This is a genomic window from Blastocatellia bacterium, from assembly GCA_035573895.1.
Lineage (GTDB): Bacteria > Acidobacteriota > Blastocatellia > HR10 > HR10 > DATLZR01.
This window is the reverse complement of the sequence record DATLZR010000002.1, coordinates 1-45,895: the sequence shown is the minus strand read 5'-3', so window position 1 is coordinate 45,895 and position 45,895 is coordinate 1. Positions and strand designations below refer to the sequence as shown.

Annotated in this window: 30 protein-coding genes; 12 read left to right on the top strand and 18 right to left on the bottom strand. The window is 57.8% G+C overall.

Going from position 1 to position 45,895, the window contains the following annotated elements; translation table 11 throughout:
* On the top strand, positions 1 to 255 hold a 255-nt coding region (locus VNM72_00190), incomplete at its 5' end, for a copper-transporting ATPase (GenBank protein ID HXF03817.1).
* Between the two features lie 72 nt (positions 256 to 327).
* Here the strand turns inward: VNM72_00190 and VNM72_00185 are convergent.
* Both VNM72_00185 and VNM72_00180 read right to left on the bottom strand, forming a co-directional pair.
* Positions 328 to 624, bottom strand: a complete 297-nt coding sequence (locus VNM72_00185) for an HU family DNA-binding protein (GenBank protein ID HXF03816.1) — start codon at positions 622 to 624, stop codon at positions 328 to 330.
* Positions 625 to 681: 57 nt separating this feature from the next.
* Positions 682 to 1,299 (bottom strand): ATP-dependent Clp protease proteolytic subunit, encoded by a 618-nt coding sequence (locus VNM72_00180; GenBank protein ID HXF03815.1) that lies wholly within the window; start codon positions 1,297 to 1,299, stop codon positions 682 to 684.
* A gap of 298 nt (positions 1,300 to 1,597) precedes the next feature.
* Here VNM72_00180 and VNM72_00175 point away from each other — a divergent pair, with 298 nt between their 5' ends.
* Positions 1,598 to 2,065 carry an RDD family protein gene (locus VNM72_00175; protein HXF03814.1) on the top strand — a complete coding sequence of 156 codons (468 nt, stop codon included), beginning with the start codon at positions 1,598 to 1,600 and terminating at the stop codon, positions 2,063 to 2,065.
* Between the two features lie 846 nt (positions 2,066 to 2,911).
* On the opposite strand, the gene VNM72_00170 is transcribed toward VNM72_00175, so the two are convergent.
* The 5 genes from VNM72_00170 to VNM72_00150 all read right to left on the bottom strand — a co-directional run bounded on the left by VNM72_00170 (position 2,912) and on the right by VNM72_00150 (position 15,045).
* Positions 2,912 to 4,030 carry a hypothetical protein gene (locus VNM72_00170; protein HXF03813.1) on the bottom strand — a complete coding sequence of 373 codons (1,119 nt, stop codon included), beginning with the start codon at positions 4,028 to 4,030 and terminating at the stop codon, positions 2,912 to 2,914.
* Positions 4,031 to 4,546: 516 nt separating this feature from the next.
* Positions 4,547 to 6,073 (bottom strand): hypothetical protein, encoded by a 1,527-nt coding sequence (locus VNM72_00165; GenBank protein ID HXF03812.1) that lies wholly within the window; start codon positions 6,071 to 6,073, stop codon positions 4,547 to 4,549.
* A gap of 204 nt (positions 6,074 to 6,277) precedes the next feature.
* Positions 6,278 to 10,528 carry a CARDB domain-containing protein gene (locus VNM72_00160; protein HXF03811.1) on the bottom strand — a complete coding sequence of 1,417 codons (4,251 nt, stop codon included), beginning with the start codon at positions 10,526 to 10,528 and terminating at the stop codon, positions 6,278 to 6,280.
* Positions 10,529 to 11,042: 514 nt separating this feature from the next.
* Positions 11,043 to 11,690, bottom strand: coding sequence for a response regulator transcription factor (locus VNM72_00155; GenBank protein HXF03810.1), 648 nt, complete (start codon positions 11,688 to 11,690; stop codon positions 11,043 to 11,045).
* Between the two features lie 208 nt (positions 11,691 to 11,898).
* Entirely contained in the window at positions 11,899 to 15,045 is a 3,147-nt protein-coding gene (locus VNM72_00150) for a two-component regulator propeller domain-containing protein (GenBank protein ID HXF03809.1), read from the bottom strand.
* A gap of 403 nt (positions 15,046 to 15,448) precedes the next feature.
* Here VNM72_00150 and VNM72_00145 point away from each other — a divergent pair, with 403 nt between their 5' ends.
* The 3 genes from VNM72_00145 to VNM72_00135 all read left to right on the top strand — a co-directional run bounded on the left by VNM72_00145 (position 15,449) and on the right by VNM72_00135 (position 19,745).
* On the top strand, positions 15,449 to 17,137 hold the full coding sequence (locus tag VNM72_00145; GenBank protein ID HXF03808.1) for a calcineurin: 1,689 nt from the start codon (positions 15,449 to 15,451) through the stop codon (positions 17,135 to 17,137).
* A gap of 764 nt (positions 17,138 to 17,901) precedes the next feature.
* Positions 17,902 to 18,678, top strand: a complete 777-nt coding sequence (locus VNM72_00140) for a TIM barrel protein (protein HXF03807.1) — start codon at positions 17,902 to 17,904, stop codon at positions 18,676 to 18,678.
* Positions 18,679 to 18,836: 158 nt separating this feature from the next.
* Entirely contained in the window at positions 18,837 to 19,745 is a 909-nt protein-coding gene (locus VNM72_00135) for an NAD(P)-dependent oxidoreductase (GenBank protein HXF03806.1), read from the top strand.
* 6 nt (positions 19,746 to 19,751) lie between these two features.
* Here the strand turns inward: VNM72_00135 and VNM72_00130 are convergent, their stop codons facing one another.
* The 6 genes from VNM72_00130 to VNM72_00105 form a co-directional block, all read right to left on the bottom strand.
* Positions 19,752 to 20,594, bottom strand: a complete 843-nt coding sequence (locus tag VNM72_00130) for a 2,3,4,5-tetrahydropyridine-2,6-dicarboxylate N-succinyltransferase (protein ID HXF03805.1) — start codon at positions 20,592 to 20,594, stop codon at positions 19,752 to 19,754.
* Positions 20,591 to 21,496 (bottom strand): 4-hydroxy-tetrahydrodipicolinate synthase, encoded by a 906-nt coding sequence (gene dapA / locus VNM72_00125; protein ID HXF03804.1) that lies wholly within the window; start codon positions 21,494 to 21,496, stop codon positions 20,591 to 20,593. Before dapA ends, VNM72_00130 begins: the two co-directional genes overlap by 4 nt.
* A gap of 62 nt (positions 21,497 to 21,558) precedes the next feature.
* Positions 21,559 to 22,302 (bottom strand): 4-hydroxy-tetrahydrodipicolinate reductase, encoded by a 744-nt coding sequence (gene dapB, locus VNM72_00120; GenBank protein ID HXF03803.1) that lies wholly within the window; start codon positions 22,300 to 22,302, stop codon positions 21,559 to 21,561.
* A 134-nt stretch (positions 22,303 to 22,436) separates the two neighbouring features.
* Positions 22,437 to 23,936 carry a hypothetical protein gene (locus VNM72_00115; protein ID HXF03802.1) on the bottom strand — a complete coding sequence of 500 codons (1,500 nt, stop codon included), beginning with the start codon at positions 23,934 to 23,936 and terminating at the stop codon, positions 22,437 to 22,439.
* A 92-nt stretch (positions 23,937 to 24,028) separates the two neighbouring features.
* Entirely contained in the window at positions 24,029 to 25,072 is a 1,044-nt protein-coding gene (locus VNM72_00110) for a hypothetical protein (protein ID HXF03801.1), read from the bottom strand.
* A 54-nt stretch (positions 25,073 to 25,126) separates the two neighbouring features.
* The gene (locus VNM72_00105; protein HXF03800.1) at positions 25,127 to 26,740 is read right to left on the bottom strand and encodes a cyclic nucleotide-binding domain-containing protein; all 1,614 of its coding nucleotides are present in this window, start codon (positions 26,738 to 26,740) and stop codon (positions 25,127 to 25,129) included.
* A 545-nt stretch (positions 26,741 to 27,285) separates the two neighbouring features.
* Here VNM72_00105 and VNM72_00100 point away from each other — a divergent pair.
* Positions 27,286 to 28,644 (top strand): multiheme c-type cytochrome, encoded by a 1,359-nt coding sequence (locus VNM72_00100; GenBank protein HXF03799.1) that lies wholly within the window; start codon positions 27,286 to 27,288, stop codon positions 28,642 to 28,644.
* A 582-nt stretch (positions 28,645 to 29,226) separates the two neighbouring features.
* Here VNM72_00100 and VNM72_00095 read toward each other — a convergent pair.
* From VNM72_00095 to VNM72_00080, 4 genes are all read right to left on the bottom strand, one after another.
* Positions 29,227 to 29,610 carry a nucleotidyltransferase domain-containing protein gene (locus tag VNM72_00095; GenBank protein HXF03798.1) on the bottom strand — a complete coding sequence of 128 codons (384 nt, stop codon included), beginning with the start codon at positions 29,608 to 29,610 and terminating at the stop codon, positions 29,227 to 29,229.
* Complete coding sequence (locus VNM72_00090; GenBank protein HXF03797.1) at positions 29,570 to 29,962, bottom strand: HEPN domain-containing protein; 393 nt, start codon at positions 29,960 to 29,962, stop codon at positions 29,570 to 29,572. Before VNM72_00090 ends, VNM72_00095 begins: the two co-directional genes overlap by 41 nt.
* A gap of 239 nt (positions 29,963 to 30,201) precedes the next feature.
* Positions 30,202 to 34,140, bottom strand: a complete 3,939-nt coding sequence (locus tag VNM72_00085) for a hypothetical protein (protein HXF03796.1) — start codon at positions 34,138 to 34,140, stop codon at positions 30,202 to 30,204.
* A gap of 62 nt (positions 34,141 to 34,202) precedes the next feature.
* Entirely contained in the window at positions 34,203 to 36,443 is a 2,241-nt protein-coding gene (locus tag VNM72_00080; GenBank protein ID HXF03795.1) for a carboxypeptidase regulatory-like domain-containing protein, read from the bottom strand.
* 634 nt (positions 36,444 to 37,077) lie between these two features.
* On the opposite strand from VNM72_00080, the gene VNM72_00075 reads away from it, so the two are divergent.
* The 5 genes from VNM72_00075 to VNM72_00055 all read left to right on the top strand — a co-directional run bounded on the left by VNM72_00075 (position 37,078) and on the right by VNM72_00055 (position 44,944).
* Positions 37,078 to 40,329, top strand: coding sequence for a two-component regulator propeller domain-containing protein (locus tag VNM72_00075; GenBank protein ID HXF03794.1), 3,252 nt, complete (start codon positions 37,078 to 37,080; stop codon positions 40,327 to 40,329).
* Positions 40,330 to 40,450: 121 nt separating this feature from the next.
* Positions 40,451 to 40,867 (top strand): GxxExxY protein, encoded by a 417-nt coding sequence (locus VNM72_00070; protein HXF03793.1) that lies wholly within the window; start codon positions 40,451 to 40,453, stop codon positions 40,865 to 40,867.
* 63 nt (positions 40,868 to 40,930) lie between these two features.
* Positions 40,931 to 41,596 carry a response regulator transcription factor gene (locus tag VNM72_00065; protein ID HXF03792.1) on the top strand — a complete coding sequence of 222 codons (666 nt, stop codon included), beginning with the start codon at positions 40,931 to 40,933 and terminating at the stop codon, positions 41,594 to 41,596.
* Positions 41,597 to 41,870: 274 nt separating this feature from the next.
* Complete coding sequence (locus VNM72_00060) at positions 41,871 to 44,510, top strand: hypothetical protein (protein HXF03791.1); 2,640 nt, start codon at positions 41,871 to 41,873, stop codon at positions 44,508 to 44,510.
* A gap of 140 nt (positions 44,511 to 44,650) precedes the next feature.
* Positions 44,651 to 44,944, top strand: a complete 294-nt coding sequence (locus VNM72_00055) for a hypothetical protein (GenBank protein HXF03790.1) — start codon at positions 44,651 to 44,653, stop codon at positions 44,942 to 44,944.
* Positions 44,945 to 44,950: 6 nt separating this feature from the next.
* Here the strand turns inward: VNM72_00055 and VNM72_00050 are convergent, their stop codons facing one another.
* Positions 44,951 to 45,103: a hypothetical protein gene (locus tag VNM72_00050; protein HXF03789.1), complete on the bottom strand. Its 153-nt coding sequence runs from the start codon at positions 45,101 to 45,103 to the stop codon at positions 44,951 to 44,953.
* A 310-nt stretch (positions 45,104 to 45,413) separates the two neighbouring features.
* Between VNM72_00050 and VNM72_00045 the strand changes: the two genes are divergently transcribed.
* The coding region (locus tag VNM72_00045) for a hypothetical protein (protein ID HXF03788.1) at positions 45,414 to 45,895 on the top strand (482 nt) is incomplete at its 3' end.

Here is a 45,895-nt window from a genome sequence, read left to right as displayed (position 1 = left end):
GACATAATTCTCATCAAAGGGGATCTCCGCGCAATCGCTCGCGCGCGGCGGTTGAGCCGGTTAGTCATGAAGAATATTCGACAGAATCTCTGGCTGGCTTTTGGCTATAATGCGCTGGCCGTGCCTGTTGCCGCTGGTGTGCTTTATCCCCTGTGGGGAATCCTCCTGAGCCCGATGATTGCCGCTGCGGCGATGACGTTCAGTTCCGTGTCGGTCGTCACCAATGCATTACGGCTGAGAACGGTACGGTTATGAAAACAGCCACGAGTGACAGGGGAAGAAGCTTCAGGGGGTCAGCTCGTGGCTGTAATAAGAGTCAGTGCTGAACTATTTCTTGGGCAAGACGGTATCCTTCATTTGCTTGGCAATGCGGAATTTCAAAACCGTCTTGGCAGGGATTTGAATCGGTTCACCGGTCTGCGGATTACGCCCCATACGTGCTTTGCGTTTGGAAAGAACGAGCTTGCCGATGCCTGGAATGACAAACTGGCCCGATTTCTTGACCTCCTTAGCAGCAAGTGCCGTCAGTTCGTCGAAAAAACTCCTGACCACCGCCCGTTTCACGCCGATCTTATCGGCAAAGTGGCCGATCACTTGGGCTTTCGTGAGACCCTTTTTTGCCATAGCCTCCTCCAGAATGTAATAATCGTGTCAACCTGCCGTTATATTAGCATGAAATTGTCACCGCGTCATCCGGGCGACGGCAGTTTCTGCAACTTTTCGCGACTGGAGGACACGGTCAACGAGTCCATAGGAGACGGCCTGGTCGGCTGTGAGAATGAAGTCTCTTTCAACGTCCCGTTCGATCTCCTCGACCGTGCGTCCCGTGTGGCGGGCCAGGAGTGAGCTGACAAGCTTGCGGAGTCGCATCAGCTCTTCCGCGTGAATCCGGATGTCGGTCGCCTGACCGGAGATCCCATAGAGGTAGGGCTGATAGATGACCATACGGGAGTTGGGCAGGGTATAGCGTTTGCCCGGTGCCCCGGCAGCCAGAAGCAGAGCGGCGATAGCTTCTGCCTCACCTACACAGATAGTGGCGACGTCCGGGCGGATGAATTGCATCGTGTCGTAAATGGCGAGGCCCGCTGTGATCGAGCCCCCCGGACTGTTGATGTGAAGGGTGATGTCTCGTTCGGGGTCTTCCGCCTCCAGAAAGAGAAGTTGGGCGATGATGAGATTGGCGATCTGATCGTCAATCGGAGTGCCGAGGAAAACAATGCGCTCCTTGAGGAGTCGCGAGTAAATGTCGTAGGCTCGCTCGCCTCGACTCGTTGTCTCGATGACCATTGGTACAAGCATAGTGCCGTCACTCACCTCCTGAAGGAGGCCAATTCTAGCATAATGGCCGCCTAAAGATAATGCTAAAAGGTTTGTAGCGACAACCCTCAGGGGGGCAGCGTTACTCGCCCGTGTGAGATGCGTCATCACATGCCGGCTGACAATGGAGCGGGAACGAGTCCCCCCTGATGTCTGTGGCTCTCAAATTGATCTATCTCAGGGAGATATCCTTCTGGAGTCTAATCTTTCTTGACCATAACATGCGCAACTCATAGAATCACGCCCGGTGTCACAACTGTCCACGAACGAGGTGCGAGCTATGGCCATGTCGGAGCAGGAACTACAGCGATACCCTAAAAAAGCCGATTTAGGAAAGCGCATCATTGCCGCCATCATTGACGGCGTGTTGTGCATCGCGGTCGGGTGGATTCCGTTAGTCGGGTGGATAGCGTCCGGTGTGTATATGTTGGTTCGTGATGGCCTCAAGCTGGGATTTGCCGACCACCGATCGGTTGGCAAAAAACTCATGAAACTTCGCCCGGTGCGGCTCGACGGCCAGCCGATGGACATCACGACATCGGTCAGACGGAACCTGGTATTCGTCATCGGGATGGTGGGGGCACTCTTTGGGATCATACCTTTTGTGGGGTGGTTCATCGCCATTATCCTGGGGATCCTAGCAGTGGCCGTGGTCCTGATTGAACTCGCACTGATCGCTACAGATCCCGAGGGGCGCCGCCTGGGCGATAAGCTGGCCGGGACCAAAGTCGTTGAGGTAGGCGATTGATGGTTCTGCCGGGGCATTGACGACCTGTCCTTCAAAAAGAGACATACTTGCAGCAGGAAGGGTAGACTGTCAAAACCATCAGGCAAATTTGTAGGATGGAACTTTTGCGCCTCGCAGGCCTTTGTGTTTGTGGGCAGGGCATCGCCCAGAAAAAGGAGGAAGACGAGAAGTGGGGCTAAGGTCACGAGGAGAAGGGTAAGCTTACGTCCGATAAGCGAAATTCCGTTAGCATATAGACGCCTCCCGACCGAATCTCACCACCCAGATGCTCCCACATCCCTAACCGCAACCTCCGTCTACACACCCGCAAGACATGACCGAGCCTGGTCGGGCCTCAAGCACACGTTCGCTTAAAAAATCATCCGGCCAGAACTGGTGCACGAATGACCGAAGGGTGACGGATTCTCCCACAATAAGTCTCTGACACGACTATCCAGGGTCAAGACAGCGGCCAGCACCTAAGTAGTTAGAAGGGTATTTGGAACTTGGTAAAATGCTGAGGATGGAATCGCCAGGCAGGACATCCGACATCTGATGAAGCGATCACTGTTGCGCATGACGTCAAACGTTGCGTGATGAAGGCTGACGTCGGCGGCAATAGAGGTTCAGTCATTTGCCTGAGCCGGAAATACCGTGAGCCTTCGAGGTCAAAAGAGGTGCTCCTGCGTCCGAACGTAAGATTGATGCGGCGTCACGCGGGGGGGCGTTTTCAAATCTCCAGGAATCGGTTATCGTAGGCGCATGAATCACAGGTACAGGATTCAACACGAGGAACCGACATGAGCATAGGGCCGGACAGCTCTTTTCTGCTCTTCGCTTTAAGTCGTTCTTTCTCACACTAAGGGGCTACTTCTTCCTCGACGTCAGGACGTAACCGATGCTCCCCGTCACACGCAGAAACGGTTCCCATCCGAGACGAAATTCAGGGGAGACGAACAGTCGCTCGGTGAGAAAAGCCTTCACGCCTATGCCGCCGCCGGCCGTCCACCAAGTTCCCCAGGATGCACGTCCTCGAAATTCGTCCCGGTGAAGAAGAATCCCGATACCACCACTGATATACGGCACAACTCGTTTACCCTCCCCAACAAGATCGAGCACGAAATTTGGGATGAAGGTAAAATCCTGGTCGGCTTCAGAGTGACGCATGTAGAGGAACTCCGGTTCCACTCCGAAGCGCTGCCTCAGGTAAACCCGCAGTGACCCGCCGACTACGAAGTGATGATGCTCAAGAATTCTTTCATCTGCAAATCCTCCATATCCAACTATCGCTCGTGCTTCAACAAGCGCACTCTGTACCTGAGATGGCACCTGGGACAGGCGATGGTACCGTGATCTCTCAACCGGATCTCTCAGCTCAACGATCTTCCAGCCCCCGACCCATTGCTTTTGCCGTACCTGGAACGGCAGGTGAAGCCCACTCTTTTCCTCCACGGGCCTGATGATGTCACCAGGCTTTGCGACGCGATCTTCACAAGTCCCACTCGGTAGTAGGTTGACGAATGCAGTGTCGAGCTGAAGATGTGCATATGACTTGAGGATTCCGGTGAAGTCGTCGGGTACCGTTATGTCGCGTCGAACACCGGCGCCGTGCAGCCAAAATCTCGCAATTCCTGAGTCAGCCGTCAGGATTTCGGTCCGCTCCTGGGATATGTAGAGGCCAATGGTACGAGAGGGATCGTTACTGGAGTTCTCTCGGTGATCGCTATCGGAAACACCATCGCACCATGGGTTGCAAGACTTCGTTGGATGCCCATAACCATTGCACCCCTCTTCTGATCGCTCTGACCAAGGGACCTTCAAACGAATGGGAGGATTCAGGTGAATCGCTCCGGATCCCTGGTTCGCGACGGCTTGATGCTCATATGCGAGAAGGTTTGCGAAAAACATCAGAAGGGATGTAAGCAATGCGGTTCGCCTGGGACTCCGTCTGCCTGTGCGTGTTAATAATGCCACCATGGTTTTCATCTCCTCATCATGGTTTACTCTTAATGTAATCTGCCGTTAGGCCGAGGTGGTAGTCGGATCCGGGGTAGACGCTAGCAAGCTGCACGTCAAGGACGCGCCCGGTGTTTCGATTGAGGGCCGCTTCAAACGCTGACCGGCTGTCTTTGTTGACCCCATACTTTGAGCATGATGCTGAGGTGATCATAGCGGAAAGCGAACGCGCTGAAATTTGAAGCCAGGGGCTGTTGCAAGGTTGCCCAATACGCTTGGCCCAAGCCGTGACGTCTTTCATGCAGGAGGTATCTTGTGGGCTGAAATTCCCTGCCGATGATACGGTAGCGTTTTACAGTGAACGGGCGTAAGCCCCACCTTAAGGCCCGGAGATTAACGGCTCCCGACTCGCAAGAAATGGACAAGGAATTGCCAACTGCGCCGGGACTGTGGGTTGGTACGAGTTCGCGTCACTTCACGGACTCCGTCAACACATCTCTTGCCGGGACACGTCTGGTGCGACGGGAGTCGTGACGATCACGCTTACTACGGGGTCACATTGATGGTCACTATTTGACTATCGGAGTCCAGCGACGAGTAGTTGCTCCTCACTGTGATCGTCAAACGATGGGTTCCCACGTTGCTCCGCGCCGGACTGATGCGCAGTGTCGCCGTTCCATCCCCGTGGTCACTCAGCGTCACGAACGACAATGATGGGGAGATGGAAAACGTGTATCCGCACCCGGGGTGGGGATTAACCACAGAAAGCAACAGCTCGCGAGTCGTGCCCACTCCTATCGTGATGGGATCAGGGACCGGAAAGAGTTCGGGCGGCGGGCAGCCGACCACTTCCACGGAACAGGGCACTGACACGGTAAGGGAGTGTGTGCTATCGCCAATCCAGTTCGCTCGCACATTCCAGATTCCCGACTCGTCAGGCACGAAGGCATCTGAGAACCCTCCTCGGGTATTTGTCCTCACGGTGTGCAAAGTGATCTTGCCTGATGGAGAGCGGTACTCGAGCGTGATCGGTTGATTAGAGGCGCTCAGGGGAACGATGTCAAAATTCGATAACGGACAGCTTGATTCGAAGAGCTGGCCGGTGATTCGCGTCTGTGTCCTCAGCGATGTCGGACGGGTCGGGCAGCTCATCTCCATGGCGGCGGGCTTGACCGAGCGCGCCAGGAGCGTCACACCCCGCAGCGGCACGCGCGGCTTACCAACCTCTTGGGCATACGGCAGGATGTTGATCAGCGCGGGCGCGCCGTTGGCGACATCGCAGGGATTCGGCGGATACAGATTCACCCGCGCCAGGCAGCCGCAACCCGGTCGCACTCTCCGAGTGGCAAGGTCAAACACGATCTGCCACGCCGGCGCTTGCGCAGCCACCAATTCATCTTTCGATTGGCCAAGTGGCATCACGCTGGCTTCAAAGAACATCTCCACCGTGGAGTCAAAGGGATTGTGAATCGCCAGGTCAATCGCTCGCCCTCCATCGAGCGTCGGACCAGAAGTGACCAGTACGCTGGCCTCAATGATAGAATTGTTCGCCGTCACGGTTTCGTCGCTCAGGGGACTAACCTCGACCTTGATGGACGTCGGGACGTCGGTGAGCGGAGTCCATTCGATGAAACCCTCGCGGAGGGAATTGGCTTGAATTGGCCCAAAGCGCTGGAGAGTCCCGACCAACTGCCAGAAGCCGTCGTCGCTGATCCCGGCGGGCTGTCGCACGTAGAAGCGCACCGTCAGGTTGCTTGCTGTTCGACTGCCGAAGTTGTGCACGCGCGCATAAATGCGGTGAACCCGTCCGGGCCAGAGCGGATCGCCGCTGAACGTCGGCGCACGATCGGATGCGAGGGGAGTCAGATAGGTTCCGTAGCCATTGAGCGGGCTGTCCACCCACACGTCGGGCGAGTCAAACGGCGGACCTTCGACCGGGATGAACCCCACGTCAGGAGCGGCCTGCGCTTCGGCCACGACGAGCCGTCTGCTGCCGCTACTGCTCATCACCAGCAGGATCAGGAGCACTGCCGCCACAAGGGTCCGATGTGTTAAATGATGTCTCTTCCTCATGCGTGTCTCTCCCTTAAGAATCATCTCCCAACGGATAAACTATCAGTTGGCACATTTCATCCACTGGCGAATCATTTTCATCCTTCGTGGCGTGCTTTGGGCCTGGCCCGATTCCTCCGAAAATGCCTGGGAGCGCGCGCCTCCGGCGTGCTCGGTGGAGTTGAAGGCCAAGCCCGCGCGAAGCGGGACGTCCCCAGACGTTCATCACGGCAGGCGGGCCGTGGCTTCGTTGCTGAAGGCCGAGCGCACGCCGTAAGCGTCAACTGCCACGACGACGTAGTAATAGGTCACGCCGGGCCGGACCAACGTGTCCGTGAAGGACGTCTCCAGCGTATCGCCGACAAACTCGTAGGGCCCACCCGGTCGCGTCGAGCGGAAGATTTGATACTCGTTAATGCCTTGCGTGTCCGGCGCTCCCCACACAAGCAAGATGGCGGGTTGTTCAGAATCCGCCGTCGCCGACAACTGGAGTGGGGCCGGCATCTGGCCGAACGTCACAAGCGCTGTGTTGTTGGCCTTGCTCGATTCGGCGATGGCATTCTCCTCATTCACGACGACGGCGAGGGTCTGGAGCCCGCCGCGCGACACGGTGTAGGTGAACGAGATCGGGACGGCCGCGTTGAACGGCATGGCCTGTTCAATCCGCTGCTGTTCGATGAGCACCGCCCCGCCGCTTGACGGATCGCCATCGTAAAGCTTCACGGTAAAGGGCTCGCGGCTGGAAATGGCTTTCAGCCCGGCATTGCGGATGGTGGCGGTGACAGTGACCTGCTCGCCGACGATCGGGTGGGTATTCGAGATGGTGAGATCATCGGGCGTGACGGCCAAGTCCACCGCGTATGGAATGACAAAGCTGGCCACCGAAATATCCGGCTCGGCCTGCGAGAACGATTCCGAGGGCAGCGTTACCCCACCGAGCGTGTTAAGCCGCCACGTCCCGTTCACCCGCTCGCCTTTGGGCAATCGCGCCAGCTCCTGTGCGACTTCCGTCCGTTTTTGCTGATTCCCCGGAACCTTCTTCACATTCACGACGAAATTCGCTGAGGTCTGCTCGTCAATGTCGAACGCGACTTTCCAATTCGACATCCCGTCATTGGTCAGATATCCAGTCGTCCACTCAAGCCTCGGCACATTCAGATCGGCGACAGCCGCCGCCAGATCGCCGGACGCGTGCACTACGCTTGTGTCCCCAAACTGGCGATACATAATGATCGCTCGGTTGTCCGGATTCACGTTAACGACGGGGGTTTCGGCAAATGTGGTTTGGCCCACCGGGACAACCTCCCACCGGTCCTGGCGACGGTAAGCCGAATACAATTGGTTATTCGTCCCGACGCCACTACTGCTCCGCCCCGTCTGAGGATCGAGCGGTGGCACGACGAAGACGACGATGGGATTGTTCTCTCGGTCGAAAGCCAGCGAAGGGGTGTAGGGTCCGGGCGGTAGATCGGGGATCGGTTCCGGCAGGCTCCACGAGCGACGGTCAAACCGCGACATCACGATCTGCCGATCCTCGCTCGTGTTCACATCGCCGTCCACATCGCGCATCCACACTGCCGCTGCCTGCCCGCGACGGTCGAACTTCACGCTGGGGAAGAAATCTATCGCCGTCGAAGGAGGAGTGACCAGAGCCGGAGCGCTCCACTGCCTTCCGTCAAACCGTGAATAGTAGATGCCGTCAGGTCTGGACGTCGGGCCCAAACTCTCCGGTTGGCTCGCCCGCAGCCAGACGACCATCGCTTGACCGGTCTTCGGATCGGCGGCGAGCGAGGGTTTGGCATCATAAGCTGGATCGTTCGTAAGCAGCATCGGCTCGCTCCACCGCCTCCCGTCCCAGATCGCATAGGCGAGGCCCTCATCGCTCAGGATGCGACTCCGGTTGGTCGCCGGGAAATTCATCCACACGGCTACAGCTCGATTGGGACCGATGAACGCGACTTTGGGCCATGAGGCCAGGGCTCTCGGCTCGGCGAAGACAGGCTGCGGAGAACTCCATGACCTGCCATCATAAAAACTGAAAAAGAGGCGAGATCGCTCGGCGCTGCTGTCGTCCGTCTGGAGCCAGACCGACAGAGCATGACCAGATCCGTCGCTCGCCACCGACGGGCTGGGCGACGGAGGCCGAGCCGGCGGGGGTTGATCCTGCTCGGTGATCAGACTTGTGGCCGAGGAACCGCATCCCCAACTGAAGAGCTGCTTCCAGTCAGTACAACCTTCCCACCAGTCTATGGAACATGGCACGCATACACCAAAACATTCCTCGCAACCGCAAGAGGGGCCGCTGTACACACAGCCGCAGACCCTCGCTTCACCGCGAAGGCATGGGCTGAGGAAATCGCATCCGACCGAAGGGGTGATATCGCACTCGATGGGTAACTCCACGGTGACCTTCGGTTCCGCGCTCCCATCGAAATTGGCGAGAAGGAGAAGGTGAACCTCTACATCAATCGGAATGCCTATATAAGCTCCGGGAGTAACCCCCACACTGACGCCTAAGTTTGACTTGATGGTCGAATCGAAATCAACGAATCCGCCGAAGTGTAAGCTCGCACTGACACTGGCATCGAGGATCTCTGGGACGAGACCGATCCAAAAACAGGGTTTGCAGATTGGGTCCGTCTTATCAAATAACGTCATCTGATCCTGCCAATAATACTGGCGGAGAAACCCAAAGGGAGCACCGGGGATTTTGGGGGTGTAATTAAGAGTTTCATTCAGCAGGCTCTGACTGAGGAGGGTGACCTTGGCTTGCGCTTGGGCCTGGCCCTTCAATTTCCCGTCAAGATAGAAAGTTTCGCTGATCGGAATGCCGAACGTAACTTCGTTGTGAAGCGTGGTGATGTCAACTAAATTGATATCTTTTTTGAAGCTGAAGCCCAGCGGAGCCGGCAAAAGTCCGGAGAACTCGTACCGGGGCGGACCGTCTTTAAATGTCGCCTGATTCTTCTTCACCCACGGATTATTCCAGCCCAGGTCCACCATCCGAAACTCCAGACTGGGCTCGAGCGCACACTGTCCGCCGATGACCGTCCGGACCCTATATAAACCCACAGGAAGGTCGTCCATGTTCACAGAGGCGCTAAAGAGGATTGCTTCAGGCTGAGCCGCCACAGTTTTAACAACCTTATCGCCTTGCAGGAATTCGAGGCTCAGCGACGCGTTCCCAAGAGGAAAGGGCACGAGGGCGATGAACTGATTCGTCACCGGGACGCCCGAGACGAAATAGCCGATGTGGCGGAGACTGCCCTCATTCGCTTTAGCAGCACTCGCTTCGATCGTCGCCCCCATGGGAAGGCGCAGCCCGGCGTCCTCGTTCGTTTGCTTCCAGGCTATGCAGGCCCCCACTCCCGCAGGTCTAAGCTTTCCAACGATGATGACGTCGGTCAGCTCCTCAGCCGGCTTAACCTCAATGACGGGAGCAGGAACCCGGACGGGGCCGCCTTGAGACGCTTTGACGACGACAAACGTCTCGAAAACGTAGCCTCCTCGGACCACAATGAAACTGTACTTGCCGGGCGGGACGCTGGGGAAATAAAAACGACCGTTCGAATCTGTCTTACCGGAGAACAAGCTTCCTGGCCCACCCTCTTTCTCGGTATTATCGAGCCAAAAGGGTTGAGGGAAGGCTGGGTCTTCGCCGCCGCTGGCCCGCTCAAGCAAGATTGTCCCGGAGATACTGCCCGGCGGCAGTGGTGGGATGTTAACGACAAAATTTCCTGATAGCGGAGGGGTGTTCGAGACAGACGTGCTCCCACCCGTGACCATGAGTTCGTGCGGGCCGGTGGTGGCATCAGACGGAATCTTGACTCTCGCGCTGAAGGATCCATCCGAACTGACCGGAGCTTCACCCAACCCGCGCGTGAATTCGCAATCTCGAAACAGGATGCGCACCGTTGGCACGGTGGGCACCTGCACCGCCGGCACCTTCCCGCTGACCGTCACCTCCGATCCAGCAAAAGCGTTAGTCGGAGAGACGTTCACCAGGATCGAGGACTGCGCCGGTGCTGCGGCGCTCGGAAGGCTGTGCTCGGCTGGCGCGGGCCACTCAACCGTGATGGGTGAAAGGGACGACGACGTCGCCTCGGCGGGCAAAGGGCCGGCGGTCGGGCGCGGCGTGACCGACAGGGCCAGATGGTTGATCTGGCGTTGTCCACTTTCGGTGATGTTCCCGTCATATTTCCACATCACGTCCGCCGGCACCGTCAGAGTGGCCGGTGGCTCTTGGGGCAGCTCACGAGCACACCACTCAGCGAGCGGCAGACGATCACCAGAGCGAGCCAGTGGCCGCGATTCTCCTGGCTGAATGACTGACAGCCGCTCATTCGGTCGCGTCGGCCAAGACGCGCTCAAATTCTCGGCCACCATGAACCTTCCCTCTGGTCCCAATGGTAGTCCCGTGAGGGTAATCAACGAGAAACTGAGAAATACTATGCCAAACCGCTTGATACCCCTCATAGCTGGCCTCCTAAGGGTCAGATCTTAAAAGGTCAGTGCTCCGTAGCTGGCGTGATCCACCCGAGCTGGCCTCACTCGACCGCTATCTATCGAGCATCGCGCCCTCCGCCTTCAAGTGCGATGCCTCAGTATACACCCCGTTTGCGCGGACGGTATCGCATGAACATGCGATTTTGCTCTGTGTCCGTTCTCCGCTGTTTGTCGTCCATGACCTGTGTAACCCCTAGAGACTGAGCATGAGGAGGTCAACTGTGGAAGAGACAAATTTCCAGCGTTGACGGGTCTATTGACTGGCCGGGTAACTCTGGCCGATGGGGTGTGGGATATCGTCGGCGGCCCGGATCAGTTTGCCAGCAATACCGTCGGCGAATAAAGTGTTGGCGACAGTAATTGGGCCAGTAACGTTCAGGGAGCTGGACGGGCCAGTCTCATGTACCCCGGGAGCGCCCGCATCGTGTGGGGACAGGCCGGCGAGAAGCGCGCGCTCCCAGGACGATCGCATTTGCAAACTGCTCTAAATAATTCGACTGCGGAGGGCTTTGCTGACGGCCTCGGATTTGGAGTGAACGTGGAGCTTGTCGTAGACGCGGCGGATGTACTCGCGGATGGTGTTGATGCTGACATGAAGCTGGTCGGCGATGGCCTGGTAGCTATGACCCTGCGCCAGCAGCTTCAGCAACCGAACCTCCTGGGGGGTCAGTTGTTGGTCAAGTTTTTCTGGCGGCCCGATTTTTTGAAAGAGGGTGACCACTTTGCGAGCAATCTCCGGCGTCATGGGCGAGCCGCCCTCGTGAGCCTCCCGAATGGCCTCAAGCAGCCGCGCTGGCGGCGTCTTCTTCAGCAAGTAGCCACACGCTCCGTTGCAGATTGATTCGAACACGCGATCATCCTCATCATAGATCGTGAGCATGAGAATTTGAATACCGGGGTATTTTTCTTTCAGCAGGCGGACGCCCTCAGAACCCGACATTCCCGGCAACTCAATGTCCAGCAGCATCACCTCAGGCACCTCCCGGTCAATCACGCGGAGCGCTTCTTCCACCGAACCGAAGGCACCCACGCAACGATAACCGGGGCTGCCGTCAATGAGCAGGCGCAAGCCTTCGCGCATGAGTCGCTGGTCTTCAACGACAGCGACACGGATTGGCTGGTCGGCGGGCATACACATTCCTGTGCTTTTAGCTGAGGTCCTATGCTATCCCACCTCGTTCGCTTCGGCAATCGCATGGTCATGCGACACCTGGAGACGATAAGCTCCTCCTCAAAAGAGCCCCTGAAACAAACGACCCGAAAGAACGTGGTTTCCTCGTCCTGGGTGATTCCCTCCAACCCAACAGATTGAGGACAGCCTGACGTCCTGAACGAGCTTTTCATTTGAGTGGGATCGTCAGCTTCACTCGTGTTCCCTCCCCAGGAGATGTCTCGATGCTGACCTCGCCCCTCAGCTCCGCCGCCCGCCCGCGCATGTTCATGAGGCCATTCCCTCGGCGTTCCGGATTCATCGGGTCTGATGAAGCCAGAGCAACGAAGCCGCGGCCATCATCCCGGATCTCTGCCGCCAGACGGTGATCGGTCAGCGTGAGACTCAACCAGACAGAGCGACAGTGGGCATGACGCACGATGTTGGTGATCGCTTCCTTGAAGATCAAATAGAGGTGGCGGCGCTGATCTGGAGTGAGCTTGATTCTCTCAAGTTCCTCGGACGTTTGAAGCTCCCAGCGAATCCCCTGGGGGTCGAAGAGGTCACTGGCCAGTTGGCGCACGCGAGCAATAAGGTTTCCCAGATCATCGCGTCGAGGGTCAATCGCCCAGACGATATCGCTCATCGCTTCGACTAACTCCCGGCCCGTTCTGGCGATGTCCGAGAGCAACTGTTCCACCTTCTCGGACGGAGTTCCAATCTGCTGCTTGACGACTTCGCTCAACAGCGCCATCTGCGAGAGCCCTGTCCCGATGTGGTCATGGAGATCGGCGGCAATCCGTGTGCGCACGCGCTCCAGCTCCACCAGTCGCCGGGCACGATACCGGTGAAGAGCATAAACGGACCACCCTGTGATCACCCCTACCAGCATCAAAAACCACCACCGCTGCCAGACGGGTGGGAGAATCCTGAAGGTCACCGTCGCTGGCGCTGGGCTGGTGAGACCGTCGGCGCTCACGGCTCGCACGAGAAAGCGATAGGTTCCCGGCGTGAGATTCACGTAGTTCACCGTCCGGTGATCGGTCGGCGCGCTCCAATCCTCATCAGCGCCCTCGAGCTTGTACTGGTAGCGCAGCGTCTCGCCGACGCCGAAGCTGAGGCTGGCGAAGTCAATTTCAAGACGATTCTGGTTCGGTTCGAGTTCGAGCCCCAGCACCTCGGTTTCTCCCAACTCGGAGACCGGATGTGGGACACCGGCAATGCGCAGCCCGCTGATCCACACCGGCGGCGGCTCCTCCGGTTGGTCCACTTCGGGAGTGAACCGGGAGATGCCCTGTAACGTGCCAAACCAGAGCCGATCATGACGGTCGCGGAAGGCGACGTTCACATAGCTATTGACCAGTCCGTCGGCGGTGGTGAAATGCTTCAGGCGGCCACTTTTCGGGTCAAGTCGGGTCACGCCTCGCCCAGCCCCGATGTAGAGACGTCCCCACTGATCTTCCGTGATGCACCGTACATTATGACTGGTCAGCCCCTGGGCAGTCGTGTAGGTAACCAGTCGTGGACGATCTGCCTCGGGATTCTCTATGCGGGCCAGACCACCGCCGTTGATTCCAACCCAGAGCCGACCGACGCGATCGCGGAATAAGGCCGTAATTTCACCCGGAGGAATCCCGTCGGCCGTGGTCAAAAAGGTGAATCGGCCGGCCGCGTAGCGTGCTATACCGCCTTGCCAGAACCCGATCCAGAGATTCCCGGCAGCATCCTCACAAAAGGCGCTCGGCGTGTGGAAGGGCGGCAGTCCATCCGCTTCCGTGTAGCGATGGAACGTCTGGGTGGACCGGTCCCATCTCGTCAATCGGTCCCGTGTATCAGAACTCGTGCCGATCCATAGATCTCCTCGCGAGTCCTCAAACAGGCGGAACACATCATTGCCACTTAACCCGTCACGGGCGGTATAGACGGCCTGGGGACGCACCCGTGCGAGTTCCTCGATGCGGTTCACCTTCGGGAAGCGATACAGGCCAGCGTCGGTAGGCACCCACCACTGCCCCGTATGATCCTGCAGCGGAACGTGGTACCAGGACATTCTCATCGGTTCGGGTACGCGAGGTTGGATTGCCTTGAATCGCCCACGGTCAAGCCAATGGAAGAACCCACGATCACTGACGGCGCACAACTGGCGCGCCTGATTCTCAAAAATCGAAAGAATACGCGCATTCTCCAACCCATCGGCTTCGAGATAGCTCAAGAAGCCCTGCCGGGCCAGTCTCATCGCGCCGTTGGCAAAAGTCCCCAGCCACAGGTTGCCCTCGCGGTCTTCGGCGATTGAAGCGAGCCAGTTGCTACTCAAGCCGTGGGCGGTGGTGTAACGGCGAAACCTGCGGCCGTCAAATTCGATCAGGCCGGCGTAATCAACGGCGATCCAGATCCGCCCATCGGAAGACTCATGCAGATCCAGAATACGGTCGCGGGGCCACTCATGAGCAGCGGAGAATCGAACGGCTTGGCCGGGATTGATCGGCAATAGCATTGGCCCGCCCGTGCGGTGATCGGTCAGACTTCGCCACGGGAACCGGTCGCCTGCACCAATAGTAGTCACCGGCGTCGGCTTGAGCACAAACACCTCGCGGTCTCCTCCAAGCCACAATCGCCCCTCACGATCTTCGAGCAACGAGTGGACGAGAACTTCGTAATGGATCATCCGGCCATCGGGCAAGCGACGCACCAGGCCGAACTCCGTCGCAATCCAGAGGCTCCCGTCTCGGTCTTCGAGCAGCGCCCGTACCTGCAGGTTTCCCGATCTGGACGGGTGATTCAGCGGAACGCGACGAAACGCCCCCTGCCCGTGAGGATCATCCAGACAGAACAGACCACCCCAGGTTCCGGCCCACAGCCGTCCAGCACGGTCTTCGTAGAGAACCTCGACGTGATTTGTGGCCGTGTCATTGCCAACAGGATATACGGTGAACAACGGTTGGCCCGTCGTCCTCTGGCGTTTGACCGTCTGGGAGCGCACGCCTTGGGCGTGCTCGTTTGCTTGTGGCTGGTGATTCTGAGCCTTCGGCACCAAGCTACGGACGACGGACGTCGGGCGGCCTCGGGGGTTGAATCGGCACACGCCTCCGAAGGTCGCTGCCCAGTACTGGCCGTGCCGAGTCTCCACCAGATCAGTAACGACTGTATGGGGGAGCCCATGTTCTCTGCCGTAACTTATTAAGCGAAAGCCATCGAAACGGCTCAATCCGTCAACGGTACAAAACCAGAGGAACCCACGCGAGTCCCGGACGATCCGTCTAATCCGGTCATGCGCCAGGCCGTCGGCCGTGGTGTAGGTCTTGATCGGCAATCGCTCAGCCCGAACGATAAACGGCATCGCCAGCAACAGACCGAGCCAACACCCGATCCGGGCCCGGGCAATTCCTTGCGGCAGACGGCAACACACACCCACAAATTACCACAACACAAGTCCCTATCTCCAGACTTACAAAAACCCATTGGGGAAGATTGAAAGTCGGTTTGGCACTGTGCTATTTCTGCTTTGAAGATACCTCTTGATCCTTTTCGTGGTGGTGAGGGCTGTGCAGGAGTACTTATCCGAATATTAAGGGGAAGACCGATGGCTGGTCGGACGCTTCACAAATTCCAGTTCTTTTCTTGGTCCGCCACCGGAAGCTGTGACGTTTTGCGAGCCCTGATGAAGAATGGTCCAAACTCCGGGCCTACAGAATAAGCTCGGGAGTAATTCCCTTTCCTTCACAGACGGGAGGTTCGAGACTATGCCAAAGCAAAACGATCCGCGGAAGATAGACATGGTTAATTGGTACGATCCGATTCCGCTCATAAAGACCGGCATCCAGGTGGCCACTTCGTTGTTGCTCGGTTCCAGGGTGGACTATCGTGTGATCGAGTCACTGGTGGCCCCTCAGGAGGTGTTTGATTATAGTCATCTGAGCGAACTCTGGATTGACTATGTGGCCGATCTGGGAGATGGATGGAACCCGACATATACGGTGGCGTGCCTGCTGGCGAGAGAGAGGCTGCCGCTGAGAGGCTCGCAGGGCGAAGAATACGAAACGCGGCGGGGCGACATCCTCATCATGGGTGGAGATGAAGTCTATCCCGAAGCCAGTCGCGAGAACTATCAGGAACGACTGGTCGCGCCGTATCAGGCCGCTTTCCCTGAGCCACAGACCCATGACCAATCCTCTCCTCACCTCTATGCAATCCCGGGCAATCATGACTGGTACGACGGTCTGGTCAGTTTCACGCGGTTATTCTGCCAGAGGTATCCCCGAAGGCGATGGAGTGGGTGGCGCACTTTCCAAACGCGCAGTTATTTCGCGCTCAAGCTCCCGCACCGCTGGTGGCTCCTCGGAGTTGATATTCAACTGGAAGCCGATATTGACACACCGCAGCTTGAGTACTTTCAGAACGTCGCTCGCCAGATGAAATCCGGCGACCGTGTCATCCTCTGCACGCCCAAGCCAGATTGGATCTATGCCAACATCTACGATCCGCGCCTGGAAAATAATTTGGCCTATCTTGAGCGAAAACTCATCGCCCAACAGGGGGCGAGGGTCGTCCTTAAGCTCACGGGCGACATCCACCACTATCGGCGACACGAATCCGATGATGGTCAGATTCACCTCATCATCGCCGGCGGCGGTGGAGCATTCCTTCACCCAACGCACGGCGAGAACGTGGACGAAATCGAATACTGGTCGGATGGGAAGAAACGCCGATTCCGGTTAAAAGCTGAATTCCCAAGCCGAAACGTGTCGCGATGCCTATCGCTTCGAAATCTCTTTTTCCTGGTCCCAAATCCTTGGTTCGGCATCATGCCCGGAATCCTGTATACCGCGCTCAACTGGAGCATGCCGCATCGTCTCTACGAGTTCACAAATTTGATCGGCGCTGTATGGAGCGCACTTGGCGACCTGGTTCGCAGCCCCTCGGCCATCGTCTGGCTATTTGTGATCGTGGCGGGATTTATTCTTTTCACCGATACGCACAATAAGATCTATAGGTGGGCGGCTGGAATCATTCATGCTATAGTTCATCTCGGAGCAGCGTTAGTTGTCGCCTGGATCGGAAATTGTGTGAGCGTACAGGCCTTCGAATTTGTCCCTCATTCGGTCTGTCATTTTATTCTCACAGCGATCATAACGTTTACTGGCGGATGGCTTGTTGGTTCTTTCATTATGGGGCTGTACTTGTTTGTGTCGCTGAATATCTTCGGCAGACATGCCAATGAAGCTTTCTCGTCGCTGCGGATCCAGGACTATAAGAATTTCCTCCGCCTCCATCTGAGCAAAGAAGGGGCTCTTACGATCTTCCCCATTGGGATCAAAAAGGTTCCCCGGAAGTGGCAGAAGGTAGACACGGACACAAGTGGCCCGAGGTATAGGCCAGAAGGTCGTGAGATCGAATCTCGCTTGATCGAGGATCCCATCCGGATTGCTTGAGCCACAGAAGGGGCAGAAACTGCGGTCCTTTCAATGCCATCCGCCGGCAATCCCGTCTGCAATCATTTTCCACCACGGGTCCCAGGCCTCGCTTTTGATCGGCACGGCCTATATTCGGTCTCCTGCTGACGCAGGGTCCGTACGAACTAAGTCAAGCTCAACGAGACTCGCCTGTGGGCAAGGCTTATTCCCACCCCACATGTCGGTTCCTGCAAGCGGGCAATTTAAAAGTCGGCCATAGCGGACCCCACGACAGGCGACGCGCACCGCTTCCCTAGACCCGAACGAGAGCCCAAGCAGAGGACAACGACAGCTCTGTGGCCCACGCGCGCGTCTTTAAGTTTTTGAACCAACGGCGTGACTCCTGGGGTTTGGGCAATCACGTGAGGCATCGCTTGCGACAACTCGCACTGATCAACTAAAGTCTTGGCATGACCGACCTAACGAGGCGACAGTTCATAGATAGAGCTTTAACGGGGCTCTCTGCCCTTCCCTTCCTTTCGGACCCAGCCGCTCGAATCTCGGCTTTCTTCGACAGCTCTCGCTCGCAGTTAGCGCGCCGCCCGAACGAGCTACATCACGGTTGTTCAGGAGAGTCGCGTGGCGGCGGTCGGATTGGGGGGAATTCCTTAGCGGGGGGAGAGCCTCTCCGTGCTCAGGTCGAAACAGAAGGGGAAAGAGTAGTCTGCAAAAGCTTATCGGACGCAGATAACCCGTCGTTCCCCTCTCCTTTTCCCCAAGCCCCGTTAATTACTTTCTCGCTCATGCTCTGGGGATTCTTCCGGGGAAAATCAACGCGTGAAAAACTCCGGCTCCTGCACCAGGCCGGTTTCCGCGCCTTTGAGTTCACTGACTGGCATCGCGAGGATCTTGAAACCCTCGCCTCGACCATCCGCGAACTGGGACTCACTCTCAATTGCATTAACGGCAATGGCGGTGTCGCTGGCCCCAGTAACAAATCGCCACTTGATCCTCGGCAACGGCGCGAGTTCATCGCTGAGGTGACGGCCAGTATCGCAGTTCTGCGGAAACTGGGCGGTCGAGCACTCATCATTCTCACAGGCAATACCCTTCCTCACCTTTCACGCCAGCGGCAGCGTCAAAATTGCATCGCCGCGCTCAAAGAAGTGGCCCCACTGGCTCAAGAGGCCAACGTAACGCTTCTTCTGGAACCCCTCAACGTCCAGGTTGATCACCCGGGCTATTTCCTCGTCCACTCCGACGAAGCCTTTGAAATCATTGACCAGGTCAACAGTCCCTCGGTCAAGGTTCTCTTCGACATTTATCATCAACAAATCTCCGAGGGAAATCTCATTACAACCATCACCAAAAACATCGCTCGCATCGGCCATTTTCACATCGCTGATGTGCCCGGTCGGCACGAGCCTGGAACCGGTGAGATCAACTACGGCAACATCCTGCAAGCTATTGTTCAATCAGGATACCGGGGGTTCATCGGCCTCGAATTCATTCCCAGCCGGGACGACTTTCTCGTGCTTCAGCAGGTGAAGGAGCTGGGGCGGAGAGCGGGGATCCAATAAGCCGTGGACTCCGTCTCTACAGTTGCCCATGGACACGAAGGGGAAAACAGTCGGCGTTCAAAAGGCTCTTTCAGGCTTGCAACGGCTACCAGCTCCACGAGAGCACAACCGTTAGCGAGCGGGATCGGCCGCTCAATGTCACGTTCGGGAGGGATAAGATGCGAATCGGCTTTATTGGCCTGGGAATCATGGGTAGACCGATGGCCCTGAACCTCGTCAAAGCGGGCTACGCGCTTACGGTCCACAATCGCACGCCCTCGAAGTGTCAGCCGCTGGTTCAGGCGGGAGCCGAAGTTGCCGATAGTCCCCGGGAGGTCGCCTCCCGATCCGACGTCATCATCACAATGGTCAGCGATACGCCGGATGTTGAAGCCGTCCTCTTCGGGCCGGCGGGGGTGTGCGAGGGGATTCAACCGGGAACCATCGTCATTGATATGAGCACCGTCTCTCCCGCTGCGACCGTTGAGTGGGCTCATCGCCTTCGGGAGAAAGACTGCGAGTTGCTCGACGCCCCGGTTACCGGTGGTGAGAAGGGGGCCCGCGATGCCACTCTTACGATCATGGTCGGTGGATCTCGGTCTGCCTACGAGCAATGCCTGCCAATCTTCCACGCCCTGGGCAAAACCGTCATCTATACCGGACCAAGCGGCTCCGGCCAGAAAACGAAGCTCGTCAATCAGGTCATTTGTGCTCTCAACATCCTGGCAATGGTGGAGGGACTACAAATGGCACGCGTGATTGGTCTTGACCTGGAGACCACGTTGCGCGTTGTCTCAAGCGGCGCTGCTGCTTCGTGGATGCTAACGCAGCTCGGGCCGAAGATCCTGCAAAACGATTTCACCCCCGGCTTCATGATTCGCCTTCAGCACAAGGACCTCCGCCTCGTTCAGGAACTTCTCCGGCCGCTCGGCCTGTCCTTACCGGGAACCGAGCTGGCTTTTTCGTTATTTAGCGATGCGGTAGCCAGGGGCCTTGGAGAGCAAGGGACGCAAGCCCTGATCAGGCTCTTCCCTTCTCCGACTGAAGTTCGCGGAGAAACTTCCGACCCCTGGGAGGCAATCCGTTGATCTCACTCACCGCAGGCTCATCTCCAGGGCCGTCCGTGCATCCGTTCGCTCATCACGATATTTGACGATGACTGCCGCAGCTATCAGGAGTTGGCGCGTGCGAGCGAACTCCCCTTCGGCCGGGCGAGCGCCGGGAACGACCACAGCCCCCTCGGGGATAATCAGGGGCTCCGTTTCGGTCCGGCGATAGACTGTCTCGCGCACGAGATCATAAACGGGCGTGGATCCCGTGAGGATGACACCCGCGCTCAGCACAGCCCGTCGCCGAACGATCACACCTTCAAAGAGGCCGCAGTTCCCGCCGACGAAGACATCATCTTCGATGATGACCGGCAATGCCCCTGCCGGTTCCAGCACGCCGCCAATTTGCGTCCCCGCACTCAGGTGGACGCGCTTGCCAATTTGCGCACAGGAGCCAACGAGAACATGGGAGTCCACCATCGTGGCTTCTCCCACGTAAGCCCCCACGTTGATATACGACGGCGGCATAACGACAACGTGCGGTCCCAGAAACGCCCCTCGACGAACCGAACTCCCTCCAGGAACGATGCGAATAAGATCGTCGCGGCCATCGAACTCCTTCAGCGGATATGTGTCCTTATCGAAGAACCGCCAATAAGGTCGCAATGAATAATCTCGAATCTGTCCAATCCGAAAGCCCAGCAGAATTCCCTTCTTCACCCAGGGGTGAACGACCCATCGGTCTCCGACTGGTTCAGCCGCCCGAATATCCCCTCGGTCCAGGAGCGAGATAAATTCCTCGAAGATGGGGCGAGCCTTTTCGGCATCACCCTTAGGGGAAGAGTCATACAGTCGCTCGATCTCCGCTTGCAGTTCGTTGATGTTCATACCGTCACCGGAAGGAGCTGGAGGTCTTCGAGAATACGCTTCAGTCGGTTGCGGGTCGCATCGCTCGGTGGGCAGAGCGGCAGCCGATAATTCTCCTCCACAAGTCCCATGAGGGCGAGCGCCGCTTTGACGGGAATCGGATTGGCTTCGAGAAAGTTGGCAGTCATCAACGGCAGGAGCTTGTAATGCCATTCGCGGGCTGTCGCAAAGTCCCCTCGAAGCGCCGCCTCAACCAGAGCGCGCATTTCGCGGGGGACTTCGTTGGCGACAACGGAAATGACGCCATCTCCCCCGAGCGCGAGAATCGGAAGTGTGAAGCTATCGTCACCCGAAAGGACGAGGAATCCTTCCGGTCTGGTGCGAATCAGCTCCATAATCTGATTGAAATTTCCCGATGCTTCTTTGATCCCGATGATGTTGGGGAGTTCCGCCAGGCGACAGACCGTCGTCGGTTCAAGGTTGCACCCGGTTCGTCCCGGCACGTTGTAGAGGATGATCGGGAGTGTCACGGCTTCAGCCAGGGCGCGATAGTGTCGGTAGAGACCCTCCTGAGTGGGCCGGTTATAATACGGCGTTACCGAGAGAATGGCGTCGGCTCCGGCAGCCTCCGCTCGCCTGGCCAGAGCAATAGCTTCATGGGTTGAGTTGGTTCCCGCCCCGGCGATGACCGGTACCCGCCCGCGGACGCAAGAGACGACGGCGCGAATGACATTCTCTTGCTCATCGGCTTGCAGCGTGGCGCTTTCCCCGGTCGTCCCGCAGGGGACAATCCCATCCACGCCCCGCTCCAGCAAAAAATTGACCAACGCCTTGAGACGGTCATAATCTACCGAGAGATCCTGGCGAAAGGGTGTCACCAGTGCCACATGACAACCACGAAATCGCTCGTGTGAGGACATCATCGTCTTCCTCCCAAGACAGGGAATGAAAAGTGCATCTCGGTCAACATGCGGCTCTGCCGGACTCAAAGGGAAAGCGATTCCTCGAGCAGATCATCAAACCGGTAGAATCCGCGCCGCGTGCGAATCCATCGCGCCGCCAGAAGCGCCCCCATGGCGAATGCCCGACGCTGCCGCACCGAGTGAACGATCTCGATAGTTTCATAAGGCGCATCGAAACCGACAACGTGTCTGCCCGGCTCTGCGCCGCCGCGAACCGACGCAACATGAATTTCCTCGTCGGCCAGCCGCCCACTCAGTCTTGTAACTGCCCGCGCCTTGGCCGTGAGATTTTCCAGCAAAATGTCAGCCAGCCGGAGGGCCGTCCCACTCGGGTAATCGGCCTTCGCCCGATGATGATATTCAACGACGTAGGGATCGAAGTCCGGGTATGGCGAAAAAAGCCGACAGGCCTGGGCAATCAGGCGGTAGAAGAGATTCACCCCGATGGAAAAGTTCGGTGCGTAGACACAGCCGATGCCCGCGTGTTCCACCACCTGACGGGCTTCGTCTAAACGGTCATACCAGCCCGTCGTCCCAACGACAACGGGTTTCCCGACCTGCGCCAGCGCCCGAAGATGCGTGAACACCGTTTGGGGCGTACTGAAGTCGAGACAGACATCTATCTCTCGGAGCGCGTCGGCAGTGAGTCCTTGCCCGCTGGCATTGTTCCGGGATGTGAAGATCGCGCCCACTTCGATGCCCGCGTCGGCTGCGGCTCGCGCGATCTCTTGACCCATCTTGCCGTACCCGATCAAGGCAATTCGCATGACTCTCTCCGGGACGCCGCTCACAATATCACTACCGCTTGCCTCCGCGCAAGGCCTCCTCTGAGAATCATCATTTCTTCCCGGACGCGACATCCTGCGCTGCGTGTGGCGCTCCTCGTCATGCGCCCTCCCGGCTATTTTTGACCTGATGATACCGGACTCCGATGCCGCGTGATCTCCTCAATCGTGAACGGGCCATTGAAGTCTTCCCGATCCTGCTTGCTGTGATAGAAGTGACATTCCACGCAGTCAGCACGCGCCTTTCCCGGTGCGTGACAGGAGCGGCACAGAGCAATGCCGGGAACGAGAATATCGCGCGTGGTCTGACTCGTCCGGGCAGCAGAATGGCAGGCGAGGCAGCTTACTTCACGATGAGTCTCGTGACTGAACCGACTGTGAGGAAACCATCGGGCCGGGATCTGAGGAGGAACAATCTGAGCCAGTTCCCCCGGTCTCTCTACTACCCGGTGGCATTCCCGACAGGTCTTACGATACAGAAGCGTCTCGGCAATACGAACCTGTTCATCCACCCACGCCCGCGCCGTCACCGGCAACTGTTTGTAGAGCGGTCGTCGTGGCAATCGGCCTTCAATCCGAACCTCGCCGCGGCCAGCCACATCGGGGTGTTGCATGAGGTATTCGGCATACCGATCCTGCAAAAACGTTCGGATCATCGAGGGATCGCCATGTGGCACGACCGGGTATTGATCAGGATGCTCGGCAACGTACTCAGCGAACCGTCCCGCCCGATAAGCCGCCAGAGCTTCTTCCTTCCGACGAGGGCTCGGCTGAAATCGAGCGTCAAATTCCAGCAGATGACAGGCCATGCAGTGCCGCTCGTACTGAATCGGTTGCATGTAGGCACCCGACCAGTCCGCGTAATGACAATCGCCGCACCTCATCTGAACCGGTTGTTTCTCCGGTCCTGAAAGAGCGGGCTTGAGATGCACCGCGTGGTTCAACTCGATAGGGGTCGTGTCGCTCACTTTCTCCCGATCATCGAGGCGGCGACGAACAATCTGACGATCCCCTCTCACCGCAACGGCAAATTCCGGATGGTCCAGAGAAAAGGAAGTTATGCGCCTCCCTCCTTCCAGGACAACGTCCATCCTCCCGGTGGTCGTTCGCAGGTCAGCATGGCACTGAAGGCAGAAACGGTCGTCAACGCGTGAGAGGATGGCACGCCCTTTGTGCTCCTCATGACAGCCGTTGCACCCCGGCGCGAACGTTTCATTGACATGGTGTCGGGGTGCAGCATGACAGGGCACGCAAGCGCTGTCAGTCACGTCTCGCCAGAACCTCCAGCTCCGATCAACTGAAACGGACGCCGCTCGTTCGAGCCCCGATTGAGCTCCCCTTGTTCCCTCAGGCGATACCGGGACGTGATCGGCTCCCGCTTGCCCCTGATGACACAGAACACAATCGCGGGCGAAGAGTTGGTGCGCGGTTGCCACCGGCCCGTTCATGTAGAGATCTTCCCGGCGAAAAAGCGCAATGAGGATGACAGCTCCAATTGAGACTCCAACACCAGTATAGGAGAGAATCCTCCGCCAACGGCGGAAGGGATGCTGCTTCTTGAAATAGTCCCGGTCAATCCGCCGCGCCAGCGTTTTTTGTGTCCGTGGTCGAGCCATCGTTTTCTCCCGCTCGCTCTCGCTCGTCAAGTGAAGACTCGATCCATCCCATGGCGAAGCGAGTGGCCGTAATCTGAGTTGATCTCGCCGTTTTAATACCGCAGGCTCATGATTGCGTGGATCGCCGTTAGCACGAGAAGCGCCATCGAAAGCGGTACGTGGACGAACAACCATCCCTGCAGCCACCGATGCATCTGCCGCTGACGCTCCAGTTGCCTTCGCTCCAGACACAGTTCGGAGAGATCCGCGACAATACCGTGCACGGCCGGTGATACCGTCGCCCTGAGACGGGAAAAAGCCAGATCGCATCGGCGGGGATCGCTGAGCGGCCCATTCCGATCCCAGGAGTCCGCCAGATACGGCTTCAGGACATCCCGGTAGAACTCTTTCAGCCGGAGGCCGTCGGATGGCGGCATCTCCGCGACCTCCGTCGAGCGGCCTTTGATCATTTCATCCATGAGATCGCGCACCTCTTCCAGAGACAGACGACGGAGACCGAGTTCCCGGTAAAACGCCGTCAGGAGTGGAGGCCACGGACCCGGCGGCTGCCCCGCATCTGCTGCCTTGCGATGATGATCGAGGGTCTCTTTCACGGTCCTGAGCACCCGTTGAAGCGAGAGTCCTTCCTCCACAAGCGATCCACAGGCGCTCCAGACGAGGAGCCCGGCCTCCAGTCGAAGCTGATCGAGCACATGGGGGATCTCCTCGTACACCGTCTCCATCGGCAGCTCGTTCAACATCTTTCGGGGGAGGTAGTGCTGGAGCAGCATCCCGACAATACCGCTAGCCACGATCAGGAGAAAGAGGACCATTAGAATGGTGCTTATTGTCCCGCCAAAACGAAATCCGCTGTGAAAGAGAATCAAAGGGAGGCTCGCTATTCCCAGCCACAGGTGCGCCCGCACCCACGTCTCCGCTCGACCGACGCGCCAGGTGGGAACTTTCTTACGGGCTCCAAGCAGGGCGCAGACGACGATGAACGCCGTACCCGTAATGCCATACGCAAGACCGAGGGCGCTCCCTCCTCGTGGACCGGGCACCGCCCATGCGGCATAGGGAATGAACATGATCAGGCCAACCACAACAATGAGCAGGCAGGCGATTATCCATCGCCGATGCGTGCGGTCAATGATCATCTCGATCGCCCGGGCTCGATGGAGTGAACCATTCCCACCATGACCTTTTCACTGTCATAGGGGGCGTGCGTGCTCCCCCTGGGCAAAGAAGAATTCCCGGGGATTGACGCGCAGGGCCGCCTGATGGGGACACGCATAAACACAGCTTGGCTCCCCCAGGGGCGCGCAGAGATCGCAGATCACCGCTTTTCGCTCAATGACCGGAAGGGGAACGGTCATGCGCTCGGAGGGACCCCGACGCGCCACCTCAAACTCATGCATATTGATATTGCCATACGGACATTGCGCCGCGCACTTCCCGCATCCGATGCACCAGTCCTCGATGACGATCTCCAGGGATTCTCGCCGACGGATTGACCCCACCGGACACCCAATCATACAGACCGGATCGGTGCATTGTCGGCAGGATGTGGCCACGAGATATTTGTCATAGCGGAGCCCGTCACGAATCAATCGCGTCACTCCGTCATGAGCTGCAGCACAGGCTTTCACGCACTCATCGCACCGGGTGCAGCGCTCGAGATCAATGAGCAGGACATTCTGCGCGTTCATCAGTCCCTGCTGGAGGAAATCGTCCAGGGGAAGGTCCGTAACCTGACGCGTCAGCCGCTGAGTGGCCTCGATCCGCCGCTGAGCCTCGGCTTCGAGCTGGGCTCGAATCGCAGGGAATCGCTCGATGAGAGCGACGAAGTCGTCCTTGCGCAGGCGCACCACCTCGACATGATCCAGCGCTGTGCAGGTCGCCGTCCGCACCCCTCCGCTTAAAAGACCGATTTCGCCGAAATACTGCCCCCGAGAGAGATAGGCCAGGACAATTTCTCCTCCGGGATGTTGTTGACTCACGCGTACAAAGCCGAGGCGGATGAGATAGAAACTATCGGCCGGCTCTCCCTGACGACAGATCACCTCGCCGGGATCATAAGAGACAAGCTCGACCCGCGCCCGTAACTCGTCCAAGAAATCGTCGGGCAATGAAGCAAACTCTCGCACGCTCCGCAGATGCGTGTCGAGCGCCCGCTGCCGGTAGTCGCGCTCCAGCTTCTCCCGAAACGTCTTCGACTGCTTCTTGAGCAGCTCGAGGACATTTCGCTCCATCTCCAGCATCTCGCAGTCGGTCACGGCACGCACCGTCGCCGAGCGAGGATAGAAGCTCAAGCACGTCATCTCACCAAAAAGGTCCCCATCATGCAACTGGCCAACCGGTTCATCCATCGCCAGGTCAATGGGCGCATCAATCGGAATATAGCGGCGAAACTCTTCTTCCTCACGCGGGTCCTCCCGAGCCGACAGGAGCAACGTGGCAAATTTCCGAACCCGTCCCGAGAGCCAGCCTCTCTTCCCCTCCTGCTTCTGACTCCTGGCATGGGCAATGGGGCTCGTGATGAAGACTTCGACCCGCCCCCGCACGATGTAAAAGGCCGTCGAGCCGTAGTCCCCCTGACGACAGACGATCTCGCCGGGACGAAACCGCCGACGCACAACAGCCCGCTCATTCCACTCGAAGAGCCGCTCCAGTTGCTTCCGGGGAACTTCGTGGAAAATCGGATAGGCCGAAAGGTCATCCGGTGTGAGAAGCTCACCGCCCGGGCCCCCTTTCTCTTCACCGCGGTCAGGCGGCCTCTCCGACGAAGCACTTGAACCGCTTTGATCAAGCGATGACGGAATCATCGAAAGCGCCTGAGCTGAACTCCGGTTTGGGCGAGCCTTCCCACTTTCAACCTCCGCAATCGAAAAGCGCCGGTGATCCTACAACTCGCCCGCCTACTATAGCAACGGCTCCTGAGCAAGTCAATTTAGCGACGGCGCCAGACCAGGTCAAACCGAGCGGCATGCAGCGACAGGAGAAGTTACGATCTTATTTGGACCGGGGAGAGCTGCGGAGAGGATACGCGAAAAATTTTTCACCACCACGGCTGGCGCCATCTCATGAACCCCCTTGTGGCTGACCTCAATGATGCCGGCCCTAGAGGGATGAGCGGTCTGCTGTGTCCGTTGTATTAACGGGTGGTACCTTTCGCCCGCGCCCGTTGAATCATCTGCCAGTGTCGGAGACCGCTCGCCCCGGGCTTGTTTCTCGTTGACTTGACCTTGCCTTTTCCATAGCATTCACGCGGGTGAGCGGTGATGGGTGAATCAGGAGAGCGGAGAGAGCACCCGCCGATCCCACCCCCGGACTCAAGAATGCACCTACCGGAGAGAGGATAACGGTGAACATGAAAAAAATTGCCCTTGCGGGCCTGATGGCAGCGGCATTTCTCACGGCTTATTTTAGCCTGATCCGCAAACAGACGGCTCCCCCCGATTCCTCTTCCTCGGCCGTCGCCAACGGCCAGACGCTACCGGCGCGATACACCGGCCCCGGAGCCTGCAGTTCAACGGCCTGTCATGGCGCCGTGACTCCGGCCTCCGACAGAGAAAGTCGCATCCAGCAGAACGAGTACACCACCTGGGTGCTCAAAGACAAACACGCCAAAGCCTATCAGGTTTTGCTCACGGAAAGATCACAATTGATCGCGCGAAATCTTGGGATGGAGGAGAAGCCGGAGCAGAGCCGGCGCTGCCTTCCCTGCCATGCCCTGAGTGTCCCACCGGAGCGTCGCGCTCGCACGTTCGATCTGAGCGATGGCGTGAGCTGTGAAAGCTGTCATGGCCCCGCCGAGAAATGGCTCGGGCCTCACACGACCCGCGACTGGACGCACGAACAATCGGTCGCCGTCGGCATGTATGACACGCGTCATCCCGTCAGGCGGGCTGAACTCTGCCTGTCCTGTCATCTGGGCGATGAGGAGAAGACCGTCAATCATGAGCTGATCGCCGCCGGCCATCCCGACCTCATCTTCGAGCTGGAGTATTTCACGCTCGCCATGCCGCCGCACTGGCGGAGCGAGGACAATTGGAAGGGAGCGCGTCCCAAGCGCGAGGCCTTCGGCCTGACTGCCTGGGCTGTGGGACAAGCCGTCGCCCTGCGAGAGACTTTGAACCAGCTGGCCCGGCGCGTCTCCAGTCCCACCTGGCCGGAATTCGCTGAGTACGATTGCTACAGTTGCCACCACGATCTGCGCGAACCCAGTTGGAGACAACGTCGCGGTTACAGTCACGCGCCGGGACGTCCGCCCTGGAATACAGCCCGTGCCGCCGTCTTTCGACATCTCGTGCGCGTGATTGCCCCAGATGAGGGCAGGACGCTTGACGAGCAAATCGCCACCCTCAGCATGCTCCTCAGCCAACCAACGGTCGAGCGGGAGAAAATCAGCGCCGCGATCAAACAGACCCAGGCCATCGTCGAACGCATCCTCGGTAAGATTGTTACCACCCCCTTGACGGATCAGGTAACGCAGGCCCTGTTACGGAACATCTCCGGGGACGGCGAGAGAATTGGATTCGCGGGTGTTCGTGCCGCCGAACAAGCGGTGATGTCGCTCGACGCCCTCTCCTCAACCAGAGGAGTCGCCGTCGAGCCCGCCGTGCAATCGGCCCTCACGAGGCTGCTCGATTATCTCGAACGCCCGGAGCGCTTCGAACCCACCAGGTTCGCCACGCTGATGGGCGAGCTTCATCAACACTTCCGCTAATTGCAGACGATCGGGTGTTCGGCGGAACTCCCGTGACGGCTTCAACGAGCCGGATCGAGCGCCATCAAGAGGCGGGAAGGAGCATCCAGCGAAATGTCCTCTCATCTTGGTGCATGAGGTGCGGGAGCATGGGGCCGAAGCATGCTGGGACATGATCCACCGGTCGAATGGCTTAGCCCGTATATCACAGTATCAAGCACAAGAAGGTTGGCCCACTCCACCCGCGCGCTGTATATGGGACATGGCGTTATCGCATGACCGGCGAGCCACAGGATGAAAGCGCGGATCCCGTGCGTCGCGTCAGGTCGCTTGACCCGACTGGGGAGACGATAGTTCCATCGTGGCATGAGCTGAGCCCGTGGGGATGGCGAAGTGCGCGAGATGCCCTGATTTCAGGCAAGGAAGCCGTTTCAGATGACAGGGGGTTTTTAACGGCGCTATGCCGGCAAGAACGCACGATCCTTCGTTTTATTCACCCTAGCGATTGGATCTGAGGCGGCAATATAAAGTGTCACCTTGGCTGAGAGGAGGGAGAGAAATGGAACGTCCTCTCATCACGTTTGAAGGGGCTGGCAGTTGTACTCATGAAGCTTCGTCCGCCCTGCTTCCCCCCTCGCTCGGCACTTCTATTCCTTCGGCCAGGGCTTCCTGGATGAAAGTGTTGCCTTCCCTGAGCATGTGTTCCAATTCCTCGCACGTATAGGGGAAGACGTCCACAGCTACCGGAAAATTCGAGGGAGTATATTGAGGGATCCTTTCCAGAAAGGACACATTTGATTCGCGCAGCACCACCAGCAGATCCACGTCACTGCCGGGGACACAATCGCCGCGCACCAATGATCCAAAGACAAGCACCTTCTCGATCTCCGGATGTTGCCGTCGCAGTTGGGCGGCAAACGCCCGCAGTTCTTCCCAGACCTCGCGATCAGGGAAGTATTCGATCTCGACAGAATCCGACGATCGCATCAGCATATTCGATCGCTCGCGCCGCCTCTTCATGAGTGTAATACTCAAAGGGCGCGCCACTCGGATAAGCGTTGGGATACCTCGGCGGGATGTAATGTTTGTCCAGCACCTTCGCCTTATCAATCAGCGTTTGATCCACCGCCACACCAGGTGGAAGCTGGGAGAGCAACATGGCAACCGAATGGCCTCGGGCACTGGCCCCGAGTTTTTGATACAGTGCCTTCACCGCCTTTTCTGCCGCCTGCTGTGCGGCAAAGCACGCCCACTCCAGATCAGCATCCTCCAGCGCATGTCGGGCATGCTCCAGATCCTTCTCCGCTTGCCGCAACCAATCCTGGTGCCTGCTCGCCATTCCATGTCAAAGCGTAGTTTAATCCGTCCGCCCAAGCAAGCGGGCAAATCAGGACACCTGATTGCTCCCGGCCTGCGCGTCACTGCGCCTCCAGTTTGCCAGATCATTTTCCGAACTTTCCAAATCCATTCGGGTTGTCCAGGCAGCCCTCAGAACACACGGAGGATCGAAACCGGATTGTTTTGAAGTTCCCGGCAAACGGTCCGAAACAAAGACGGGAGATGTCCTCCCGCTGGATTCTATTTGGCCTGGCGGGTCAGAGTTCGTTTCATCCTGATGCACGCGAGGATGGCCGAAATGAGACCAAGAGCCAGACCCCAGGGAGAGGGATCGCCGTGAAGCAATCCCCTCATAGGCGTTAATGCCTTTTCCGTCCCAGAGATGGGTGGACCCGGTGGATCATTCGTGACGAAATAAGGTTGGCCCTCGCGGAGGTAAAGCCGCTGCATCTCCTCGCGGTTGAAGGGACGCGCGCCACGCCGACCGAAGACGGCGATCTGGTTACCGCTCTCGTCAACGGCGCGATCTCGATCTAAACCCTTGGACAGGGCGAGAGCCGGCCCATGCGTGTGGTAGGTGGCGATGAGCATCGGTGATGGACGCGGGCTGAAACCGAGAAACGTAGGCGTCGTCTCCGGCGATATGAGTTGAATCACGCGCAATCCATTCCTGCCGTCGGCGACGTAAGCGAAGACGCTCGCATTGGTCATACCGATCTTCACATCGTTGGCGTCGTTAATCTGGCCATCGGCCGTATAGACTTGATCGAGCCGGGGCTTCTCGGGCCGTTCGACGTCAACGATGACAAGTCCATCCCGACCAGCCGCGATATAGGCGTATGTTCGTGCCACGTAGATATTGCGCGCATCGGCAAGCGGGATGACGGCTCCGGGAACAGGTCGCGGCTTCTCCGGGAATGTCACATCAATCACCTTCATTCCCTCAGAATCAACCACGAAGGCGTAGCGGAATTGAACCGCTACGGCGCGGGGCCGCCGTATAGCCGGCGGACCGACCTCGGCCACCACGCGCGGGTTGAGCGGATCGTCGAGACTCACGATGACCAGACCCCGATCGCAGGAAATGTAAGCGTACACACCGGCTATTGTAATGTTCACGGCTCCGGAGAGTATCCCGCCGGGATTGAACGTGACGGCTCGCGTGAGGAAGTTATTCTCGGGATTTCCGTCAAGTAGCGTGGAAACGCCCACGCCCGCTCGCTTCGCCATCTCGCTCCCCGGAGGATTGCCGATGACGATGAGGCCCTCCTCCCTATCGGTCACGTAGAGAAAGGCATAAAGGGGATGAATCGGCTGTTTGTCATCACGATAGATGGCCTCTTCGTTCTCGGGCCGATGAGGCCGCGTGGGATCAACGGCCATTGTCGAAGGAGAGGCCACAGCCGTCGCGTATTTCGTTTTCACGTAGAACCGTTGTCCGAGCGGGGAGACTGGAGCCGTCACGATACGCTCGGAAAACCCCTTCTGATCAATCTGCGCGACATCGTAGATGCGAAGTCCTCCTCGCCCCGTCGCGGCATAGAGATATTCCCCGCGCAGTTGAACACTGAGCACCTCCGTCCCATGACCCGGAAGAGCGAGAACGTCCTTGCCCGGATGGTGATAGGCTTCGTGAAGGCGCCGGCCACGAGCGATGTGTTTTCGATAGCTCGTCGGATAGGCGATTTTGTGCAGCGTGCTCCCAATCACCGCCTGCGGTTCATCATGTTCGGTGACGACCACAGCTTCAAAGCCCTCCTTTCCCTCGGCGACGTAGACATAGCGGCCCAGGAAGTTCACCATGTTCGTACCGAGCATGAGCACCTGCGCCATCCAGGCGTTGTTGTCATTATCAGCCGATAGGTGGCAGTCAGTGCAGACTTTCGTTTCCTTCGCCCGCACCGTGTGAGGGACGAAGGGACTGAACGCCTGACCGCTGTAACCTTCCGCCGATACGGTCTGCTGCTGGGAATAGATCCACTCCCGGTTCTGATTCTGCGAACTGACCAGCACGGCGCACGCGGAACGGATGGGGGCGATGCGTCGTCCCGTCACCGTACCATCGCGTCCGAGCATGAAAATATCGTCGCGGATCGTTTGAAAGTTGTAGGAAGTCCAGTTCCGCAAAACCTCCCCCTCGTTATGAAGCATCGGCTTCTTTACGTTGGCTGTCATCGGCAGGTGACAGCCGAAGCAACTGGTCACCCACGCTGTGTGACAGGAGAAACACGTCATCCGGCTGTTGGCATGGGCCAGCTCCGTCTCGGATGTCGGCACATCGCCCCACCGCTGGCCGTCGCGGCGAAGCGTCTTGGCCAGTCGTGACTTCTCGTTGTAATGAGGCGAACCCGGGGTGATTGTGTCGCGGACTTGAACGACCTCCCATTCGAGACCGGGCACGACCATCGAACGCTGGAAGAGTCGTCCTCGGCGCCATTCGAAGCGGCGCTGCCCCAAGGGCGTTCGTAATCGCGCCAGATTGGTTCCTCCCGGAGGAGCCGCCGGTCCCGACGTCACGAGCGTCGCCGGACGATAGATCGTCCCGTGACAATCCGTGCAATCAATCTCGATGGCGTTGCGCACCTCTCCATACAGTTTGCCGTTGCCGTGACTGTCCTGAGCGAAATGGCAATCCACGCAGTGCATTCCCTTCTCGAGGTGAATATCTTTCAGGTGAACGGCTTTCTTGAATCGGTCCGGATCATCCTCGCCGACGATGCGGCCCTCGGCATCCAGTAATCGTCCCTTTCGATCTCGTTTGTAGACGGCGCGAAAGACCCAGCCGTGACCGTGAAAATCGGCGAATTGATTGTGGCGCAATCGAGGATTCAGTTCCACGAGCCGGGTGAGAAACTCAGGATCAGACCAAAGGCCGCGCACTGCCGATCCTTCGGGATTGGCTCGCTGGATTTCATCAATTTGTTTGGCCGTCAGTTTCCGCTCCTCTCGGGGATACATCAACTCCCCGTCGGACTCGTTATCCCACCAGATATAGCCGAGGTAGCTATTGGTCACGGTTGTCCCAGGATGGATGTGGCAGACGATGCACTGGCTGGACGGAATGGCGCGGGTGAGAACATGACGAATGGGATGGCCGGGGACGTTTTTGGGTATCGTCGGATCGGCGCTGAAACTGCGCCCCTCATTGCCAAACCGTGCATAAGGTCCGGAGTGAGCCTCGAACCGATCATTCGCGTAGATGACATGACATGCCGTACATCCGCTGGAGCGATAATCTCCCGGATGATCATTGGTACCGAGAAACCACAGCGTCGGATCGAACAGGCGCGTCTTCTGCAGACCGAGGAAGACGGGATCGGTTCGATTGAGCGTGCCCAGCCCACGCGGGCTGAGGCCTTTATCGGGTTTACCCGGTTCTTCCTCCCGATCGGGCAAACCGACCTCCAGTCGCCGACGGCCGCCGCGCTCGAAGACGCGAAGGATATTGCCCGGCTGAGTGATTTCCCATCGAGGCAACGGATCGAGATAGGGCAGCACGCCCTTGCGACGCATCTCCTCTTCGGTCGGCGGCGGATAGGTCTGAAGCCGCTGCGGCGTGCCGTCTAACCCGTAGGCTTCTCCGAAGCGCGGATTTTTCAGCGGAAAGGAGCCGTTATTGTAGAGGGCCGCTCCCCACAGCATCGCTCCATGAGCCATCATGCTCTTTCGCACGGTCGCAACTTCGCTCGGATGACAGCCGCTCTGCCCGCAGGTCAGGTGCGCGATCCGTAAATCCCCCGGATTGATGAAGCGAATGAACTCGGGGGATTCGCGATTGAGCAGTGTGTAGGACCGAACCGGATTAGCTGCCCGCGCCGGAGTCGCGTCCTTGCCCCACTGACGAGGAAAGCGTGGATGAACGTGGGCTTTTTTCTTTGCCTCCTCATACGCCGGCTCACCCGGTTTCGCTCCCGCCGGTACCTCAACGGTGGCATCCCCACCATGACAATCCACGCAGCCGAGACGAACCGCCGGCGACTCGTGCATCGTGGGCGCATCCATAGGGTGATGGCAACGGAGGCATCCGGCGCTTTTGGCCTTGACATCCTCCTCCGATTGATCCGAGAGCCTCGCCTGCTGTCCCACCGAAAGCGTGGAATCCAAATCGAAGGCAGCCGAAACGATCGCGCCGGCAAACAATGTCATCGCACCGACCTTTAATGCAATGGCTCGCCTCATATCTTCGTCCTCTCCGGCGAAACCCTTCTCCACATCCCGTCGAAGTCACGCCCTCCACGGTCTCAAAATGTCAATCTCACCGCAGCGAATGTCGAGAGCAGAGTCTTCGACGTGAAAATATCCCGGAATCCGGCAAATGGTGTGAGCGCCGAAGCGCCCGCCGTGATGACGATGTTTTCCGTGAGCGGTGGCCGATAGAGAACGCCGAGACCGTAATCCACACCGATGCCGTGACGAATCGGAGCTTGAAACAAAACCAACTCGAGCGGCTCCGTGCGATGAAATCTGAGAACGCTCACATTGACGAATCCTCGCAGCTTGGGCGTCAATTCGGCGTCAGCCCCGACGTGAAAGAGAAAGAGGCCGGGATTGACGAAATTGGCCTGACCCTCGTCCTTGCTGCTACGGAGGCTCGGGAGCAAGCTATCTCGATCCACCAGCATCAGATTCGTTCCCGTCAGCCGAATGCCCTGGCGGTTGAAGAAGCCGAAAATCCCTCCGGCGAAATTCGGCGCGTCAATGATCGAATCGAACCCACGGCCGCGATCATCGAGCGGTCGGCTATCGCCCGAAGAGAAGAAAAACGATCCCTTCAGCCTCAGCCAATCACGGTCAACGGAAAGTTCAGCCGCCACCATCTGCGCATTCACCCGGATCGGTCGCCCGGCAATGGGGTTTCGATCATCCCGACCGAGGGCCTGGTAAAAGGCATGGGAGACATTCAATCGTCCGATGTGCCCGTCTCCAGCAATGCCCAGGTAGCCGATCTTCAAATTATGCGGAGTGAAGCTGCCGATAGCCGCGGGCCGAACGAGAAAGCCGTTTTTGTCGAAATGAAGTCCGCCCTCATCCGATCGCCCGGCATGATCATCGCTATAATGGATGCTCCCCTGAATGGTGTAGCCTTTCTTGATGAAGTCCTGCCGGTAGAGATTGGCGATGATCACGTATTGATGGCGGGATTCAAAGACCGTGTTCAACCGACTGTTGGTGTCCTTCTCCAGGAGCGTGAAGGCCGCCACGTTCCATTGATAGAGATTCGATGCCCAGTTGCCAAAGAAGCGAATGCCCGGCTGATTGTCCACGAACAGGAAACCGCGAAAATCGCTGATGAAGGGCTGGATGCCCACCCGAACGGAAACGAAGTCATACTTCGGGCTCACATCCGCCAGCTTGACTTCGCCAAAGAGTTCCTGGAACGCGAAGTGACTATCGAAACGGGTTGTGCCCCGACGCACATCAATGTTGACCAGACCGGTCTCGCGCGTCACCAGATAGTTCAGATTGATCACAGGGGTGACCTTCATCTGCCAGTCTACGGGCTTGAATGCCGTGTCCCCGTGAAAGAGCGCGGCCGATAGGATGAAATTTTGGTTGAGGAAGAACTGGCCGCCCCGTCCGAAGAACGGCTCGCTCAGGGGTTCGGCAGCGCTCGCATTGCTCGGCACGTAGAGTCGGCGCCCCTCGACCACCGTCTCGCTTGTCGCTGTGAAATTGAAAAAGACGTGCTGGCCGAAGAGGGGATAATCTCCCTTGAGGACGTTCTGATTGAAGGGGTCCCACCAGCGTCCGCGAGTGTAGGGCGCTTCATAGCCCGTCTCCCGATCCCAGGGAGGAAATCCCACGCGCCATCGGTCGGGCCAGGAAACAAAATCGGGGTCAGTTGGCTCTCTTGGTTTGATCGGCGATGGCCCTGCCGCACCCAGCGGAGGATCACGAGGTGTGGTGAAGGGGATGGGTGGGGGGGCCGTCGGCTTCTCTTCGCCTGATTCCGGTTCCGCTCGCCGGGGAAGTCTCGATTCGAGCACAATCCGTTCGTCTTCTGGTTCTTCGCGGGGTCCTATTTCGACAACACCCTCGATCTTTTCTGTCGGGCGCCGGGGCAGTCTCGTCGTTCGACTCGGGGCTGGATGCTCAGACTCGACCGTAAGAATAAGCGTCTTGACCTCGCCCGCCATCACCACGATTGGTCGTTGAATGAAAGGACGAATGCCCTCGCGTTCCCCGCGCAACTCATACTCTCCCGGCACAAGATCGAAAAACCGAAAAATCCCCTCCCCTGTGCTCACCGTTCGATATGACTTTTCTCCTCCGAGGGCAGTGAGCGTTATCTGAACGAACGGAACCGGCGACCCGTGTCCATCCCGAACCTGACCCTGAATCGCCCCCGCGGCAGTGATCGGTCGTCGGGGGATCTGAGGATCTCCACCGAGTAAAGGTAGGACCAGACTGATCGGTAAGAGAAGCGGGAACCACTCCCGGCTGAACCGACCTGATCCTGAACCCTGTTCTCCTCCTCTCATTCTTCCGGCTCGATGGCCCGCCATCAGGGCACGCTAGTGGATTGGTTTGATGGTTGGGTCATTGAAGCACCATTTCTTTCCCGCGCCCTCACCACTGTAATCCTCAGACGATCTCATCGCTTGAAGGGCCGTATCAAACGACTGAGTTGCAGCCGGGAAATTAGCACACCTCTGACTGATAAGCAACTGCCCGATCGGAGAAAGAGCCTCGACTCGGGGATCGAAAAACAGGAGTGACTTGAGTCTGCAGCAATCAACGACCCTTCTGTCACACATGGATGAATGACCTGCATCTGCTCGGTTGCTTCCCGCCTCACCCCCAGTCTCGCCGATGTCGCGGGCGCTCGACACAGTAGAGCACAAGGCCCCAGCCGATGACAGGTCGGCTGGCTGATCGGCCAACGCCGAATTTCGACGCAGTCGTAGGCGCTCACGAGGCACGTCATCACGGACACGGCGCAGAGGGAACGGAGAGCATAAACGATCCCCCTTCTGAACGAACAGTTCACGATCCAATTGGGCTAGGAGCCGATCGTCGTAGAGACTCCTCACGTCGGGTAGCGCGACCTCCAGGAAGACACCGCAGAGATCGCCGAGGACGAGGGATTGGTTTAGAATTCCCCGGTCTTTTTCGATGACACGGGTGAACAAGGACGGTAAGAAAGCGGTCTTGCCCCGGCTCGCCGTGTGGATTGGCGCGATGCTGCTTGTGACTCGCCTCGCGGTGGCCGAGCGTTTGCCAATCAAAATCTACACGACCGCCGACGGTTTGGCGCGCGATCAAATCACTCGCATCGTCCGCGACTCGCGCGGCTTTCTCTGGTTTTGCTCACCGGAGGGACTTTCGCGGTTCGATGGGTACTCGTTCATCAACTACACGACCAACGACGGATTGCCACATCCCAGCGTCAGGGATTTGCTGGAAACGCGCGATGGCACGTATTGGATCGCAACGGGCGATGGCCTCTGCCGATTCAATCCCAGAGGCCGTCGGCGATCCGTGGCAACAACCCGGGACCAAAAACCCAATACAATCCGCAGTCAGGCGACGAGTAACGGACCGGGGACAACGACCCAATCTCTGTTCACCGTTTTCCATCCGGGTGAAAGTGAAGCGGCACGGAGGGTCACGGTGTTGTTTGAAGATCACGCGGGCACGGTGTGGGTGGGGACCTGGGCCGGCCTCTTTCGCCTGGAACAGGCGGGTGGACGGGTGAAGTTTCACTTCGTGGAAATGGGGATGCCGTCAGAGACGGTGGATGATCGGATGGTAGAAGACATTCTGGAAGACCGGCGGGGCGCATTGTGGATTGCCACGCGGGGCAGCGGACTCTACCGGCGCTGGCCCGATGGTCGGGTGGAGCATTACACGGCCCAGAATGGCTTGCCATCCAATCGCGTCCATGCGCTGCTGGAAGATCGCGACGGGCGGTTATGGGCGGGAACGACGCACGGACTCTGCCTGTTGAATGCTGAATTTCGAATTTCGGATTTCGAGCTTCGAAATGGTAAATCCGCGATCCCCAATGCGGTGGTCGCTCACATATACACGAGGAAGGATTTCGGGTTGCCATCGGAGTGGGTGCTCTCGTTGTTTCAATCTTCCGACGGGCATCTCTGGATCGGCCTGAATCACGGGTTGAGCAAGTTCATCCCCAGTTCGCGCACGGAGGACCAAGGGCGGAAGCTCGATCCCTCGTCGCCAGTGATCGGTTTTCAATCTCGGACTTATACAACGGCTCATGGCCTGAGTGATAACGAGATCGGCGCCCTGGCCGAAGATCGGGAGGGCAATCTCTGGATTGGGACGACCTATGGCGGCGCGATGAAGCTGGCCCGGAGTGGATTCGTGACTTATCTTAAGGCTGATAGCTTTGATGATACGAATGTCTCTTCCCTTGTTGAGGACCGAGCCGGTGAACTCTGCGTCTTTACCAAAAACAGCTCAGGACAACTGTTCATTTATCGGTTTGACGGGAGACGGTTCATCGCGGCCCGACCCGACTTTCCCAAAAGGATTACCTACTTCGGGTGGGGATGGAATCAAATTGGTTTCCAAGACCGGACAGGAGAATGGTGGATCGCTACGGGACAGGGGCTTTGTCGTTTCCCGAAAGTGAGTCATGTCGAACAGCTCGCGCATACGCCTCCAAAAGCCATCTATACAACTCGAGACGGATTGATCGCGGATGATGTATTTCGCCTATTTGAAGACTCGCGCGGCGACATCTGGATAAGTTCATTCTCCCTCGTCCGGTCTGGTTTGATCCGATGGGAACGCGCCACCAAGACGTTCCACCGCTATACGGAAGCTGATGGATTGCCACCACCCACTTGGACGGCAGAAGCCTTTAGCGAAGACCGCTCGGGAAATGTCTGGATCGGTATTGGTGGAAAGGGGCTGGCTCGTTATATGGGGAACCGCTTTACACTCTTCACCGCCAGCGATGGATTGCCCCGGGGGATCATTCGCGCACTCCATGTTGATCGCGCCGGTCGGCTCTGGATCGGTTGCGATCAGGGCCTAAGCCGCATTGACAATCCAACAGCACCTCGCCCACGCTTCGTCACCTATACCACGGCTGATGGGCTCTCTAGTAACCAGATTTCATCGTGCATCACCGAAGACCGGAGAGGCAACATTTATATCGGGACGGGTCGCGGCATCGACCGACTTGATCCCGCAACCGGCCGGATCAAGCACTACACAACGGCGGACGGTCTCGCCAGAGGTCACCCCATTGCCGCGTTCAGCGACCGTCAGGGGGCTCTCTGGTTCTGCACGAATTCAGGGTTATCACGATTCCTGCCCGAGCCGAACTCGCCCCTGTCGCCGCCGCCGATCCGCATCAGCGGGCTGCGCATCGCCGGCGAACTCTATCCCGTGTCTGAGCTGGGGGAGACCAGCGTATCCAATATCACCCTGGGACCGAACGAGAATCAACTTCAGATTGAATTTTCCAGCCTTCGCTTTGGCCTGGGTGAGTCATTGCGTTATGAATACAAACTGGAAGGTGCAGATCGGGGCTGGAACGCCCTGACCGATCAACGCACGGTCCACTACGCAAAGCTGGCACCGGGAAAGTATCGTTTCATGGTGCGAGCAGTGAATTCGGATGGCACGCCCAGCCCGACGCCTGCGACGGTCGCATTCACAGTTCTCCCGCCGATCTGGCAGCGGTGGTGGTTTCTCCTGCTGGTGACGATGGTGGTTGGATTCGCGGCCTATTTCATTTATCGGGTTCGCGTCGCACGGCTGATCGAGATGGAACGGGTGCACACGCGCATTGCCACGGATCTGCACGATGAGATTGGTTCCAACCTGTCATTTATTGCAATGCTTGGCGAAGTGGCCAACCGGCACGTGTCGCCCGATGATCCACGGATGGCGAGATGGTTGTCTCTCATTGCCAGCACCTCGCGCGAGACGGTGGACTCGATGAGCGACATCGTTTGGGCCGTCAACCCGCAAAAGGATTCTCTCGGCGATCTGACCCAGCGCATGCGACGGGTGGCGGAGGAGAATTTCAGTGCTCGCAACATCGCTTTTCAGTTCAGCGTGCCCGGTCAGGAAACAGACATTGCGCTGGGTGCGGAGACCCGCCGAGAGATCTTCAAGATATTCAAAGAGAGCCTCAATAACATCGTTCGTCACGCCCATTGTACACAAGCTGTGATTGAGTTCCGGGTTGAAGCAGGCCGGCTGGTGTTGAAGCTGAGCGATAACGGCCAGGGGTTTGACCCCGACCGCGCGACCGAGGGCAACGGGCTGATGAACATGCGTCGTCGCGCAAAAAACCTGGGTGGCGAACTGGAAGTGATCTCACAGCCGGACGTCGGCACGACGGTGATACTCAAAGTGCCGCTTCAGGGGCACCGCAAGTGAGCCACAAGAGGGCACAGAATGCACAAAAGGAGACATCCTATGCGCTTTTATGCCTTTAAGGGGCTGGTTTTGCGACTGAAAAGGTGCAGGGAACGAAAAAGAAAAAGGGGACAAAACATGGATGGCCTTATGCAATTATGCGATATCGCGTGTGAGACCAGCCTTTCCAATCCATTGCCCTCCCCGTAACGGGCACGAAAATTTACGAGAGTCTTCTTACTCACCGGCTCAAGAAAAAAGGATTTCATGTGAAGCAGCAGTATCACTCATCAAAGTGTTTGACGAAGGAAAGACGAAACATTGTTGGGAGAGTTTTATGCCAATCCTCGTAGAGAACCGATTGATCGTGGAATTGACAGCGCGGAAGACCTGTGCAGATGAGCACATGACACAACGGTTTGGCTATTTGAAAGCTGCCCGAATGGAGCACGGGCTGTTGATCAATTTCGGTGCTCTAAAACTGCAAATCAAAAAGCCGATCCTGAGTGCTAAGTTACGAGAAGTCATTCGTTGTGCTGTTGTGCCTTTTTGCGGTTGAAGCACTAGGTAAATGCCGGGTGACTTATCCGTCAAATGAGGATAGACTAATGGCTCAACCACTATGACTGCTGAAACCAAACCTCCACCGTCGCCCATCAAGGTGGCCATCATCGAGGACCACCATAAATTCCGTGAGTGCCTCGAATTTCTGCTCAACAATACGGACGGTTACCGCTGCACCGGCAGTTTTCGCACGATGGAAGAGGCGCTCCAGAAAATCGGCTATGATCCGCCGGACCTCGTGCTGGTGGATATTGGCCTGCCGGGCATGTCCGGCATTGATGGCGTCCGAATCTTGAAAGAACGCTATCCCCAGATGCTGCTCCTGATGAATACCGTGTACGAGGATGACGAGCGGATTTTCGATGCGCTCTGCGCCGGGGCGTCCGGCTACTTGCTGAAGAAAATGCCGCCGGCGCAACTGCTCGACTCCATCTCCGAGGCTGTCGCCGGTGGTGCCCCGATGTCACCGGATGTAGCCCGCCGCGTGATTGCGCTATTCAGAGAGATTCGCCCGCCCGAACGAACCGATTACCACTTGACACCACATGAACTGAGGATTTTGAATCTGCTGGCCGACGGCCACAGCTACAAAACGGCGGCAGCGGAATTGGGCGTGAGCGTCAAGACCGTTTCCTTTCACCTGCAAAAAATCTACGAGAAACTCCAAGTCCACTCCAAATCCGAGGCCGTCTCCAAGGCCCTCCGTAACCGGCTCATCAAGTAGAACCGCAACTGGATTAACTGGCAGCGCACCCTTCCAGGGTGTTGGCGCAACCTCAACGGCGAGTGAGAAAGCAGGTAATATGACTGCGCTCCCAGGATAGTGCGATTGAACGCGGTTGCATTCGTAGCCCCCACAATGCTAGGTGAATTCCCGGTGACTCTCCAAGCGCACTTAAGGTATTTCTATCGCTATGTATGACGCAAAAATCAAATTAAATGTGTTTAGCGTCGAAAGCGCGAGCATTGACGATTTGCCTGAATAGGGAGAAAAGACGATGCAAACAGCCAGGAGGAAAGCGCTCCGGATCATTCTCTTGATAGTTTCCCTTGGATTTATGCTCCTGAGTCCGACTGCATTGATCAAATCCACAGTTTCATTTCCCCCGACGGATCATGAACTGCAGCGGTGGCAGCTTCATCAGGATCAACCGCTCAACGCCTTAGCCGGCGGCGAGAACTTTTTCAGTCCCATCGGTGTGCAGAAGACACTCGTCATTCCGATGAAGTTCCAAGAGCCCTGGACCAAGGAATTCCACTGTCCTGACCCCAATAAGCCGTGCTTTCAGTCGTTCGCTGCGTTCGGCCCACCCCGCCACAAAGCTTGGGAGTACGAAGAAGTGCTGAACTCGACGGTGAATGAATACTACCTGGAGGTGACATACGGCCTGACGAGTTTCGACTTCGATGTGCTGATCAATCCGTCGAGTCCTGATGGCTGGTGGACTTTCCCGCACAAGCTCCAGGAGTATCTTGTCGGTGGTCAAAACTTCGTTGGCAACCCTGGGGTCGTAAAGGACGCAGTTGAAGAGATTGCTGCCAAGGCCATTGACCTCGCACCCTATGATCGGATCGTCGTGCTTGAAAACCTTCACGACCGAGCTGGACAAGCCAATTGCGCGGGATGCCCGGTCTATTACCAAACCAAAAACGGGTTGCAGCCTTTCACGGCGGCCGTTGTTCAGGAAGACAAAAGCGACAAGGAAATGGCCACTGTCCTGGCTCACGAACTGGGTCACCAGCTTGGCTTGCCCGATCTGTACGGGACATGCACGTTTCCTCCGCTTGGCGGTTGTGAGCGGGCCGGGCGTTGGAGGGGAGAATGCATGGGGCCGTGGGACCTCATGGCGTGGGACTCGCAGTTCGCTCATTTCGGAGCCTGGTCGAAAGTGAACCGGGGCTGGATCCCGGCATCGCTAAGAGTTGTTGACCTTCCGCTATTGACCAACCCCTTCGATCAGGTCTTCAGGCTCAAGCCCATCGCGAGACCGTTCTTCAGCATTGACGACAAATATGCGCTTCGCATTCCCATCACGCTCGTGACGACCACCGAAGGAACACGCTTCACCGGATATTATGTCGAATGCCGGAAAAGGATCGGGAAGGATGAGAACCTCCCGACAGCCGGGGTGCTTGTAACGTACATTGACGAATCGGGCCGAGAGAGAGCCAGAGCCCTGCGAGATCAGGAAACAATCATCGAGCAGGCTGTGCTTTACCAAACTCAGGTTTATGCCAAACCCAGTTGGGGTCTGGCGATTACCCACCTGGCCCCGCCTACGCTCCCTCAGGAAGATTGTGACGTGAGAGTCCAATATCTTCCCGTCAGAGGCTGTCCTGATGTGGCCATCTATCCGGGGGACATTTGGGTGGACAGCCCGATGAACGACTATCGCAAATACCCGGATGATCAGCCGCTGGACAGTGAGGGTGATCCACAAGGCCCCGGCGATCCACCCTGGAATCATCATTACAACTCGATTTACTTTCGCGTCCGCAATATCAGTCAGGTTCCCGCCTTTAATGTGAGAGTCAAAGTCTCCGTCGCACAACCCGATGTTATTTTCTCGTGTAAAGGAGTCCCGACGGAAGAGGTAGATACAGTCACCATTACTCGTATTGATCCCGGAGACGTGGTCAAGGACTTTGTCAACTGGATACCTCGACTGTCGTTGGATAAGCCGGTACTGATCAAAGTGGAGCTGATCCATGCCGACGAGGAAATCTCCAACGAGAACAATCAGACAGAACTGTTGACTTATTTCAGCTACCACTCTCCCGAAAGCCGGGCGAAGGATTTAAGGCTGTTTTACATCAACTGTGATAAGCTCTACCCCATCCCGATCCGAATTCCCCCGCGATGGATCACGCAAATTCGGCCCGACTACCTCAGAATGAATCCGAACGGAAGACGGCCCATCACGGTCACACTTGGTCCATCTCGGTTAGTGCGTGTCGGTGAGAGCGCTCGGATTGCTCTGGGCGTTTTCCAACCGAGCGGCGATACCTTTGCGCCGGTGGGACAAATGGAAATCCGCAGCTACGTGGCCAACCGGGCGAGTCTCGCCTGTTATGTGCCGGAAACGCCGACGCTCGTCGGAACACCGGCCATGCTCACGGGCACTCTCAGACCCGGCACCGCCGGGAAGACCGTCGCCCTTGATTACATTCCGCCGAGCGGTGATCGGACGACGCGCCATGCAGAGACCGACGGGAGAGGCGGTTTTCGAGACATGTTCACTCCCGATCAGCCGGGCAAGTGGACCGTGAAGGTGTTCCTCCAGGGAGACAAAGACGTTCAACCGACGGAGTCATTCGATTGCTCTTTGAATGTCACCTGTCGGAAGCCGACGCTCAACCCGATCAGCAGCCCAATTGACATACCGTATGGAATGACTCAAACGATTCGCCTCTCGGTGGGGGGTTCGCGTGCGCCCTGTAATCGCTTCACCTTTTCCGTTTCGCCACAGGTGGGGTTTGTGAAACTGACGGACAACGGGGACGGAACAGCCTCACTTCGGCTGAGTCCGGTAGAGAGCGACTTTGGGACTTACACGGTGACGGTCAAGGTTACCGATAATAGCTCGCCACCGCAGTCGGCCAGTCAAGAGATTACTATCCGTGTCTTCGCACCGTAACGGAAGACGGATTGAGAAAGGTCCTCGTTCAGGGGTTTCCTGCACCTTGCTGGCAGCTCGCCGATCTGCTGCCATTTGAACCGTGATCTCCGTCAAGCAGGGTCAAGAGATCATCTTGAAGAACGTCGTTGAGGGAGGTCGTGACATTACGCCTCTCTCCGAAGCGAGGTCGCGTCCTGCTTCAAGCCGTCGTCACCGACATCAACTTACCTCCGTTTGATCACGCTGAGATGGACAGCTTCGCACCCAAAGCTGAGGGTTCTTCCATCGCTCCGGTCAAGCTCCGCCTAATCGGAGGAGCAGCGAGAGCGTCGTTCTCCGGCACGATCACCGTCGGTCAACCGGTGAAGATCATGAGTGGAGCGCAGGTCCACGCTGGCGCCCATGGCGTTCAACAGGCCGAAGGAACGGGATCAATCCGAACCTCGTCCTGACGATGCTCAGTTACAACGAGGCCTGGCTTGAGTGGCGAAGGCTCCACCGCCCGGGCTGCCAGCGCGCGGGTGTTCCCCATCGGCAGGATCCTCGCCGGTCTTCTCCGCCAGTCCATCCGTCACCACGTCACCGAATGGCTTCGGCAGATCGCCGCTCATGAGAGGATCGAAGTCAATCTCGTTGACCCGTTGTCTCCTCCGGCCAAAGGAACGAGATTCACGGAAACCGCATATGGCCAACTATCATCAATCTCACAATGAGCCCCACGGAGATTCACGGGCTCACTGTTCACGTCATTTGCTCATTCGCTCGACACCGTCTGCCCGGAAGCTGTAGAATAAGGGCGTCTTGATTATGCGGGTGAGGAAAACGCCGCCAGATTGCCGGGTCCCAGAGTATGGAGCATTATCTCCGAAACCCGACTCGTGGAGGAGATGCGGCCTGCTCCTGGCGACCGCTTGCATACTTTTGCCGGGCATTGTCGCCCGGGACCCTGCAAGAGGCGAGAATTCGCTCGCTTCGGTCGTCGCACGACAAGCGGAGTCGGCAATTCTCACGGCCGAAGACGTACGTCTGCTCATTGGGCGGGCCGTGCGGGCTGCAAATGAACCGTCACTTGTCGTTGCCATCACCGATCGGGGAGGACGCATCCTCGGACTTTTTCGCAGCCCGGCAGCACCGCGAGAAGTCAGGGGGAATTTCGGTCAGATGGTCAACGCCGACGATTGGGCCATAGCTCTGGCACGCACGGGAGCCTTCTTCAGCAATAATCAGGCTCCGCTCAGTTCCCGTACGGTCCGATTCATCAGCGGCATTCATTTTCCACCGGGAATCGCTTTCACGCCGAATGGGGCTCTGTACGGAATTGAAAACACGAATCGTGGCTGTGCTCTTGACCCGGAGCTTGATGCCGTCATCCCCCGACCGAAGTCACTGGCGGGGATTCGGGA

Coding starts and splice junctions, on each gene's coding strand:
- VNM72_00185 (HXF03816.1), bottom strand. CDS start 624: ATGGCAAAAAAGGGTCTCACGAAAGCCCAAGTGATCGGCCACTTTGCC.
- VNM72_00180 (HXF03815.1), bottom strand. CDS start 1,299: ATGCTTGTACCAATGGTCATCGAGACAACGAGTCGAGGCGAGCGAGCC.
- VNM72_00175 (HXF03814.1), top strand. CDS start 1,598: ATGGCCATGTCGGAGCAGGAACTACAGCGATACCCTAAAAAAGCCGAT.
- VNM72_00170 (HXF03813.1), bottom strand. CDS start 4,030: ATGAAAACCATGGTGGCATTATTAACACGCACAGGCAGACGGAGTCCC.
- VNM72_00165 (HXF03812.1), bottom strand. CDS start 6,073: ATGAGGAAGAGACATCATTTAACACATCGGACCCTTGTGGCGGCAGTG.
- VNM72_00160 (HXF03811.1), bottom strand. CDS start 10,528: ATGAGGGGTATCAAGCGGTTTGGCATAGTATTTCTCAGTTTCTCGTTG.
- VNM72_00155 (HXF03810.1), bottom strand. CDS start 11,690: ATGCCCGCCGACCAGCCAATCCGTGTCGCTGTCGTTGAAGACCAGCGA.
- VNM72_00150 (HXF03809.1), bottom strand. CDS start 15,045: ATGCCGTTTATCGTTCGGGCTGAGCGATTGCCGATCAAGACCTACACC.
- VNM72_00145 (HXF03808.1), top strand. CDS start 15,449: ATGCCAAAGCAAAACGATCCGCGGAAGATAGACATGGTTAATTGGTAC.
- VNM72_00140 (HXF03807.1), top strand. CDS start 17,902: ATGCTCTGGGGATTCTTCCGGGGAAAATCAACGCGTGAAAAACTCCGG.
- VNM72_00135 (HXF03806.1), top strand. CDS start 18,837: ATGCGAATCGGCTTTATTGGCCTGGGAATCATGGGTAGACCGATGGCC.
- VNM72_00130 (HXF03805.1), bottom strand. CDS start 20,594: ATGAACATCAACGAACTGCAAGCGGAGATCGAGCGACTGTATGACTCT.
- dapA (HXF03804.1), bottom strand. CDS start 21,496: ATGATGTCCTCACACGAGCGATTTCGTGGTTGTCATGTGGCACTGGTG.
- dapB (HXF03803.1), bottom strand. CDS start 22,302: ATGCGAATTGCCTTGATCGGGTACGGCAAGATGGGTCAAGAGATCGCG.
- VNM72_00115 (HXF03802.1), bottom strand. CDS start 23,936: ATGGCTCGACCACGGACACAAAAAACGCTGGCGCGGCGGATTGACCGG.
- VNM72_00110 (HXF03801.1), bottom strand. CDS start 25,072: ATGATCATTGACCGCACGCATCGGCGATGGATAATCGCCTGCCTGCTC.
- VNM72_00105 (HXF03800.1), bottom strand. CDS start 26,740: ATGATTCCGTCATCGCTTGATCAAAGCGGTTCAAGTGCTTCGTCGGAG.
- VNM72_00100 (HXF03799.1), top strand. CDS start 27,286: ATGAAAAAAATTGCCCTTGCGGGCCTGATGGCAGCGGCATTTCTCACG.
- VNM72_00095 (HXF03798.1), bottom strand. CDS start 29,610: ATGCGATCGTCGGATTCTGTCGAGATCGAATACTTCCCTGATCGCGAG.
- VNM72_00090 (HXF03797.1), bottom strand. CDS start 29,962: ATGGCGAGCAGGCACCAGGATTGGTTGCGGCAAGCGGAGAAGGATCTG.
- VNM72_00085 (HXF03796.1), bottom strand. CDS start 34,140: ATGAGGCGAGCCATTGCATTAAAGGTCGGTGCGATGACATTGTTTGCC.
- VNM72_00080 (HXF03795.1), bottom strand. CDS start 36,443: ATGAGAGGAGGAGAACAGGGTTCAGGATCAGGTCGGTTCAGCCGGGAG.
- VNM72_00075 (HXF03794.1), top strand. CDS start 37,078: ATGACACGGGTGAACAAGGACGGTAAGAAAGCGGTCTTGCCCCGGCTC.
- VNM72_00070 (HXF03793.1), top strand. CDS start 40,451: ATGGCCTTATGCAATTATGCGATATCGCGTGTGAGACCAGCCTTTCCA.
- VNM72_00065 (HXF03792.1), top strand. CDS start 40,931: ATGACTGCTGAAACCAAACCTCCACCGTCGCCCATCAAGGTGGCCATC.
- VNM72_00060 (HXF03791.1), top strand. CDS start 41,871: ATGCAAACAGCCAGGAGGAAAGCGCTCCGGATCATTCTCTTGATAGTT.
- VNM72_00050 (HXF03789.1), bottom strand. CDS start 45,103: ATGAGCGGCGATCTGCCGAAGCCATTCGGTGACGTGGTGACGGATGGA.